The 46,594-nt window shown below is 73.6% G+C and carries 43 protein-coding genes; 25 read left to right on the top strand and 18 right to left on the bottom strand.

Translation table 11 applies throughout. From position 1 onward, the window contains the following. Positions 1–165: 165 nt before the first annotated feature. Positions 166–468, top strand: a complete 303-nt coding sequence (locus ACIQGZ_RS06580) for a hypothetical protein (RefSeq protein ID WP_402599707.1) — start codon at positions 166–168, stop codon at positions 466–468. 90 nt (positions 469–558) lie between these two features. Beyond that, positions 559–822 carry a DUF1876 domain-containing protein gene (locus tag ACIQGZ_RS06575; RefSeq protein ID WP_402599706.1) on the top strand — a complete coding sequence of 88 codons (264 nt, stop codon included), beginning with the start codon at positions 559–561 and terminating at the stop codon, positions 820–822. Between the two features lie 18 nt (positions 823–840). Here the strand turns inward: ACIQGZ_RS06575 and ACIQGZ_RS06570 are convergent, their stop codons facing one another. From ACIQGZ_RS06570 to ACIQGZ_RS06545, 6 genes are all read right to left on the bottom strand, one after another. Beyond that, positions 841–2,055: a peptidoglycan recognition protein gene (locus ACIQGZ_RS06570; protein WP_402599705.1), complete on the bottom strand. Its 1,215-nt coding sequence runs from the start codon at positions 2,053–2,055 to the stop codon at positions 841–843. A gap of 137 nt (positions 2,056–2,192) precedes the next feature. Further along, positions 2,193–2,960, bottom strand: a complete 768-nt coding sequence (locus ACIQGZ_RS06565) for an enoyl-CoA hydratase/isomerase family protein (RefSeq protein WP_402600006.1) — start codon at positions 2,958–2,960, stop codon at positions 2,193–2,195. A gap of 141 nt (positions 2,961–3,101) precedes the next feature. Then, entirely contained in the window at positions 3,102–5,192 is a 2,091-nt protein-coding gene (locus tag ACIQGZ_RS06560) for an ATP-binding protein (RefSeq protein ID WP_402599704.1), read from the bottom strand. A gap of 309 nt (positions 5,193–5,501) precedes the next feature. Then, positions 5,502–6,137: a DUF6879 family protein gene (locus ACIQGZ_RS06555; RefSeq protein ID WP_402599703.1), complete on the bottom strand. Its 636-nt coding sequence runs from the start codon at positions 6,135–6,137 to the stop codon at positions 5,502–5,504. A gap of 206 nt (positions 6,138–6,343) precedes the next feature. Beyond that, complete coding sequence (gene lon / locus ACIQGZ_RS06550; protein ID WP_402599702.1) at positions 6,344–8,812, bottom strand: endopeptidase La; 2,469 nt, start codon at positions 8,810–8,812, stop codon at positions 6,344–6,346. Positions 8,813–8,912: 100 nt separating this feature from the next. Then, positions 8,913–9,686, bottom strand: coding sequence for a rhomboid-like protein (locus ACIQGZ_RS06545; RefSeq protein ID WP_402599701.1), 774 nt, complete (start codon positions 9,684–9,686; stop codon positions 8,913–8,915). A 188-nt stretch (positions 9,687–9,874) separates the two neighbouring features. Here ACIQGZ_RS06545 and ACIQGZ_RS06540 point away from each other — a divergent pair, with 188 nt between their 5' ends. The 8 genes from ACIQGZ_RS06540 to ACIQGZ_RS06505 all read left to right on the top strand — a co-directional run bounded on the left by ACIQGZ_RS06540 (position 9,875) and on the right by ACIQGZ_RS06505 (position 21,703). Beyond that, entirely contained in the window at positions 9,875–10,594 is a 720-nt protein-coding gene (locus tag ACIQGZ_RS06540; RefSeq protein ID WP_402599700.1) for a spermidine synthase, read from the top strand. 293 nt (positions 10,595–10,887) lie between these two features. After that, positions 10,888–11,604 carry a response regulator transcription factor gene (locus tag ACIQGZ_RS06535; protein ID WP_402599699.1) on the top strand — a complete coding sequence of 239 codons (717 nt, stop codon included), beginning with the start codon at positions 10,888–10,890 and terminating at the stop codon, positions 11,602–11,604. A 91-nt stretch (positions 11,605–11,695) separates the two neighbouring features. Then, positions 11,696–12,949: a sensor histidine kinase gene (locus ACIQGZ_RS06530; protein WP_402599698.1), complete on the top strand. Its 1,254-nt coding sequence runs from the start codon at positions 11,696–11,698 to the stop codon at positions 12,947–12,949. Between the two features lie 283 nt (positions 12,950–13,232). Further along, complete coding sequence (locus ACIQGZ_RS06525) at positions 13,233–17,030, top strand: multifunctional oxoglutarate decarboxylase/oxoglutarate dehydrogenase thiamine pyrophosphate-binding subunit/dihydrolipoyllysine-residue succinyltransferase subunit (protein ID WP_402599697.1); 3,798 nt, start codon at positions 13,233–13,235, stop codon at positions 17,028–17,030. 244 nt (positions 17,031–17,274) lie between these two features. Continuing rightward, positions 17,275–19,284, top strand: a complete 2,010-nt coding sequence (locus ACIQGZ_RS06520; RefSeq protein WP_402599696.1) for a protein kinase — start codon at positions 17,275–17,277, stop codon at positions 19,282–19,284. 52 nt (positions 19,285–19,336) lie between these two features. Further along, positions 19,337–19,519: a DUF6104 family protein gene (locus ACIQGZ_RS06515; RefSeq protein ID WP_402599695.1), complete on the top strand. Its 183-nt coding sequence runs from the start codon at positions 19,337–19,339 to the stop codon at positions 19,517–19,519. Positions 19,520–19,712: 193 nt separating this feature from the next. Beyond that, positions 19,713–20,603 (top strand): DUF4097 family beta strand repeat-containing protein, encoded by an 891-nt coding sequence (locus tag ACIQGZ_RS06510; RefSeq protein WP_402599694.1) that lies wholly within the window; start codon positions 19,713–19,715, stop codon positions 20,601–20,603. After that, positions 20,600–21,703 carry a helix-turn-helix transcriptional regulator gene (locus ACIQGZ_RS06505; RefSeq protein WP_402599693.1) on the top strand — a complete coding sequence of 368 codons (1,104 nt, stop codon included), beginning with the start codon at positions 20,600–20,602 and terminating at the stop codon, positions 21,701–21,703. Before ACIQGZ_RS06510 ends, ACIQGZ_RS06505 begins: the two co-directional genes overlap by 4 nt. Positions 21,704–21,805: 102 nt before the next feature. Here the strand turns inward: ACIQGZ_RS06505 and ACIQGZ_RS06500 are convergent, their stop codons facing one another. After that, positions 21,806–22,768: a zinc-binding dehydrogenase gene (locus ACIQGZ_RS06500; RefSeq protein WP_402599692.1), complete on the bottom strand. Its 963-nt coding sequence runs from the start codon at positions 22,766–22,768 to the stop codon at positions 21,806–21,808. A 196-nt stretch (positions 22,769–22,964) separates the two neighbouring features. After that, entirely contained in the window at positions 22,965–24,161 is a 1,197-nt protein-coding gene (locus ACIQGZ_RS06495) for an NADP-dependent malic enzyme (protein ID WP_402599691.1), read from the bottom strand. A gap of 762 nt (positions 24,162–24,923) precedes the next feature. Here ACIQGZ_RS06495 and ACIQGZ_RS06490 point away from each other — a divergent pair. The 3 genes from ACIQGZ_RS06490 to ACIQGZ_RS06480 all read left to right on the top strand — a co-directional run bounded on the left by ACIQGZ_RS06490 (position 24,924) and on the right by ACIQGZ_RS06480 (position 27,629). Continuing rightward, positions 24,924–25,835: an ABC transporter substrate-binding protein gene (locus ACIQGZ_RS06490; RefSeq protein ID WP_402599690.1), complete on the top strand. Its 912-nt coding sequence runs from the start codon at positions 24,924–24,926 to the stop codon at positions 25,833–25,835. A gap of 73 nt (positions 25,836–25,908) precedes the next feature. Further along, positions 25,909–26,838, top strand: coding sequence for an amino acid ABC transporter permease (locus ACIQGZ_RS06485; RefSeq protein WP_402599689.1), 930 nt, complete (start codon positions 25,909–25,911; stop codon positions 26,836–26,838). Further along, positions 26,835–27,629: an amino acid ABC transporter ATP-binding protein gene (locus ACIQGZ_RS06480; protein ID WP_402599688.1), complete on the top strand. Its 795-nt coding sequence runs from the start codon at positions 26,835–26,837 to the stop codon at positions 27,627–27,629. The genes ACIQGZ_RS06485 and ACIQGZ_RS06480 overlap by 4 nt, the downstream gene beginning before the upstream one ends. 57 nt (positions 27,630–27,686) lie before the next feature. Here the strand turns inward: ACIQGZ_RS06480 and ACIQGZ_RS06475 are convergent, their stop codons facing one another. Together ACIQGZ_RS06475 and ACIQGZ_RS06470 are read right to left on the bottom strand one after the other, a co-directional pair. After that, positions 27,687–28,460, bottom strand: a complete 774-nt coding sequence (locus ACIQGZ_RS06475) for a hypothetical protein (protein ID WP_402599687.1) — start codon at positions 28,458–28,460, stop codon at positions 27,687–27,689. After that, the gene (locus tag ACIQGZ_RS06470; protein WP_402599686.1) at positions 28,457–28,963 is read right to left on the bottom strand and encodes a SigE family RNA polymerase sigma factor; all 507 of its coding nucleotides are present in this window, start codon (positions 28,961–28,963) and stop codon (positions 28,457–28,459) included. Before ACIQGZ_RS06470 ends, ACIQGZ_RS06475 begins: the two co-directional genes overlap by 4 nt. Positions 28,964–29,200: 237 nt before the next feature. Between ACIQGZ_RS06470 and ACIQGZ_RS06465 the strand changes: the two genes are divergently transcribed. Further along, the gene (locus ACIQGZ_RS06465) at positions 29,201–29,869 is read left to right on the top strand and encodes a CGNR zinc finger domain-containing protein (protein ID WP_402599685.1); all 669 of its coding nucleotides are present in this window, start codon (positions 29,201–29,203) and stop codon (positions 29,867–29,869) included. On the opposite strand, the gene sodX is transcribed toward ACIQGZ_RS06465, so the two are convergent. Further along, positions 29,853–30,344: a nickel-type superoxide dismutase maturation protease gene (sodX, locus tag ACIQGZ_RS06460; protein ID WP_402599684.1), complete on the bottom strand. Its 492-nt coding sequence runs from the start codon at positions 30,342–30,344 to the stop codon at positions 29,853–29,855. The genes ACIQGZ_RS06465 and sodX overlap by 17 nt on opposite strands. A gap of 197 nt (positions 30,345–30,541) precedes the next feature. On the opposite strand from sodX, the gene sodN reads away from it, so the two are divergent. Next, positions 30,542–30,937, top strand: a complete 396-nt coding sequence (gene sodN / locus ACIQGZ_RS06455) for a superoxide dismutase, Ni (protein WP_402599683.1) — start codon at positions 30,542–30,544, stop codon at positions 30,935–30,937. A gap of 97 nt (positions 30,938–31,034) precedes the next feature. Here sodN and ACIQGZ_RS06450 read toward each other — a convergent pair whose 3' ends face one another. Further along, positions 31,035–32,657, bottom strand: coding sequence for a Na+/H+ antiporter (locus ACIQGZ_RS06450; protein ID WP_402599682.1), 1,623 nt, complete (start codon positions 32,655–32,657; stop codon positions 31,035–31,037). An 84-nt stretch (positions 32,658–32,741) separates the two neighbouring features. Here ACIQGZ_RS06450 and ACIQGZ_RS06445 point away from each other — a divergent pair, with 84 nt between their 5' ends. From ACIQGZ_RS06445 to ACIQGZ_RS06430, 4 genes are all read left to right on the top strand, one after another. Continuing rightward, a complete protein-coding gene (locus ACIQGZ_RS06445) occupies positions 32,742–33,011 on the top strand; it encodes a UBP-type zinc finger domain-containing protein (protein ID WP_402599681.1) in 270 nt (89 codons plus the stop codon). 39 nt (positions 33,012–33,050) lie between these two features. Then, positions 33,051–33,527 (top strand): GNAT family N-acetyltransferase, encoded by a 477-nt coding sequence (locus ACIQGZ_RS06440; RefSeq protein ID WP_402599680.1) that lies wholly within the window; start codon positions 33,051–33,053, stop codon positions 33,525–33,527. Positions 33,528–33,818: 291 nt separating this feature from the next. Then, positions 33,819–34,232, top strand: a complete 414-nt coding sequence (locus tag ACIQGZ_RS06435; RefSeq protein WP_402599679.1) for an anti-sigma regulatory factor — start codon at positions 33,819–33,821, stop codon at positions 34,230–34,232. A gap of 201 nt (positions 34,233–34,433) precedes the next feature. Then, complete coding sequence (locus ACIQGZ_RS06430) at positions 34,434–35,552, top strand: SigB/SigF/SigG family RNA polymerase sigma factor (protein ID WP_402599678.1); 1,119 nt, start codon at positions 34,434–34,436, stop codon at positions 35,550–35,552. 58 nt (positions 35,553–35,610) lie between these two features. Here the strand turns inward: ACIQGZ_RS06430 and ACIQGZ_RS06425 are convergent, their stop codons facing one another. Further along, a complete protein-coding gene (locus tag ACIQGZ_RS06425; protein WP_402599677.1) occupies positions 35,611–36,057 on the bottom strand; it encodes a hypothetical protein in 447 nt (148 codons plus the stop codon). Between the two features lie 118 nt (positions 36,058–36,175). On the opposite strand from ACIQGZ_RS06425, the gene ACIQGZ_RS06420 reads away from it, so the two are divergent. Together ACIQGZ_RS06420 and ACIQGZ_RS06415 are read left to right on the top strand one after the other, a co-directional pair. Continuing rightward, on the top strand, positions 36,176–37,123 hold the full coding sequence (locus tag ACIQGZ_RS06420) for a diacylglycerol/lipid kinase family protein (RefSeq protein ID WP_402599676.1): 948 nt from the start codon (positions 36,176–36,178) through the stop codon (positions 37,121–37,123). Positions 37,124–37,460: 337 nt separating this feature from the next. Further along, positions 37,461–37,712: a WhiB family transcriptional regulator gene (locus ACIQGZ_RS06415; protein WP_055587342.1), complete on the top strand. Its 252-nt coding sequence runs from the start codon at positions 37,461–37,463 to the stop codon at positions 37,710–37,712. A 484-nt stretch (positions 37,713–38,196) separates the two neighbouring features. Here ACIQGZ_RS06415 and ACIQGZ_RS06410 read toward each other — a convergent pair whose 3' ends face one another. Further along, entirely contained in the window at positions 38,197–39,690 is a 1,494-nt protein-coding gene (locus ACIQGZ_RS06410) for a sensor histidine kinase (RefSeq protein ID WP_402599675.1), read from the bottom strand. Between the two features lie 432 nt (positions 39,691–40,122). Here ACIQGZ_RS06410 and ACIQGZ_RS06405 point away from each other — a divergent pair, with 432 nt between their 5' ends. Next, positions 40,123–40,938 carry an SAM-dependent methyltransferase gene (locus ACIQGZ_RS06405; protein WP_402599674.1) on the top strand — a complete coding sequence of 272 codons (816 nt, stop codon included), beginning with the start codon at positions 40,123–40,125 and terminating at the stop codon, positions 40,936–40,938. A gap of 24 nt (positions 40,939–40,962) precedes the next feature. Here ACIQGZ_RS06405 and ACIQGZ_RS06400 read toward each other — a convergent pair whose 3' ends face one another. After that, positions 40,963–41,871 carry a helix-turn-helix domain-containing protein gene (locus tag ACIQGZ_RS06400; protein ID WP_402599673.1) on the bottom strand — a complete coding sequence of 303 codons (909 nt, stop codon included), beginning with the start codon at positions 41,869–41,871 and terminating at the stop codon, positions 40,963–40,965. Positions 41,872–41,916: 45 nt separating this feature from the next. Beyond that, entirely contained in the window at positions 41,917–42,174 is a 258-nt protein-coding gene (locus ACIQGZ_RS06395; protein WP_402599672.1) for a DUF397 domain-containing protein, read from the bottom strand. A gap of 180 nt (positions 42,175–42,354) precedes the next feature. Between ACIQGZ_RS06395 and ACIQGZ_RS06390 the strand changes: the two genes are divergently transcribed. Further along, the gene (locus ACIQGZ_RS06390) at positions 42,355–42,846 is read left to right on the top strand and encodes an ATP-binding protein (protein WP_402599671.1); all 492 of its coding nucleotides are present in this window, start codon (positions 42,355–42,357) and stop codon (positions 42,844–42,846) included. Between the two features lie 92 nt (positions 42,847–42,938). Beyond that, on the top strand, positions 42,939–43,781 hold the full coding sequence (locus ACIQGZ_RS06385; RefSeq protein ID WP_402599670.1) for a hypothetical protein: 843 nt from the start codon (positions 42,939–42,941) through the stop codon (positions 43,779–43,781). A gap of 21 nt (positions 43,782–43,802) precedes the next feature. On the opposite strand, the gene ACIQGZ_RS06380 is transcribed toward ACIQGZ_RS06385, so the two are convergent. Continuing rightward, positions 43,803–44,255: a type II toxin-antitoxin system PemK/MazF family toxin gene (locus ACIQGZ_RS06380; RefSeq protein WP_402599669.1), complete on the bottom strand. Its 453-nt coding sequence runs from the start codon at positions 44,253–44,255 to the stop codon at positions 43,803–43,805. Positions 44,256–44,294: 39 nt separating this feature from the next. Next, positions 44,295–45,245, bottom strand: a complete 951-nt coding sequence (locus ACIQGZ_RS06375) for a LysR family transcriptional regulator (protein ID WP_402599668.1) — start codon at positions 45,243–45,245, stop codon at positions 44,295–44,297. A gap of 65 nt (positions 45,246–45,310) precedes the next feature. On the opposite strand from ACIQGZ_RS06375, the gene ACIQGZ_RS06370 reads away from it, so the two are divergent. After that, positions 45,311–46,390 (top strand): YeiH family protein, encoded by a 1,080-nt coding sequence (locus tag ACIQGZ_RS06370; protein WP_402599667.1) that lies wholly within the window; start codon positions 45,311–45,313, stop codon positions 46,388–46,390. Positions 46,391–46,594: the final 204 nt, after the last annotated feature.

Here is a 46,594-nt window from a genome sequence, read left to right as displayed (position 1 = left end):
GGGCCGGCCCTACCCCCCCCCCCCCGGGGGGGCCTGGCCCCCCGGGGGGGGGGGGCGCGCCCCCGCGGGGGGGGCCCCCGGGGGGGGGCGGGGGCCCCCCCGCTTCCCCGATCCGGGTGACGTGATTCACGAATGAACCGGGGCATTCCGGTCACGCTCCCCACCATGGACGTACACCACGCCGATGCCTCCCCGGACGCGCGGACCGCCGCCCGCCTGCTGCCGCTCTGGCTGGCCGAGGCCGACCAGCTGGACCCGGGGGCCGCCGAGACGGCCCGGCGGACCTGGGAGGCCGGTGGCCGCCTCCCGGCCGACATCGCGCAGGGACTGGCCGACTGGGTGACCGCCCGGGTCAACGTCACCGGCTTCAACCGGGACGAGGGGCCCACCCGCCCCGGCCCCCGGATCACCGTCGCGGACAAGGAGGCGCTGCACCGCTGGCTGCGGGAGCAGGGCCACCGGGTCTGACGCTTGCCCACCCCCCGGCCCCGGCGCACCCTGGGACGCGGGAGGGACCGCAGTACCGAAACCCCCGAGGACCCCGAGGAAGTGGACGCCATGCGCCACGAATGGGACGTCCGGCTGTTCTTCGACGAGGACGGCAGGCAGACCGAGTGCGAAGCCCGGCTGGTCGGATCGAGAGCGCCCGGGGTGGTCGCCCGGGGCAGCGCCCGGTGCAGCGACAGCGACCGGCCCGAGGAGCGGATCGGTGAGGAGCTGGCCGCCTCCCGGGCGCTGAACTCGCTGGCCCGCAAGCTGCTGGCCCAGACCGCCGGCGACATCGAGGACGAGCTGCGCCACCCGGTCCACCTGCTGGGCTGACCGCGCCGGGAGCGAACCTCAGGGCCGCCCGGCGGCGCCCGCCCGCAGCAGCCGGGCGGCGGCGGCGCGGATGCCCGGCAGCGCCGCGTACAGGGCGTCACCCGGGCACTCGGTGTAGACCGCGTCGCGGTGGCCGGAGATGGCGTTGAGCAGCACCGTGGTGCCCTTGCGGTAGCGGGTGGCGCTGTCCTGGGAGACCATCGCGGCCCGGCCGGCGGGCGACACCCCGGCCAGGGAGAGCTTCCAGGCGGCGAGTCGGGCGATGGCGTCCACCATCGGCTTGGGCACGGTGGCGCCCGCGCTGAAGTCACCGATCGCCGCGATGCCCATGCTGCCGATGTTGAAGCCCATCGTGTGGCCGCCGACCACCGGCCGGTCCACGCCCCCGGCGCGGCCCTCGTAGATGGTGCCGCAGCGGTCGACCAGGAAGTTGTAGCCGATGTCGTCCCAGGCCAGCTCGCTGACGTGGTACTGGTACATCGCCCGGATCATCTCCGGCACCTGCGAGCAGGAGTAGCCGTTGGGGTTGTCGGTGTGGTGGATGAAGACCATCTTCACCGTGCCGGCGTACGCGGGCTTGGTGTGCCGCAGCGACTCGTCGGCCTTCCAGCCGGCCCGGGTGACCAGGGCGGGCCGGGGCACCACATACGGGTGGCCGGTCGGCGAGACCGACGCCCTGGGCAGCAGCCAGCTGGGCACCTTGACGCCCTGCGCGGGCTGCTCGGCGGGGCTGCCCGGGTCGACCAGGGCCAGGTGCAGGCCGCTGGGCAGCAGGCTGTCGGCGGGCGCCGCCACGGACACCTGCACCCCGTCCGACGGCCCCACCCACAGCGGCGCGGTGTAGCCCCGGGCCTGGCCCGCCGTGGGGCCCGGCTTGCCGTGGTCCTCGGGGCGCAGCGTCTGCCAGGGGCTCCACTGCCCGGCGGCCCGGTCGCGGGTACGGACCCGTACGGTGGCGTTGAGCGGCGTACGGGCGTCGTCCCAGACCGCGCCGACCAGCGAGAACGGCCGGGTGCTGCGGGGTGGCTCGGTGCCGCCGCGCGGGGCGCCGGACCCGGACCAGACGCTCAACGGCAGGCTGTACGAGGAGCCCCGGACGGCCGGGCGGCCCGCCGTGGCAGTACCGGCGGCGGGCAGCCGCCGGGGGGCCGGGGCGGCGCAGGCCGCGAGAGCCGCCAGCCCGAGGAACGCGGCAGCGGCCGCTCCGACCGGTCCCGTCCGAAGAACGCGCATACGCCGGATACTAGGGGCGGAGATGTCCGCTTTGCCCGGCCGATGGGCCGAGCGTGGCACCCCCTCACCCGCGCGGCGGCTGCCCTTCCCGTACACCCGGGCGCAGCGCGCTGCGGACCGGGCGGCGCCGCCCCGCCTCAGAAGCGCGGCGGACGCCGCTCCAGGAACGCGGCCAGCCCCTCGCGGACATCCGGCGCGCTGCGCGACCGGCGCTCCCACGGCTCCACCGCCGCCTGCGGATCGCGGCCCTCGGCCACCGCTGCCACCACGTCCTTGACCGCGCCGAGGGTCTGCGGGGAGCGGCCGGCCACGGTACGGGCGTACTCCAGGGCGCGGGCGTCCAGCCGGTCGGCCGGGACCGCCTCGTCCACCAGGCCGAGCAGTTCGGCGCGGGCACCGGTCACCAGGTCGGCGGAGAACAGCAGGTACTTGGCGCGGGCCGGGCCGACCAGCCGGGTGAGCCGCGCGGTCGGGACGGCCGGGTAGACCACGCCCAGCTTGGCCGGGGTGATGCCCAGCCGGGCGTCCTCGGCCGCGAACCGCAGGTCGCAGGCGACGGCCAGCTGGCAGCCGCCGCCCACCGCCGCGCCGCGCACCACCGCCACGGTCGGGTGCGGGAACGCGGCGAGCGCCTCCTCGGCCGCCACATTGGCGCGGTGGTAGGCGTCGGCGTGCTCCGGATCGGCGTACACCTCCAGCAGCTCCGCGATGTCGGCCCCGGCGCTGAAGGTGCCCCCGGACCCGGCCAGCAGCAGCACCCGCACGGCGGGGTCGGCCGCCAGCCGCGCCAGCAGACCGGGCAGCCCGCGCCACATGGCGAGGGTCAGCGCATTGCGCTTGGCCGGCCGGTCGACCAGCAGCACGGCCACCCCGTCCGCCCCGGCGTACGCCCGCAGCCCGGCCACCCCGCCCTCCCGCTCGACCCGCCCCACCAGCAACCCCGCCGCCACCCGCCCACTCCCTCCACCAGCCCACGCCTTCCGACGGCCCAGACCTTCCGACGGCCCAGACCCGCACTCTCCCACCCGGCCCGGCCGACCCGCCCCTCACCCCGCCGCCCCACCCAGCGCCCCGCCGATCCGGGCCCGCAGCGCGTCGGCGCCCGGATCGTCGTACGCCGCCAGGAGGCCCAGCGCCTCGGACCAGTACCGTCGGGCCTCGTCCGCCTCCTCGGCCAGGTGCAGCGCGCCGGCCAGGCCGTCCAGGGCGACCGCGAGCTGCCAGTGGTCCCCGAGCACACGGTGGACCGCCGCCGCGCTGCGGTGGAAGTCGGCCGCCTCCGCGAACCGCCCGAGCCGGGTGTACGCCTCCCCGGCCCCGTGCCAGGCCAGGGCCTCGCGTGCGCGGTCGCCGAGCCGCCGTTGCAGCGTCGCGGCGCGCTGGTAGGAGGCGAGGGCGTCCGCCGCCCGGCCGCACGCCTGCTGGCCGCCGCCCAGGGCGAGCAGCCAGTAGCCCTCCCACATCCGGTTGCGTTGCCGCTGGGCGATGTCCAGGGCCTCCTGGGCGGAGCGCAGCGCGTCCTGCGGCGCTCCGAGCGCACGCTGGACGTCGCTGAGGATGCGCAGGGCGTTGCCCTCGCCGCCCCGGTTGCCCTGTTCACGGTGGGCGGCCAGGGCGTGCCGGGCGAGTTCCGACGCCTCGTCCAACCGGCCCAGCCGGCAGGCCGTCTCGGCGAGGTTCGCGGTCAGGACGGCTTCCCAGCCGGTGGCGCCGGTCGCCCGGAAGAGTTCCCTGCTCGCCCCGAACCGCTCCCTGGCCGCCGCCAGGCGGCGTTCCCGCAGGTGGAGCAGGCCGAGATCATTGAGCGAGAAGGCCTCGCCCAGCCGGTCGCCCAGTTCGCGGCGGATGGCCAGCGCCGTCCGGTGGCAGCCGGTGGCCTCGGCCAGCCGGTGGGACTGGGTGTACGCCATGCCCAGGCTCTCCGACAGTTCGGCCTCCGCCCATCGGTCGCCCAGCCGGCGGGCGGCACACAGCCCGATGCGGCCCATGGCCAGCCACTCCTCGAACGGGTTGAGCAGCATGTGCACGCTGCGCAGCACGGCGGGCAGCTGCCAGGCGGGCCGGTCCAGCCCGGCCGTCTCGGCGGCGCGGGTGGCGGCCAGCAGGTTGGCCCGTTCCCGCTCGTACCAGCCCATCGCCTCGTCGTGGTCCGCGAAGGCGGCCGGCTGGACGCCGTCCTCCGGCGGATCGAGCGGCACATGGGGCTCCGGCGGGTTCAGCCAGGTCTGGGCGGCGTCGGCCGAGTGCAGGTACCAGGCCAGCACGCGCCGCAGGGCCGCCGCGCGGCTCTCCGGGGCCTCCTCGTGCTGGACCTGGTCGGTGGCGTAGGCGCGCAGCAGGTCGTGGAACTGGTAGCGGTCCGGGTGGGCCTGTTCCAGCAGGTGGGCGCCGACCAGGGCGTCCAGCAGGTGCCGGGTGCGGCCGACGCCGACGCCGGCGAGCGCGGCGGCGGCCCCGGCGTCGAAGTCCGGCCCGGGGTGCAGGCCGAGCAGCCGGAAGAGCCGGGCGGCCTCTGCGGTCAGCGCCCGGTACGACCAGGCGAACACGGTCCGTACGGCGGCGGCCTCATCGTCGTCGTCGATGCTCAGCGCCTCCCACAGGCCCGATTCGTCGCGCAGGTTCCGGATCAGCTCGGCCAGCCGCATCCGGGGGCGGCTGGCGGCCCGCTCGGCGGCGATCCGCAGTGCCAGCGGCAGCCGGGCGCACAGCCGGGCCAGCTCCACCAGCTCTTCCTGGTCGTCCCCCGCCCGGTAACCGGCGGTGACCGCGCTCAGCAGGTCGACGGCGTCCGCCTCCGCCAGCGGCCCCAGGGTCAGCCGCCGGGCGCCGTCCCGGACGCTCAGCCCGGACAGCCGGCTGCGGCTGGTGACGACGACCAGGCAGGAGGCCGCACCCGGCAGCAGCGGGCGGACCTGCCCGGCGGTGGCCGCGTTGTCCAGGAAGACCAGCATCCGCCGCCCGGCCAGCAGCGAGCGGTAGAGCGCGGCGGCGGCCTCGGGCTCCGCCGGGATCGCCTTCGCCGGGACGCCGAGGGCCGCGAGGAACCGGTGCAGCACCTCGGTCGGGGTGGCCGGCGGGTCGGGGTCGTAGCCGCGCAGGTTGGCGTGGAGCTGGCCGTCCGGGAAGCGCTCCGCCACCTGGTGCGCCCAGCGCAGCGCGAAGGAGGTCTTGCCGACACCGGCCGTACCGGCGATGACGTGGATCGCGGCGGCGGGCGGTTCGTCGGCGGCGCCGCCGAGGACCAGGTCGAGTTCCCGGATCTCGCTGCTGCGGTTGACGAACCCCCTGGCGCCGCCGGGGAGCTGTCTCGGGCGCGGGGTGCCGGGGTAGGGCCCGGCGGCGTGGAAGTGGACGCCGCCGCTGATGTCACGGGCCTGTACGACGTCACTCGCGGTCCCCGACAGCTCCGAGTGCGTCCTGTTGTCCTCGCCGTCCGCTGCGATCTGCTACTCCGCGAGTGGCGGCGGCAGGTGGGCGACCTCGCGGTCGACGTAGCGGACGAGGTCCTCCCCCGCCTCGTACAGCTCCCGGACGAACTCCCGGCAGCGCGCGGTCACCTCGGGGTCGGTGAACCGCACCGCGCCGTCCAGGGCCCCCTGCTCGGTGTAGAGCACCTGGTAGACCGTGCCCGCGCCCAGGGTGACCCGCTCGGGCAGCGGCCCGGCGCCCTCCCGGTCGCGGACGGCTTCCGGGCCCACGACCCGGATGTGCTCGCCGCACTCCGCGCGCAGCCGCAGCAGGTGCAGTTCCCACTGGAGGTAGGGGGTGAGCGGCTGTTCGACCACGCGGACCCGCAGCAGGGTGGTGCGGCGGCGGGTGTTCTCCCGGCCGAAGTCGTGGAGGTAGTCGCGTTCCGCTTCGATGAGGCGCAGGGCTTCGTGCCAGTCGCCCCGGGCGAAGGCGTCCCAGCTGGGGAAGCCGGGCTCCTGGAAGTGCTGGCGGCGTTCGAGTTTCCAGGAGTCCTGGCCGTCGATCGTCCACTGGCGGTCGCGGAAGTCGGCCCGGTAGGCCGCCAGGTCGAGCCGGTCGCCGAGGGCCGGGTCGAGGCGGAGTCCGGGGGCGTCGGGGTCAGTGGTGTGCATCGGGGATGTCCGGCTTGGCTGCGGCCAGGGTGGCGGCGGGGATGACGACCAGCCGGCGGGGTCGGCCTCCCAGCCGCGTGCCGTGGACTCTTCCCCGCCTGGCGACTCCATGGTCACCAAGTGTAGGAACGGTGGTCACGGATAGCAATGGCCCCGGCTGCCGCCGAGCCCTGGGAGGGCGGCGGCAGCCGGGGTGGGGGGCCGGGTCAGGCTGCGGTGGCGACCGTCGCGGCGGCGGGTTCCAGGGCCAGTTCCAGCACCTCGCGGACGTCGGAGACCGGGTGGACGGTGAGGCGGTCCAGCACCTCGGCCGGGACGTCGTCCAGGTCGGGTTCGTTGCGCTGCGGGATCAGCACCGTGGTGACCCCCGCCCGGTCGGCGGCGAGCAGCTTCTGCTTGACCCCGCCGATCGGCAGCACCCGCCCGGTGAGCGACACCTCGCCGGTCATGGCCACGTCCGGTCGGACCCGGCGGCCGGAGAGCAGCGAGGCCAGGGCGGTGGTCATGGTGACGCCCGCGCTGGGGCCGTCCTTGGGGACGGCGCCGGCCGGTACGTGCAGGTGGACGCCGCGCTCCTTGAAGTCGGTGACCGGCAGTTCCAGCTCGGCGCCGTGCGAGCGCAGGAAGGAGAGCGCGATCTGCGCGGACTCCTTCATCACGTCGCCCAGCTGGCCGGTGAGGCTGAGCCCGGTGGGGCCGGTCTCCGGGTCGGCCAGCGACGCCTCGACGTACAGCACGTCGCCGCCCGCGCCGGTGACCGCGAGCCCGGTGGCCACGCCGGGGACGGCGGTGCGGCGCCCGGCGGGGTCGGTGGCCGCCTCCGGGGTGTGGTGCGGCCGGCCGATCAGCCGGCGCAGGGAGTCGGCGCCGACCCGGGCGGGCAGTGTGCGCTCGCCCAGCTCGCTCTGCGCCGCGACCTTGCGCAGGATGCGGGCCAGGGCGCGTTCCAGGTTCCGTACGCCCGCCTCGCGGGTGTACTCGCCGGCCAGCAGGCGCAGCGCGTCCTCCTCGACCGCCACCTCGTCGGCGGTCAGCCCGGCCCGCTCCAGCTGCCGGGGCAGCAGGTGGTCGCGGGCGATGACGACCTTCTCGTCCTCGGTGTAGCCGTCCAGCCGGACCAGCTCCATCCGGTCGAGCAGCGGCTCGGGGATGGCCTCCAGCACATTGGCGGTGGCCAGGAAGACGACGTCGGAGAGGTCGAGCTCCACCTCCAGGTAGTGGTCGCGGAAGGTGTGGTTCTGGGCCGGGTCCAGCACCTCCAGCAGGGCGGCGGCGGGGTCGCCCCGGTAGTCGGAGCCGACCTTGTCGATCTCGTCCAGCAGCACCACCGGGTTCATCGACCCGGCCTCCTTGACGGCCCGGACGATCCGGCCGGGCAGCGCGCCGACGTAGGTGCGCCGGTGGCCCCGGATCTCGGCCTCGTCCCGGACGCCGCCCAGCGCCACCCGGACGAAGGAGCGGCCCATCGCGCGGGCGACCGACTCACCGAGCGAGGTCTTCCCCACGCCGGGCGGCCCCACCAGGGCCAGCACCGCGCCGCCCGCCCGCCGCCCGCCGCCCGCCGGGGCGCGCTCGCCGTCGACCACGCCGAGGCCGCGCTCCGCGCGCCGCTTGCGCACCGCCAGGTACTCCACGATGCGGTCCTTGACGTCGGTCAGCCCGGCGTGGTCGGCGTCCAGCACCGCGCGGGCGCCGGCGATGTCGTACGCGTCCTCGGTGCGCTGGTGCCACGGCAGCTCCAGCACGGTGTCCAGCCAGGTGCGGATCCAGCTGCCCTCGGGCGAGGCGTCGGAGGACCGCTCCAGCTTGTCGACCTCCTTGAGCGCGGCCTCCCGGACCCGCTCGGGCAGGTCGGCGGCCTCCACCCGGGCGCGGTAGTCGTCCTCCTCGGAGGCGGCGTCGCCGCTCAGCTCGGCCAGCTCCTTGCGGACGGCCTCCAGCTGGCGGCGGAGCAGGAACTCCTTCTGCTGCCGGTCCACGCCCTCCTGGACGTCCTTGCGGATGGTGTCGTTGACCTCCTCCTCCGCCAGGTGGTCGCGGAGCAGCTGGAGCGCGTACCCGAGCCGCTCCACCGGGTCGGCGGTCTCCAGCACCCGGAGCTTCTGGGCGGCGCTGAGGAAGGGCGCGTAGCCGATGCTGTCGGCCAGCTCGGAGGGGCCGTCGAACTGGGCGATCCGGTCCACCACCTGCCAGGCGCCGCGCTTGCTGAGCCAGCGGCCGGCCACGGCCTGGTACTCGCGCATCAGCTCGGTGACCCGGCCGGGCAGCGGGTCGGGCTGGGCGGGCTCGGTGAACTCGGCGGTCTCCACCCAGAGCGCGGCGCCGGGGCCGGTGGTGCCGGCGCCGATCCGCACCCGGCGCACCCCGCGCACCAGGGCCGCCGGGTCGCCGTCGGCCAGCCGGCCGACCTGGTCCACGGTGGCCAGGGTGCCCACGGCCGCGTACCCGCCGTCGATCCTGGGCACCAGCAGCACCTGCGGGCGGGGCGCCTTGGAGCTGCGGACGCCGGGGGCGTGCGCCCCCGGCTCGGAGCTGCGGGAGGCCGCCTGCGCGGCGTCGACCGCGGCGCGCACCTCGGCGGCGGACAGGTCCAGCGGCACCATCATGCCCGGCAGCACCACCTCGTCGTCGAGGGGCAGTACCGGAAGGGTGAGCGGCGTGGACGTCGAAGCCATGATCTCTCCCCAGTCAGTGAAGTTGAGTTGACCTGACTAAGGTCCGGCGACCACCTCGGTGTTCCGCTGTTCACTATGAGCGAACAAGAGCCGGCGGGCCCTAGGAACGGGCAGGCCCGGCCGGGCTCAGCTCCGGGCAGCGGGTGGCCCCGCCGGGGCCCCGCTCCGGGACCCGCGCCGCCGCCCACCGCCGCACCCAGGGCCAGCAGACCAGCCCGACCAGCAGCGACACCGGGTGGCCCACCGCCGTGACCGGGTCGTCGCCGGTGAAGACCTGGTGCACCAGTACGGCGGCGGCACCGAGCGGCACCGCGACCCGCAGCCGCCGGGGCAGCAGCCCGGCCACCGCACCCAGGCAGGTCAGCACGCCGTAGCTGACGCCGACGTCGATCCGGTGCAGCTCACCGGGGGCCAGCAGCCCGGCCAGCACCCCCAGCGCGATCGGCAGCTCCGAGATCAGGGTGGCGATCACATGGCCGATGGCGAAGACCTGCGCGGTCCGCAGCGGGCCGATCCGCCGCTCCAGCGGCGCCAGGGTCGCGGTGAAGGCCACCAGGTACGGCGACCAGAGCGGCCCGGCCACCCAGAGCGCGCTCAGCGCCAGCACCCGCAGGGGGGTGTGCAGCAGATGCCAGCCGTCGCTGCTGGAACCGGCCACCGCCGCCCGCACCGACTCCGGGTCACCGAACCGGGCGTACAGCGCGGTGCCGAGCAGCACCACCAGGTACCAGAAGGTGAACGGCGTCCGCCGGGGCCCCGGCAGCACCCGCAGCGCCCGCAGCGGCGATCCGCACCGCCGCACCGCCCGGCGCAGCCGGTGCAGTCGGCCGGCGCCGCCCAGCGGGCGGAGCGGGCTCTGTCGGCTCTCCGCCATCCCGGCCTCCGTCGCTGCTGGCCCCGGGCAGGCGCCCGGCGCGTCCCCCGGGCGCCCGACCGCGTCGTGCGCTTCCGGTTCCACCGTAGGGCGGCCGGATGAGGACTGAATGAGTGGACCGGCATCCGCACGACCCCCCAGGATGGGCGTGTCGCGCCCGTCCGCTCCGTCCACGAAGGGTCTCACCTGTGACTTCCGCCACCCAGCCGTCCCTCGCCGCCCTCGTCGCCCGAACGGCGGAGCGCACCACCCGGGTGCTGGACCGCCGCGACGGCCCGTACGGGGAGATCGTGCTGCGGCAGCGCGGCGAGAGCCCCGACGAGGTGTACGAGATCATCGCCAACGGCTGCTTCCTGATGGACACCGCCGACGGCCGCTCGGAGCGGCTGCTGGTGCGCGCGGCGCTGGACGCGGCGGCGGTCCCCCGCCCGGCGGTGCTGATCGGCGGCCTGGGGGCGGGCTTCTCGCTCGCCGAGGCCGCGGCCGACCCGGCGCCGGCCCGGATCACCGTGCTGGAGCGGGAGGCGGCGGTGGTGGACTGGCACTCCGGTCCGCTGGCCCGCTTCTCGGCCGGGGCGCTGGACGATCCGCGTACCGAGGTGGTCGCCGCCGACCTGCTGGACCAGCTGCGGGGAACCACCGACCACTGGGATGTCGTCTGCCTGGACATCGACAACGGTCCGGACTGGACGGTCACCGACGCCAACGGCGGCCTGTACGGGTTCGCCGGGCTGACCGTGCTCCAGCGGGTGCTGGCGCCCTCCGGTGTGCTGGCCGTGTGGAGCGCCGCGCCCGCGCCGGAGTTCGAGGAGCGGCTGCGGGCCCGCTTCCAGCAGGTGCGGCAACTGGACGTGCACGTGGAGCGGGGTGCACCTGATGTCGTGTACCTGGCATCACGAGTGAAATGATCTGGGTAAGGTGTCGGGCTGTGCCGTTCCCACGGCGTCGGCGGACCGGTCGCGTCCGGACGCTGCGGGGAGACACGTCCCGTACGCAGCTGCACACGGCGGCCCGCTCGGCGCAGCCGCCGGTCACCGGCGGGTCCGGAGTCCCACGCTCCGGGCCCGGCGAGCCGGGCAGGGCGGCGGACGCGCGGCACCGTGGCTGGAGCTGACGGAAGAATCGACGAGCGGTACCGGGGACCTCTCGCAGGGGCGATCGGGCCGCAGGCCCTGGGGGCGGTGGCGTGACCGTGACAGAGATGCAGCAGGAGATCGGCAACCCGAGTGCGCAGCGGCGGGTGCTGGTCGTGGAGGACGAACCGACGATCGCGGAGTCCATCGCCGCCCGGCTGGGCGCGGAGGGCTTCAAGGTCGCCGTCTCCCACGACGGGCCGAACGCCGTGGACTGCTTCCAGACCTGGCAGCCGGACCTGGTGATCCTGGATGTGATGCTGCCCGGCTTCGACGGACTGGAGGTGTGCCGCCGCATCCAGGCGCAGCGGCCGGTCCCGGTGCTGATGCTGACCGCGCGCGACGACGAGACGGACCTGCTGGTCGGCCTCGGGGTCGGCGCCGACGACTACATGACCAAGCCGTTCTCGATGCGGGAGCTGGCCGCCCGGGTGAATGTGCTGCTCCGGCGGGTGGAGCGGGCGCAGATGGCCGCCCGCACGCCGGTCGGCGGCACCATCCGGCTCGGTGACCTGGAGATCGACCATGTGCAGCGGCGGGTCCGGGTCACCGGCGGCGATGTGCATCTGACCCCGACCGAGTTCGACCTGCTCGCCTGTCTGGCGCAGCAGCCGCGTGCGGTGCTCACCCGCGAGCAGTTGCTGGCCGAGGTGTGGGACTGGACCGACGCCTCCGGCACCCGCACCGTGGACAGCCACGTCAAGGCGCTGCGCCGGAAGATCGGCGCCAACTGGATTCGTACGGTGCACGGGGTCGGCTACGCGCTGGAGGCCCCCGCCCTCTGAGCCGGGGCGGCGGGCCGGTGAGCGGGGACGACGGCGGCCGGGGACGACGGCGGCCGGGAACGACGGTGACCGGGAACGACGAGGGGCAGCGATGACGTACTCCGGGCGCACGTCCGCCCCACGCCCGTACGACCAGCACCCGTACGGGCAGCACCCGTACGGCTGCGACCAGTACGCGTACGGCGACGAGGCGTACGGCGGGCCGCCGGACCGGGCCGGCGAACTCATCGACGGCCGGGACCGCCCGCAGCCGGGCCTGGTGGCCCGGCTGGCCAGGCGGCTGTGGAGCGACATCCGGCCACTGGACCCGATGCGGTCCATCAAGGCCAAGCTGGCCATGCTGGTGATCGTCTCGGTGGTGGTCGCCAGCGGCATGGTCGTGATCGCGGTGCAGTCGGACACCCGCATCCGGGTGATCATGATCTTCTCGATGATCGCCTCGCTGCTGTTCATGCAGCTGGTCGCGCACGGCATGACCTCGCCGCTGCGCGACATGACGGCGGCCGCGCGGGCGATGGCGGCCGGCGACTACAGCCGCCGGGTCCGGGCCACCTCCCGGGACGAGGTCGGCGAGCTGGCCGCCACCTTCAACCGGATGGCCGCCGACCTGGAGGCCGCCGACCGGCACCGGCGCGAGCTGGTCGCCAATGTCTCGCACGAGCTGCGCACCCCGATCGCGGCGCTGCGCGCGGTGCTGGAGAACGTGGTGGACGGCGTGGTGCGGCCCGATCCGGCCACCATGTCGGCCGCGCTGGAGCAGACCGAGCGGCTGGGGCGGCTGGTCGCCCATCTGCTGGACCTGTCCAAGATCTCGGACGGGGTGGTCCCGCTGGACGCCCGTGAGTTCGCGGTGCGGCCGTTCCTGGCCGGGGTGCTGCGCGGGGTGACGGTGGACGGCTCCACCTCGGGCGGCGCCACCAAGCGGCGTACCGATGTCACGCTGGACCTCCAGGTGACGCCGGACGGGCTGACGGCGGTGGCCGACGCGGAGCGGCTGCACCAGGTGGTCGCCAACCTGGTGGACAACGCCTGCAAGCACAGCCCGGCGGGCGGCACGGTGACCGTGCGGGCGCTGGCCGGCCGGCAGCCGCAGGGGCTGGTGCTGGAGGTGCTGGACGAGGGCCCCGGCATCCCGGAGGAGGACCGGGCGCGGGTCTTCGAGCGGTTCGGCCGGGGCACCGCCTCCACCGCCGCCGGTCCCGGGAGCGACGGCGGCACCGGGCTCGGGCTGGCCATCGCGCGCTGGGCGGTGGATCTGCACGGCGGGCAGATCCGGGTCGCGGAGGCGGCGCGGGGTTGCCGGATTGTGGTCACCCTTCCGGGCGGGCCTCCGATGCACGTTTGACACAGAACCGGGACAATCGGGCCGCCGACGGGCCACAGCCCGGTTCCGGAACCACCCACCCTTACCGTTTTGTCCGTTATCGTGGGGTATCCGGACCCAGCTCGGCGGCGCCCCTTCCCAGCAGCTGACCGGTTCTAACGCATCTTTCACGCCAAATTGGCCGCCGCAGATGTGATCTGGGCGACGACAGGCCCCGCGAACTGCGCGATCACATGCCAGGGGCGTAGCCTTGTTCTCCGCTGTCCACCATCCCAAAAGGAAGCGGAAGAGGGCGGTTAGCGCCGTGTCGCCACAGTCCCCGAATACCTCCAACAGCTCGACCAGCTCAGCGGGCTTCGGCCCCAACGAATGGCTTGTCGACGAGATCTACCAGCAGTACCTCCAGGACCCGCACTCCGTCGACCGCGCCTGGTGGGACTTCTTCGCCGATTACAAGCCCGGTACCGAGGTGACTTCTGTGACCCAGGCCGCGACCCAGGCCGCCGCTTCCGCGCCGACCCCCGCCGCCGCCCCCGCCCCTGCTCCCGCCGCCGCGCCCCCCGCGCCGGCGGCCACCGCGGGGACCCCTCAGCCTGCGCCGCCCGCGCCCCCCGCGGCCCCGGCTCCGGCACCCGCCGCCGCTGCCACCCCGGCGCCGGCCCCGGCTCCGGCGGCTGCGCCGCCCGCGCCGAAGGCCGCGCCCGCCAAGCCCGCTGCCGCCGCCGCGCCCGCCGAGGGCCCCAGCGGCCCCGAGCTGGTCCCGCTGCGCGGCCCGGCGAAGGCGGTGGCGACCAACATGGACGCCTCGCTGGAGCTGCCGACCGCCACATCGGTGCGTGCCGTTCCGGCCAAGCTGCTGATCGACAACCGCATCGTCATCAACAACCACCTCAAGCGGGCACGCGGCGGCAAGGTCTCCTTCACCCACATCATCGGCTACGCCATGGTGCAGGCGCTGAAGGCCATGCCCGGCATGAACCACAGCTACACGGTGAAGGACGGCAAGGGCTTCCTGGTCAAGCCCGAGCACGTCAACCTGGGCCTGGCCATCGACCTGGTCAAGCCCAACGGCGACCGGCAGCTGGTCGTCGCGGCGATCAAGCAGGCCGAGACGCTCGACTTCTTCGGCTTCTGGCAGGCGTACGAGGACATCGTCCGCCGCGCCCGCGCCAACAAGCTGACCATGGACGACTTCACCGGCGTCACGGTCTCGCTGACCAACCCCGGCGGCATCGGCACCGTGCACTCCGTGCCGCGCCTGATGCCCGGCCAGGGCACCATCCTGGGCGTCGGCGCGATGGAGTACCCGGCCGAGTTCCAGGGCTCCGCGCCGGACACCCTCTCCCGGCTCGGCGTCTCCAAGGTGATGACGCTCACCTCCACCTACGACCACCGGGTGATCCAGGGCGCCGCCTCCGGCGAGTTCCTGCGCCAGATCCACCAGCTGCTGCTGGGCGGCCAGGACTTCTACGACGAGATCTTCGAGTCGCTGCGCATCCCGTACGAGCCCGTCCGCTGGGCGACCGACGTGGCCGCCACCCACGACGACGAGGTCAACAAGACCGCCCGCGTCATGGAGCTGATCCACTCCTACCGGGTGCGCGGCCACCTGATGGCCGACACCGACCCGCTGGAGTACAAGCAGCGCAAGCACCCCGACCTGGACGTCGTGCAGCACGGCCTCACCCTGTGGGACCTGGAGCGCGAGTTCGCCGTCGGCGGCTTCGCCGGCAAGCGGATGATGAAGCTGCGCGACATCCTGGGCGTGCTGCGCGACTCGTACTGCCGCACCGTCGGCATCGAGTACATGCACATCCAGGACCCCAAGCAGCGCCGCTGGATCCAGGAGCGGGTGGAGAACCACTACGCCAAGCCGGAGCGCGAGGAGCAGCTGCGCATCCTGCGCCGGCTGAACTCCGCCGAGGCGTTCGAGACCTTCCTACAGACCAAGTACGTCGGCCAGAAGCGGTTCTCGCTGGAGGGCGGCGAGTCGCTGATCCCGCTGCTGGACGCGGTGCTGGACGCGGCGGCCGAGCACAAGCTGGACGAGGCCGTCATCGGCATGGCCCACCGCGGCCGGCTCAATGTGCTGACCAACATCGTCGGCAAGCCTTACGGCAAGGTCTTCGCGGAGTTCGAGGGCAATCTCGACCCCAAGTCGATGCACGGCTCCGGCGACGTCAAGTACCACCTGGGCGCCGAGGGCACCTTCACCGGTCTGGACGGCGAGACCATCAAGGTCTCGCTGGCCGCGAACCCCTCGCACCTGGAGGCGGTCGACCCGGTGGTGGAGGGCATCGCCCGCGCCAAGCAGGACATCCTGGACAAGGCCGGCACCGCCTTCGACGTGCTGCCGCTCCAGATCCACGGCGACGCGGCCTTCGCCGGCCAGGGCGTGGTCGCGGAGACGCTCAACATGTCGCAGCTGCGCGGCTACCGCACCGGCGGCACCGTGCACATCGTGGTGAACAACCAGGTCGGCTTCACCGCCGCCCCGGCCGCCTCCCGCTCCTCGATGTACTCCACCGACGTGGCCCGCATGATCGAGGCGCCGATCTTCCACGTCAACGGCGACGACCCGGAGGCCGTGGTCCGCGTCGCGCGGCTGGCCTTCGAGTTCCGCCAGACGTTCAACAAGGACGTCGTGATCGACCTCATCTGCTACCGCCGACGCGGTCACAACGAGGCCGACAACCCGTCCTTCACCCAGCCGCTGATGTACGACCTGATCGACAAGAAGCGCTCGGTGCGCAAGCTCTACACCGAGGGCCTGATCGGGCGCGGCGACATCACCCTGGAAGAGGCCGAGCAGGCGCTCCAGGACTTCCAGGGCCAGCTGGAGAAGGTCTTCGCCGAGGTCCGCGACGCGGTCCCGCAGGCGGCCCCGGCCGCCTCGCCGCTGCCGGACTTCCCGGTCGCGGTGGACACCGGCATCTCGCAGGAGACCGTCAAGCGGATCGCCGCCTCGCAGGTCAACCTGCCGGACTGGCTGACCGTCCACCCGCGTCTGCTGCCGCAGCTCCAGCGCCGCGCCGCCATGGTCGAGGACAACACCATCGACTGGGCGCTCGGGGAGACGCTGGCCATCGGCTCGCTGCTGATGGAGGGCCACCCGGTCCGGCTGGCCGGCCAGGACAGCCGCCGCGGCACCTTCGGCCAGCGGCACGCGGTGCTGGTGGACCGCAAGACCGGCGAGGACTACACCCCGCTGCTCTACCTGGCCGAGGACCAGGCCCGGTACACCGTCTACGACAGCCTGCTCTCCGAGTACGCGGCGATGGGCTTCGAGTACGGCTACTCGCTGGCCCGGCCGAACGCGCTGGTGATGTGGGAGGCCCAGTTCGGCGACTTCGTCAACGGCGCCTCCACCGTGGTCGACGAGTTCATCTCCTCCGCCGAGCAGAAGTGGGGCCAGACCTCCGGCGTCACCCTGCTGCTGCCGCACGGCTACGAGGGCCAGGGACCGGACCACTCCTCGGCCCGCCCGGAGCGCTTCCTCCAGCTCTGCGCCCAGAACAACATGACCGTCGCCATGCCAACGCTGCCGTCCAACTACTTCCACCTGCTGCGCTGGCAGGTCCACAACCCGCACCACAAGCCGCTGATCGTCTTCACCCCGAAGTCGATGCTCCGGCTCAAGGCCGCGGCGTCGCGGACCGAGGAGTTCCTGAGCGGCGGCTTCCGCCCGGTCATCGGGGACGACTCGGTGGACCCGGCGGGCGTCCGCAAGGTCGTCATCACGGCCGGCAAGGTCTACTACGACCTGGCCGCCGCCCGTACCGAGCGCGGCATCACCGACACGGCCATCGTCCGCGTCGAGCGCCTCTACCCGCTGCCGGTCACCGAGCTCCAGGCGGAGCTGGGCAAGTACGGCGAGGACGTCCAGTTCGTCTGGGCGCAGGAGGAGCCGGCCAACCAGGGCGCCTGGCCGTTCATCGCGCTCAACCTGATCGACCACCTGGACGTGGTCGTCGGACGGAACGCCGACGGCTCCCGCCTGCGCCGCGTCGCCCGCCCGGCCTCCTCCGCCCCGGCGGTGGGGTCGCTCAAGCGGCACCAGCAGGAGCAGCAGCAGCTGGTGGACGACGTCTTCTCCCTCTGACACCCTCTGACACCCCTCCGGGGCTCCCCGGCCCCGAGGCACCCGAGGACAGCGCGACCGGGCCCGGTCACCGCAGCACTGCGGTGACCGGGCCCGGTCGTGTCCGGTCAGGCGGGGCTGTCGTCGGGAGACGGATCGTCAAGGTCGCTGTTGCGTAACCAAAGAGATCCGGGTGCCTGGTGGGGACAGCGGGATCGCTAACGTACCGTCTGCCGTGCCCACGCCAGCAGGGGGAGAGAACCGCATGCCCACCGACGATCCCAGGCTCGAACCCGACCCGGCCGACCCCCCGGCGGACCGGCGGCCTGCGGACTCAGCCGGCCGCTCGACACCCGCCGCGCCCGTCTTCCAGCCGCTGGCGGCCGAGGACCCGCGCGAGGTCGGCGGCTACCGGCTGTTCGCCCGGCTGGGCTCCGGCGGCATGGGCCGGGTCTACCTGTCGTACACGCCCGGCGGGCGGCCGGTGGCGCTGAAGGTGGTGCGGCCGGAGTTCGCGGAGGACTCCGAGTTCCGGCGGCGGTTCCGACAGGAGGTCTCCAACGCGCAGCGCATCCACGGCCTCTACACCGCCGAGGTGATCGACGCCGGGCCGGACGCCGAGTCGCCGTGGCTGGTCACCGCCTACGTCCCCGGCCCCTCCCTCCAGCAGGTGGTGCGCGAACACGGCTCGCTGCCAGTGCGCACCGTGCTGCTGCTGATGGGCGGCATCGCGGAGGCGCTCCAGGCGATCCACAGCGTCGAGGTGGTGCACCGCGACCTCAAGCCCGCCAATGTGCTGGTCGCCGCCGACGGCCCCCGGGTGATCGACTTCGGGATCGCGCGGGCCGCCGACGCCACCGCGCTCACCGGCACCGGCTACCGGATCGGCTCGCCCGCCTTCATGGCGCCGGAGCAGGCACTGGGCCGCTCCGCCTCACCCGCCACCGATGTCTTCGCGCTGGGCGCGCTGGCGGCGTATGTGGCGGGCGGCAGCTCCCCGTTCGGGGAAGGGCCGGACACCGCCGTGCTGTACCGGGTGGTGCACGAGGAGCCGGAGCTGGCGGACTGCCCCGCCGAGCTGCGTGAGCTGGTACTGCGCTGCCTGGCCAAGGCGCCGGAGGACCGCCCGCAGCCCGCCGAGATCATCCGGCTGTGCCGGGAGCACCCGGCGGTGGGCGGCGCGCTGCGCTTCTCCGACGACTGGCTGCCCTCGCCGGTCAACACCGAGATCACCCGCCGCTCGGACCTGCCGAAGACCCCGCCGCCGAGCGCGCCCACCGCCGCCGACGCCACCGAGCGGCCGCCGGTGCCCTCGGCGCCGCCGATGCCCAGCCACGTCCCCACGCCGCAGGTCCAGCCGGTGCAGGGCGTCTTCGGGCCGCCGCCGACCCACCCCCAGCCGGCCCAGCCCCAGCCGGCCCACCCCCAGCCGACCCAGCCCCAGCCGACGGTGCCGCTGCGCCAGGACACTCCGCCGCCGGCCCCCGCGTTCTCGTACGACACCCCGCCGCCCACGCCGGTGACCACCGCCGCCCCCGGGCCCGCAGCGCGGCCGGAGCCGCCGGAGCGGCGGCGCGGCGTCTCGGCGAAGGTGCTGCTCACCGTCGCCGCCGTCACCGCGCTGGCCGGGATCGTCGGCGGGGTGGCGCTGAGCCGGCACTTCGACCGGAGCGACGACCGGACCCCGACCGCCGGCGAGCGGCACGGCACCTCCCCGACCCCGGGCGCCTCCACCCGGCAGTCCGCGCCGCCCGCCGACCCGACCGCCGACCCGACCACCGACCCGGCCACCGACGCACCCGCCGACCCGGTCACCGACGCCACGCCCTCCGACGACGGCCAGGACGGCGGAAGCCCCGACGACGACCGGACCGGCGACTCCCCGGCCGCCGCGGTGCCCACGTACACCGCCGTCTACAAGGGCCGCACCCTGTCCGTACCGGACTACAACCACTACTTCGACCTCAAGACCGGCAAGGTCGTCCCGGAGAGCGGCGAGTGGACGCTGGGCACCAACAGCCAGCCGGGCTTCGAGCTGCCGGACAACACCGACGCGTACATCACCAAGCAGCCGACGCTGACCCCCGAGCAGTGCTCCAGCGCGATCGACCGGGAGCCGGTCGGCGCGGTCGACTTCGAGGACACCCCGGCCGGCCGGCTGTTCTGCCTGCGCTCGCGCAGCACGGGCGACGTCTCGGTGGTCAAGGTGCTCCAGACGTCCTCGGACGACTACAGCGCGCGGATCACCGTCGACTACTACCGCAACGACAGCTGACCGGCCCGGTCTATCCTGATCGCTGGATTCCCCCTTCCGTCCGGAGCGCACCGTGTACTTCACCGACCGCGGCATCGAGGAGCTGGAGAGCCGGCGCGGCGACGAGGAGGTCACCTTCGAGTGGCTGTCCGAGCGCCTGCGCGAGTTCGTGGACCTCAACCCGGAGTTCGAGATCCCGGTCGAGCGGCTGGCCACCTGGCTGGCCCGGCTCGACGACGAGGACGACGACGACTGACCCGGTCCGTCGGGTGATCCCCCTCATACGTGACCAGTGACCGCCGTCGGCCCGATCCAGGGGTCGGCGGCGGTCCGGCGTTCCGGCGGGCCGATTCCGGAAGAGTGCGCTTGACTTCCGGACGACGCGATATATCGTGTTGAGCAGCGGGACGCGATATGTCGTACCCGGCGCAGCCACGGGAGGACCAGCCATGCCAGAGTGGACCGTCAGCGGACCAGAGAAGATCAGCTTCGACCAGGCGGTGAGCGGCCTCCAGGTGCGCACCGTCGGCGGCACGGTCAATGTCGTCGCCACCGAGGGACCGGCGCGGCTGGAGGTCGCCGAGCTCGACGGTGTCCCGTTGCAGGTGACCCTGGTGGACGGCGTCCTGACGGTCGGCTATCCCGACCTCGCCTGGCGGGACCTCTCCTGGCAGCAGCTGTCCGGCAAGGGCCTCTCCGCGTTCGTCGACTCCTGGCGCCGCAAGCGGCACGCGGTGGTCTCCGTCGCCGTCCCGGCCGACGCCCGGGTGGAGGTCGGCACCGTCACGGCGGACGCGGTGGTCTCCGGCATCGACGGCCGGGTCACCGTCCGCAGTGTCGGCGGTGACATCGCCCTGGTCCGGGTCGCCGGCCCGGTGGAGGTCAACTCGCTCTCCGGCGGCGTCGACGCGCAGACGGTCTCCGGTGACCTGCGGGTGCACACCGTCTCCGGCGACCTCACCGTGGTCGAGGGCACCGCCGCCAAGCTGAGCGCCAACTCGGTGACCGGCTCGATGACCGTCGACCTGGACGGCCGGGGCCCGGCCGACGTCCGGCTCACCACCGTCTCCGGCGAGGTCGCGGTACGGGTGCCGCAGCCGGCCGACACCGAGGTCGAGGCGGGCACCAACAGCGGCCAGGTCTCCAGCGCCTTCGAGGAGCTGCGGCTCGGCGGCTCCTGGGGCGCCAAGCGGCTCTCCGGCCGACTCGGCGCCGGTACCGGCCGGCTCCAGGTCACCACCGTCTCCGGCTCGGTCGCCCTGCTGCGCCGACCGCCGGCCGACGAGCCCGAGGACACCGCTCCGGGGCTCGATCTCACCAAGGAGGGTGACAAGGCATGAGCCAGGTCTTCGCCCACGGGCGGCTGCGGCTGTACCTGCTGAAGCTGCTGGACGAGGCGCCCCGGCACGGCTACGAGGTGATCCGGCTGCTGGAGGAGCGCTTCCACGGCCTGTACGCACCCTCGGCCGGGACGGTCTACCCCCGGCTGGCCAAGCTGGAGAAGGAGGGCCTGGTCACCCACAGCACCGAGGGCGGCCGCAAGGTCTACCGGATCACCGAAGCGGGCCGGGCCGAGCTGGCCTCCCGGCAGGGTGAGCTGGCCGAGCTGGAGGTGGAGATCCGCGACTCGGTGTCGCAGCTGGCCGACGCCATCCGCGAGGACGTCCGGGACTCCGCCAAGGACCTGCGCGAGGAGATGCGGCGCGCCGCCAGGGAGTCCCGCAGCAGCGGCTCCGGCGGCGGCGCGCCGACCGGCGGCGGCCGGTGGGAGGACGCCTTCGGTGACAAGGAGGCGTGGCAGCGGGCCAAGGAGGAGTACGCCCGCTACCGGGTCCAGGCGAAGGAGCAGGCCAGACAGGCCAAGGAGCAGGCCAAGCAGGCGAAGGACCAGCTGAAGCAGGCCCAGGCCGTCCGGACGGCCGCCCAGGCGGAGGCGCGGCGGTTGCAGCGGCGGGTGGAGCAGCACGTACGGGAGCATGTGGCGCGCGGCGACTGGCCGACCGGCCTGGCCGAGGGCCTGTCCGAGCTGACCAAGGGGCTGGCCGGGCTGGCCGACCCCGGCCGCTGGGGCGCCCCGCCGCAGCCGCCGTCCCCGCCGGAGTCGCCCGGCTCGGTGACGGTCACCCGGATCGACCTGGACAAGATCGACCCAGACAAGGTCGACCCAGACAAGGTCGACCCAGACAAGATCGATCTGGACCAGACGGACCCGGACGACTCCGGCGCCGGGCCGGACAGCCGGGACACCCCGGCCGCCCCGCTGCCCGACTGGGCCCGTACCGACCCGGCGGGCGAGCCGGCCCGGGAGCTGGAGCGGCTGCTCGACCGGTTCCGCGACCGGGTCAGGGACGCCGCCCGGGACGACGGGGTCACGGCGGCCCAGCTGGCGCGGGCCGGTGCCGTACTGGCCGAGGCGGCCGCCCGGCTGCGGCGGCGGTGACTGCCCGGGGGCACCGGCTCCGGCCGCTGCCCCCGGCCCGGCTCAGCGGCGTCGGGTTCAGCGGCGTCGGGCTCAGGAGTGTCGGGCTCAGGAGTGTCGGGCTCAGGGCGTCAGGACGACCTTGCCGAAGACGTCTCCTGCGGCCATCCGGGTGAAGCCCTCCCTGGCCCGTGCCAGCGGCAGCACGGTGTCGATCAGCGGCCGCACCCCGGAGTTGGCGCAGAGCGCCAGCAGCCCGGCCAGCTCCTCCTTGGTCCCCATGGTGGAGCCGACGATCCGCAGCTCCAAGAAGAAGATCCGGGTCAGCTCGGCGGTCGGCGGGTTGGACCCGGAGGTGGCGCCGGAGATCACCAGGGTGCCGCCGGGCCGCAGCGCCTTCACCGAGTGCGCCCAGGTCGCGGCGCCGACGGTCTCCAGCACCGCGTCCACCCGCTGCGGCAGCCGCGCCCCGCTGGGGAAGGCCGCGTCGGCGCCCAGCTCCAGCGCCCGCGCCCGCCTGGCCTCGTCCCGGCTGGTGACCCAGACCCGCAGCCCGGCCGCCTTGCCCAGCACGATCAGCGCGGTGGCGACCCCGCCGCCCGCGCCCTGCACCAGCACGGTGTCACCGGGCTTCACCCCGGCGTTGGTGAAGAGCATCCGGTACGCCGTCAGCCAGGCGGTGGGCAGGCAGGCGGCCTCCTCGAAGGAGAGCTCGGCCGGTTTGGGCAGCAGGTTCCAGGTGGGCACCGCGATCCGCTCGGCGAACGCCCCCTGGTAACGCTCGGTGAGGATGGACCGTGGCTCCTCCGGCCCCACCCCGTGCCCGGACTGGCCGATCACCGAGTGCAGCACGACGTCGTTGCCGTGCTCGTCGACCCCGGCCGCGTCGCAGCCCAGGATCATCGGCAGCCGCTCCGGCGGCAGCCCGACGCCGCGCAGCGACCACAGGTCGTGGTGGTTGAGCGAGGCGGCCCGTACCGTGACCACGCTCCAGCCGGGCCGGGCCTCCGGCTCCGGACGCTCCCCCAGTTCGAGCCCGCTGAGCGGGTCTTGGCTGTCGGTACGGGCGGCATAGGCAGCGAACATGCTGCGGACCCTAGCCCCGGCGGCCGGGGCGGGGAACCATGCCACGGTGTGAGTTCCACCGCCTGGTCCACCGCCCGGCCGCCGGGGCTCCCCCGTCCGGGGCCGCCCTGCCCAGAGCCGCCCTGCCCAGAGCCGCCCTGCCCAGAGCCGCCCTGCCCGGAGCCGCCCGGGTCCGGGGCGCCCTCCGGTCTCCGGGCTACCGCCGGGCGACGCCCTCGCGCCGCGCGGCCTCCGCGACGGCCCGGGTGACGGCCGGCGCCACCCGCTCGTCGAACGGGCTGGGGATCACCCGCTCGGCGGACAGCTCGTCCGCGACCACCGCGGCCAGCGCCTCGGCCGCCGCCAGCTTCATCCCCTCGGTGATCCGGGACGCCCGCACCTGGAGGGCGCCGGCGAAGATGCCGGGGAAGGCCAGCACATTGTTGATCTGGTTGGGGAAGTCGGAGCGGCCGGTGGCCACCACCGCCGCGTAGCGGTGGGCGACCTCCGGGTGGATCTCCGGGGTGGGGTTGGCCATGGCGAAGATCAGGCAGTCCTCCGCCATCCGGGCCACCGCCTCCTCCGGCACGGTGCCGCCGGAGACGCCGACGAAGACGTCCGCGCCGTCCAGCGCGTCGGCCAGGCTGCCGGTCAGCCGGGCCTTGTTGGTCAGCTCGGCGACCATCCGCTTGACGGTGGTCAGGTCCTCGCGGCCCTCGTGCACCACGCCCTTGCGGTCGCAGACCGCCACATCCCCGATCCCGGCCTCCAGCAGGATCTTGGCGATCGCGACACCGGCCGCGCCCGCGCCGCTGATCACCGCCCGCAGCTGCCCGATCTCCCGGCCGGTGACCCGGGCGGCGTTCCACAGCGCGGCCAGCGTGACGATGGCGGTGCCGTGCTGGTCGTCGTGGAAGACCGGGATGTCCAGCCGCTCCTGGAGCCGGCGCTCCACCTCGAAGCAGCGCGGCGCCGAGATGTCCTCCAGGTTGATGCCGCCGAACGAGGGAGCCAGCCGGGCGACGGTCTCCACCAGCTCGTCCACGTCGGTGCAGTCCAGCGCGATCGGCACCGCGTCCACGCCGGCGAACTGCTTGAAGAGGATCGCCTTGCCCTCCATCACGGGCAGCGACGCCTGCGGGCCGATGTCGCCCAGGCCGAGCACGGCGGTGCCGTCGGTGACCACGGCGACCGTGGTGGACTTCCAGGTGTAGTCGTGCACCAGCTCCGGCTGCTCGGCGATGGCGGTGCAGACCCGGGCGACGCCGGGGGTGTACGCGAGGGACAGGTCGTCGGCGTCGCGCACCGGGACGGTCGCGCGCACCTCCAGCTTGCCGCCACGGTGGAGCGCGAACACCTGGTCGATGGGATCGCCGGTGTCCGTAGACGGGGAATGGATGATCTCCGCTGCCACGATGACCTCTTCGTCTTCGTCGTCGAGGGCGGTGGTCGGACGGCGCGCGGCCCCGGCCCCCGGGTACGCCGCAGCGGTACCGGAGAGACGGGGGCGCCGCTGCCGGACGGCGCCCTCGGAGTTGAGGGTTCGGTTGATCTGCTGGTGCTTCCGCTGGGTGCCGGTCCGAGCCTAAAGCGGGCAAAGGCCCCGTACGGGTGCCTTTCATCGCCATGGCCCGGCCGTCACCCTTGCGGCGGTCACCGGCTCGCACGGGCCGGTCGCAGGGCAGGTGCCCGGCGGGAAAGCAGGCACTGCGTCGGCAGGGGAACGCGGGCGTCCGGCGGCCATCGGCAGTGTCGGCGGGCAGGCGCGGAAGGGTGCCTGGGCTCCGGAGTCACATCGTCGACTTCCGGTCCCGTACACCCCGGATCGATCCCGATCCGGCGGCCTGCTCGCGGCTACGGGGGTCACCCGTTACCCGATTTTGGCACACCGTCGGCGTTGGCGGGCGGTGTGGGCGGGCAGGAACGATCCAACACGGACGGCATGAACAGGACAGACAGCCCCGGGAAGTGGTGCCCGTTATCCGATTTTGATCCGGCTGACAGTCCGTTCAGCGGTACCGCGATGGCAAGATGCCGTTTCACCACTGGTCACGGAACGGCTCACGAGTACAGCGCGCACTACCACGGCCCCAAGCACCGCCCCGACGCGCTCCGCCTTGCGTCGCGCCACCGCGCACACGCCGCGAAGACCTCTCCCACCAGGAGGATCCACCACATGACCGCACGCCCCCTCCGCCACCGTCTGCTCGCCACCGGCGCGCTGCTGGCGGCCGGTTCGCTCGCCCTGACCGCCTGCGGCAGCCAGGGCACCGCCAAGAGCCCGGCCGACCAGTCGACAACCTCGGCCAAGGCCCCGTTCTTCGACAAGCTGCCGGCCGACATCCAGAAGTCCGGCGTGGTCAAGGTCGGCTCCGAGGTCGCCTACGCGCCGGTCGAGTTCATGCAGAGCGGCAAGACGGTCGGTATCGACCCCGACCTGGCGGCGGCGCTGGGCAAGCAGCTGGGGGTGACCTTCCAGATCCAGAACGCCGACTTCGGCACCCTGATCACCGGCCTCAGCTCCAAGCGCTTCGACCTGGCCATGTCCGCCATGACCGACACCAAGGAGCGCCAGGGCAGCGGCGTCGACTTCGTCGACTACTTCCGGGCCGGCACCTCGATCCTGGTCAAGAAGGGCAACCCGGAGCACATCCAGACCCTGGACGACCTCTGCGGCCGGACCGTCGCCCTCCAGAAGGCGACCACCAACGAGGACATCGCCAAGGAGCAGGCGAAGAAGTGCGCCGCCGACGGCAAGGGCAAGCTCACCATCCAGGCGTACGCGCACGACGGCGAGGCACTGCTGAAGATCAAGGGCGGCGGCGCGGTGGCCGACCTCAATGACTTCCCGGTGGCCGCGTACAACGTGCAGACCTCCGGCAACGGCGCCGACTTCGAGGTGGTGGGCGAGCAGATCCAGGCCGGCCTCTACGGCATCGCCGTGTCCAAGGAGAACCCCCAGCTGCGGGACGCGGTCAAGGCCGCGCTGGACGCGCTGATCTCCGACGGCGAGTACGCCAAGATCCTGGAGCACTGGCAGGTGCAGCAGGGCGCCGTCACCTCGGCGCAGCTCAACGGCGGCTCCTGATCCTCCTCCGGCCCGGCCGCGCGGCCGGGCCGGACGGCTCGTCCGCTTCCGCCCGTCCGAGAGGCACCCTTCCGTGACCATCCCGCTCGACAAGGCCCCGGAGACACCGGAGCCCGCCACCCCGCCCTCCCCACAGCAGCCGATCACGGCGATCCCGGTGCGGCACTACGGCCGCTGGGTGTCCGCGGTCGTGGTGGTCGCCGTGCTGGTGGCCCTGGTGCTCGCCTTCGCCGGCGCCAAGATCCACTGGAAGACCAGCGGCCACTTCCTGTTCGACTCCCAGATCATGGCCGGCGCCGGGAACACCCTGCTGATCAGCGTCGTCGCCATGCTGCTCGGCCTGGTGCTCGGCGTGGTCTCCGCGATGATGCGGATGTCCGGCAACCCGGTGATGTCCGCCGTGGCGCAGCTCTACATCTGGGTCTTCCGGGGTACCCCGGTCCTGGTCCAGCTGCTGATCTGGTGGAACCTGGCGCTGGTCTTCCCCACCATGTTCGGCCAGGACACCAACAAGGTGATCACCCCGCTGGTGGCCGCCCTGCTGGGCCTGGGCATCAACGAGGGCGCGTACATGTCCGAGATCGTCCGGGCCGGCCTGCAGTCGGTGGACGAGGGCCAGACCGAGGCCGCCCAGGCGCTCGGCATGTCCAAGGGCCAGACCATGCGCCGGGTGGTGCTGCCGCAGGCGATGCGGGTGATCGTCCCGCCGACCGGCAACGAGTTCATCAACATGCTGAAGACCTCGTCGCTGGCCTATGTGGTGACCTACCCCGAGCTGATGCTCAAGGTCCAGGACGTCTACACCAACAACCTGGCGGTGATGGAGCTGCTCTTCGTCGCCTGCTTCTGGTACCTGCTGCTCACCACGGTCTTCAGCATCGGCCAGTTCTACCTGGAGCGGCGCTACGCACGCGGCTCCTCCCGGACGCTGCCGCCCACCCCGCTCCAGAAGATCAAGGCCAATCTGTTCTCCCTGCGCGCTCCGGGAGGCACGCTCCGATGACCGACCCCGCCAAGAAGTCCGACCCCACCGGCACCCCCATGGTGCGGGCCGAGGGCGTGCACAAGTCCTTCGGGTCGCTCGCGGTGCTCAAGGGCATCGACCTGGAGGTGGCATCCGGCGAGGTGCTCTGCCTGATCGGCCCGTCCGGCTCCGGCAAGTCCACCTTCCTGCGCTGCATCAACCACCTGGAGAAGGTCGACGCCGGCCGCCTCTGGGTGGACGGCGACCTGGTCGGCTACCGGCAGCAGGGCGACCGGCTGTACGAGCTGAAGGACCGGGAGGTGGCGCTCAAGCGGCGCGGCATCGGCATGGTCTTCCAACGGTTCAACCTCTTCCCGCACATGACGGCGCTGGAGAACGTCATGGAGGCGCCGGTCCAGGTCAAGGGCGAGAGCAAGGCCGCCGCCCGCGAGCGGGCCGAACACCAGCTGGAGCGGGTCGGCCTCGCGGACAAGGGCGGCAGCTACCCGTCCCAGCTCTCCGGCGGCCAGCAGCAGCGGGTCGCCATCGCCCGCGCGCTGGCGATGGAGCCCAAGCTGATGCTCTTCGACGAGCCCACCTCGGCGCTCGACCCGGAGCTGGTGGGCGATGTGCTGGACGTGATGCGGCTGCTCGCGGAGGACGGCATGACCATGGTCGTGGTCACCCATGAGATGGGCTTCGCCCGCGAGGTGGGCGACGCGCTGGTCTTCATGGACGGCGGCGTGGTGGTCGAGGCCGGGCACCCGCGCGACGTACTCACCGCCCCCCGGCACGAGCGCACCCGGGCGTTCCTGTCCAAGGTGCTCTGACCGCCGCCCGTACGGTGGCCCGGCCCCGCCCCCGGGCGGGGCCGGGCCACCGTCGGGTCAGGGCTTCTCCAGCTGCTTAGGGTCGAGGGCGAGCGTGCGCAGCTCGGCCCTGGTGAGCGCCGGGGTGGCCAGCGGCCTGCCCAGTGAGACCAGGCCGGTGCCGGCCAGGACCGACAGCCGCCGGCCGTCCGGCAGCAGCAGGTTGGCCGTGTACTCGGTCTCGGTCCTGCCGTTCCGCTCCGTCTTGTACTGGTACGTGGTCAGGCGGCCCTGCGGCAGCAGCTGGTTGGTGCAGCCGGTGGTGGTGCCGTCCAGCACCAGTTCGGGGCAGGGGTTGTAGCCGGGTTCGAGGTACTTGCCGATGCCCAGCTTCTGCTTCACCTCGGCGGCGGACATCAGGGTGATGAGTACGAAGCCCGTCCCGCCGCCCTTGCGCACCGCGTAGGTGCCCTCCAGCGCCCCGTGCACCGGCGTGACGCTGATGACCTTCCCGGGGCCGAACTCCAGCGGCGTGCTCCGGATGTCGCCGGCCCCCGGCAGCAGCTTCTCCAGGTACGCCGCCGCCACCACGCCGCCCGCCGCCGGGGTCTTCTGCGCCGCCACCGCGATCCGCTGCGGCGGGGCCGAGGGCGAGCCCAGCTGCGGGGCCAGCACCGCGCCCGCCGCCACCAGCGCGGCCACCCCGGCCGTCGCGGTCGCCCGCCGCCTGCGGCGGACCCTGGCGGCCGCCGCGAACAGTTCCGCCGTCCCGGCGCCGGCCACCGGGCCGACGCCCGCGACCGCCTCGTCCAGCAGCTCCCGCACGGGTGCCGCCTCCCGCTCCGCGTTCATACCGTCTCCTTCTGCCGTGCGAAAGCTTCCGTCGGAAGGAGCGCCCGCAGGGCCGCAGCTCCCCGTGCCGTGTGGCTCTTGACCGTGTTCTGCCGCATGCCCAGCAGTGCGGCGGTGGTCTCCACGCTCAGGTCCTCCCAGTAGCGCAGCACCAGCACCGCCCGCTGCTTGGCGGGCAGCGTGGCCAGCGCCGCCCGCACCGAGAGCCCCAGGTCGCTGTCGTGGCCCGGCTGGGACTGCTCCGGCAGCTCCCCGTACGGGCGCTCCCGGCGCCAGAAGCGCCGCCGCGACGAGATGAAGGTGTTGACCAGCGTCCGCCTGGCGTACGCCTCGACGTTGTCGAGCCGCCCCAGCCGCCGCCAGCCCAGGATCACCTTGACCAGCGTCGACTGGACCAGGTCATCGGCCTCGTCCCGGTCGCCGCACAGCAGGAAGGCACTGCGGAAGAGCGCGGTGCGCCGCCCGGCGACGAAGTCGTGCAGCGCCTGTTCGTCGTGCGCCATCCCCTCCCCTTTCCGCTTTTCGCGAGCCGCCCGGCTGGGCGGCCCCTCGGCCTTGTCAGTGCCGTGGGACGGTCCGGGGGTTGCAGCGGTTCGGCCGTCGGCGTCGGCGGTACCCGGCATGATGTCGTCCTCGGCCGGTTTCCACCCGCCAGAGGTAATAGGCTGGGTAGGGTTCGGTGCATTACAGGGCAGGCTAGGGCATCGTGGATGCCGGACAGCGATCAGTAAGGACCACCCGTGGAACTCGCCTCTTATGCCGAGTACGCCGTGCGTCTGGTGAACAGCGAGGAGCCGGTACGCGGCACCGACGCGCTCACCTCGATCGACGCGGTCCGGCAGCTCTTCGGCGGCACCGGCCGGGCGGCCGGCCTGGCGGACGATTCCGACCTGCCCCGGCTGCGCGCCGTACGGGGCAGGCTGCGGGCCGTCTTCGAGGCGGCCTCGGAGGGCGACCAGGTACGCGCCGTGGACCTGCTCAACGGCCTGCTGGTGGAGTACCCGGTCAGCCCGGTGATCTCCGGCCACGACTACCTGGACGAGCAGGGCCGCCCGCGCTGGCACCTGCACCTCGCGGACAGCGCCGCCACCGCGACCGCCACCTACGCCGCGCTGGCCTCGATGGGGCTGGCGATGCACCTCACCGGGCTGGGCGTCGACCGGCTCGGCATCTGCCAGGCGGCCCCGTGCCGCAACGCCTACCTGGACACCTCGACCAACCGCTCCCGGCGCTACTGCTCCGACCGCTGCGCCACCCGGGCGAACGTCGCCGCCTACCGCGCCCGCAAACGCCAGGAGGCCGCCGACGAGCAGCGGGAACCGGCCCAGCCGGTCACGTCCCGGGTCACCTCACGGGTCACCTCGCGAGTCACCTCGCGAGTCACCTCGCGAGTCACATCTCCGGGCTGATCCGGGGAAACACCCCGAGCCTGGCCGCCAGCCCCGGCACCCGGCCCAGCGGCCGCCGCCGCAGCACCCGCTCCAGCCACCCCGTCGGCGCCAGCCACGCCGGGTCCGGCCGCAGCCGCAGCAGCACCCGGCCCAGCACCAGTTCGTCCGGCACCGCGCCGAAGTCGCGGCTGTCGCCCTCCACGAAGGCGTTGTCCGACAGCAGCCACCAGCCGCCCTGCCGCCGCTCCACCGCGCGCTTGACCACCAGCAGGTTCTGCCGCAGCGGGTGCCTGGCGACCACCACCGCGCCCGGCCGCAGCCGCGCCCCGTACCGCACCAGCACCTGGTCGCCGTTGCGCAGGGCGGGCAGCATCGAGGGCCCGGCGACGTCCACCACCCCCAGCGGGGCCTGCCCCCGGCCGCCCTCGGGCTCCTCCTCGACCACCTGGCCGGCCCCGAACGGGTCACCGCCCTGCTGCCGCTTCACCGCCATGACTCACACCTACCCGGTCCCCAGACATCCCGTCCAGACACCAGCATCCCGCATGCCTCCGCGCGCCACGCGACCGCGTACGGCGGGGCGTCCGCCGCACTCCGACTTTTGCCCTAGGACCCCAGGGGCAAGCGCGAAACGGGACCGGATGCGGGGTAATCTCGCACCGGGAAGACGATCACGGAGGAAGGACTCCTATGCTCTCTCGTCTGTTTGCACCGAGGGTCACCGCGCACGCCCACTGCGACCTGCCTTGCGGCGTGTACGACCCGGCTCAGGCCCGGATCGAGGCCGAGTCCGTGAAGGCGGTCCAGGAGAAGTACCAGGCCAACGAGGACCCGCACTTCCGCGCCCGCGCCGTGGTCATCAAGGAGCAGCGGGCCGAGCTGGCCAAGCACCACCTCTCGGTGCTGTGGAGCGACTACTTCAAGGCTCCGCACTTCGAGAAGTACCCGCAGCTGCACCAGCTGTTCAACGACGCCCTGAAGGCCGGCAGCGCCGCCAAGGCGTCGACCGACCCGGCGACCGGCCAGGCCCTGCTGGACCTGATCGCCGAGATCGACAAGATCTTCTGGGAGACCAAGAAGGCCTGACCCCGCGCGGGTCGGTTGTTCCGCACCCGGTCGGTCCGGGCTCCCACCGTGGGGCCCGGGGCGGCCGGGTGCGGTCCGTTCCGGGGCCGCCCGGGGGTCACTCCTCGTCGCGGTCGGCCATCGCCTCCTCGAAGTCCAGCCGGCGCACCAGGCGGCGCAGCAGCTCGTCGTCGATCCGGCCCTGGTTGCGCTGCCGTACGAACGCCTGCCGCTCGGCCTCCAGCACCTCCCGGCTGATCCGCCGGTAGGTGGCGTCGGCCGACTCGCCGGTCTCCTGGTGGACGGCGCCCAGGCGCTCCCAGACGGCGTTCTGCCGCCGGTCCAGCACCCGCCGCAGCCGGGCCTCCAGCGCGTCGGGGAGCCGGTTGCGGTCGTCCTGGAGCAGTTCGTCCAGCCGCTCCAGCGCGGCCCGGGAGGCGTCGCTCTGCGCCTGCGCCTCGGTGAGGATGAGCAGCTGGGGGTCGGGCTGCGGCAGCCGCAGCACCCGGACCAGGGTCGGCAGGCTGAGGCCCTGGAGCAGCAGGGTGCCGATCACCACGGCGAAGGTGAGGAAGAGGATCAGGTCGCGGTCGGGGAAGGGCGCGCCGCCCTCCACGGTGACCGGGACGGAGAAGGCGACGGCCAGCGAGACCACGCCGCGCATCCCGGCCCAGGCGACGACGAAGGTGGCGTTCCACGGCGGCGCCGGGGCGGGCGGGCGGCTGCGGCGGTGGGCGTGGGCGCGGGTGAGCAGCTGCGGCAGATAGGTGGCGGGGTAGGACCAGACGAACCGCCCGACGATGACCACGGCGAGGATCGCGGCGGCCCAGAGCAGCAGCTGTCCGGCGTCATAGCCGCCGAGGTCGGCCAGGATCAGCCGCAGTTGGAGGCCGATCAGCGCGAAGACGGTGGACTCCAGCACGAAGGAGACCATCCGCCACACCGCCTCCTCCTGGAGCCGCAGGGCGAAGCCCACCGTGTTGGCCTGGTGCCCGAGGTAGAGGCCGACCACCACCACCGCGATCACGCCGGACGCCTCGAACGCCTCGGCGGCGGCGTACGCGGCGAACGGCACCAGCAGCGAGAAGGTGTTGAGCAGCAGCGGCGAGGAGAGCCGGACCCGCACCCACTGCAACGGCACCATCAGCGCCAGCCCGACGGCGGTGCCGCCGAGCGCGGCCAGCAGGAAGTGGCCGACGGCGGCGCCCCAGGAGAAGCCCTCGCCGACGGCGGCGGCCACCGCCACCCGGTAGGCGGTGATCGCGGTGGCGTCGTTGACCAGGCTCTCGCCCTGGAGGATGGTGACCAGCGCCCTCGGCAGCCCGACCCGCCGGGCGATGGCGGTGGCGGCGACCGCGTCCGGCGGGGCGACCACCGCGCCGAGCACGAAGGCGGCCGCCAGCGGCAGCCCGGGGACCAGCGCGTACGCGGCGAAGCCGACCAGCAGCGTGCAGAACAGCACATAGCCGACCGCGAGCAGCGCCACCGGTCGGACGTAGGCGCGCAGGCCGAGGAAGGAGCTGTCCAGCGCGGCGGTGTACAGCAGCGGGGGCAGCACCAGCGGCAGCACCAGATGCGGGTCCAGGGTGTACGAGGGGACGCCGGGCAGGTACGACACGGCCAGGCCCACCGCCACCAGCAGCAGCGGCGCGGAGGTGCGCAGCCGCTGGGCGGCCCCGGCCACGGCGGCGCTGCCCGCGACGAGGAGCAGCAGGTGGGTGCTGGAGGCGGCGTGGGTCACGCAGCACACAGAAGCACAGCCCGTCGGCGGCCTGCGGGTCGGCACGCGGGGCGTTCGCCGGTCGACGTGGCTAGCCTGGGAGACATGTCTGGACTGCCCGGTTGCGCCCATACGCCGCAGCTGCCCGCGCCCGAACCGCCGGCCACCGCCGAGAGCTGCCGCCGCTGCGACGAGACGGGGCAGCATCCCGTGCAGCTGCGCAAGTGCCTGGTCTGCGGGCAGGTCGGCTGCTGCGACTCCTCGCCGTCCCGGCACGCCACCGCGCACTTCGAGGAGACCGGCCATCCGGTGATGCGGTCGTATGAGCCGGGCGAGTCCTGGCGCTGGTGCTACGTGGACCGGCGGCTGGTGTGAGGCTGGCCGCCGCCCGGCGGCCTCCCGTACCCTCGCAGCATGATCCGGCCAGCCACCCCTGACGACGTCCCGGCGATCCACACCATGATCCGCGAGCTAGCGGAGTACGAGCAGGCGCTGCACGAGGCGCTCGCCACCGAGGAGCAGCTGCGCGAGGCGCTGTTCGGGGAGCGGGCGGCCGTCTTCGCACACATCGCCGAGGACGACGCGAGCGGGGAGGCCGTCGGCTTCGCGCTCTGGTTCCGGAACTTCTCCACCTGGCGGGGCACCCACGGCATCTACCTGGAGGACCTCTACATACGCCCGGAGGCCCGGGGCGGCGGGCACGGCAAGGCGCTGCTGCGCGAGCTGGCCCGGATCTGCGCGGAGCGGGGCTACGCGCGGTTGGAGTGGTCGGTGCTGGACTGGAACGAGCCGTCCATCGGCTTCTACAAGTCGCTCGGCGCGGTGCCGATGGACGAGTGGACCGTCTTCCGGCTCACCGGTGAGCCGCTGGCCGAGCTCGCGGCGGGTTGAGCGACGCCCGGCGCGGCCGCCCGAGGCGTACTGTCACCGGTTGTACGCGAGGGCTTACCATAAGTGGCCCGCAGGCTCGCTCGTTCACGTGACTGCCCGCTCGGGCGGCGACATCCGGGCCCGGATCGCGGTAGCGTCACAGGCGGATGCACGGCGTCCGGGCAGCCCGAGAGGGGTATGACCGTACCTGTGCACCGAGCCCCGGCCGACCGGGGCGCAAGCAGTTGAGGCAAGCAGCCAAGGCCGTGGCCCTCGGGGCCGATTGCACGGCGTGTCACCCAGGAGGTGAGGGTGTCCCAGTTCGACGGCGAGCCCGGAGCGAAGGACTTCGTCGAAGTCCGGCTGCCCGCGGCAGGGGCGTACCTCTCGGTTCTGCGGACGGCGACCGCCGGTCTCGCGGCCCGACTGGACTTCACCCTGGACGAGATCGAGGATCTGCGGATCGCGGTCGACGAAGCCTGCGCCATCCTGCTCCAGCAGGCGGTGCCGGGGTCGGTGCTCACCTGCGAGTTCCGGCTGGTCGGGGACTCGCTGCGGGTGACCGTGTCCGCCCCGACGACCGACGGCCGCGCCCCGGAGCGCGACACCTTCGCCTGGACCGTGCTCTCCGCGCTGGCCGGCGAGGTGGAGTCGACCGTGGCGGAGGACCGCACCGTGAGCATCAGCCTGCACAAGAAGCGCGGTGCCGGCCCCGGCCAGCCGTGAGGCGGGCCGCATGCGCGACGGCGGGGCCGTCGCGCATGCGGTGCAGGCCCTGCACGGCCGCGCGTCCCGACCCGCCCGGGGCCGTGCGGTACACCCACCTGTTGACCCCGGAGCCGCGCTCGCGGCGCCGGTGCTCCCGGAACGGAACGGGGGATCGCCGTGAGTGATCTGGACCGCGCAGGCGCTGTGGGGCCCACGCCCGTGGCCGGCCTGCCGCCGGCCGGCGGGCCGGGCCTGGACGAAGCCCGCACTGTCCCCGCCCAGGCGGGGACGCCGGAGTCCTCGGCCGCCGGGCTCGGCACCGCCCGACCGGTGGACGCCGACCTTGACGGCACGGACCTTGACGGCACCGACCTTGACGGCACCGACCTTGATGACGCGTACCCGAAGGACGCCCCCCGGATGAGCCAGCCGCCCGAGCCGACGCCGGAGGCCGCGCCCGAGCCCGCGCGCGAGCCGGTGCCCCAACGTGAGCCGGTGCCCGAGCCCGAGCCGGCATCCGAGCACGAGCCGGTGCCCGAGCCGGACGAGGACCTGCCGGAGGCGCACGCCGCCACTCCGCACGCCCCCGACCGGGCGGCCGCGCGGGCGCTGTTCGTCCGGCTGTCCGCGCTGCCGGAGGGCTCGCCGGAGCGGGTCGAGCTGCGCAACCAGCTGGTCCGGATGCACATCCCGCTGGTGGAGCACCTGGCCCGCCGCTTCCGCAACCGCGGCGAGCCGCTGGACGACCTCACCCAGGTCGCCACCATCGGCCTGATCAAGTCGGTGGACCGCTTCGACCATGAGCGGGGCGTGGAGTTCTCCACCTACGCCACGCCGACCATCGTGGGCGAGATCAAGCGGCACTTCCGCGACAAGGGCTGGGCGGTCCGGGTGCCGCGCCGCCTCCAGGAGCTGCGGCTCTCGCTGACCACCGCCACCGGTGAGCTCTCCCAGCGGCACGGGCGCTCACCGACCGTGCACGAGCTGGCGGAGCACCTGGGCATCTCCGAGGAGGACGTGCTGGAGGGGCTGGAGTCGGCCAACGCCTACAGCACCCTCTCGCTGGACGTGCCCGACACCGACGACGAGTCGCCCGCCGTGGCCGACACGCTCGGCGCGGAGGACGACGCGCTGGAGGGCGTGGAGTACCGCGAGTCGCTCAAACCGCTGCTGGCGCAGCTGCCGCCGCGCGAGCAGAAGATCCTGGTGCTGCGGTTCTTCCGCAATATGACCCAGTCTCAGATCGCCGCCGAGGTGGGCATCTCGCAGATGCACGTCTCCCGGCTGCTCGCCCGCACCCTCGCCCAGCTGCGGGAGAAGCTGCTGGTGGAGGAGTAGACCGCCGACGTACGAGGGCCGCCCCGGGTCAGCCGGGGCGGCCCTCGTACGTCTGCGGTCAGCCCTGGGTGCGGGGGCTCTCCAGCACCGCCGTCACCCGGGGGTGCAGCAGCGACCCGATGCCGGCCAGCCCGAGCAGCAGGACCAGCACCGCCGCCACGCTCATCGCGCCGCCGCTCTGCCACATGTAGTACGCCACCGGCAGGCAGATGGAGTCGGTCAGCAGCGCCGGGCTGCGGCCCCAGCGGCCCCGCCGCAGCAGCCCCCGGCCGGCCAGCAGCGGCAGCACACCCATCAGCAGGATCACCACACCGCCGAACTCGGCCAGCCCGCGGTTGTGGGGGGTGCCGGTCAGCGCGGCCACCATGTCGTAGACGCCCCAGGCGGCCAGGACCGCGCCCTGGACCAGGGCGATCACGGCCCCGGCCAGCAGCGGGGCCGGTCGGGTCGCGGCGGGGGCGGTGTCGGCGAGGGCGCGGTCGGCGCCAGAGCTGTCGGCGGTCACCCCAGCAGGGTAGCCGGAGCCCGGCGGCGCGGACCGCGCGCGTGCCGGTCGTCACATGGCGCGCCACCCGCCGGACCGGTGCTCCGGGCTGTACCAGTGGGTAGGTACTCTGAGTCCCATGCGTGCGCTCCTGGTCGTGAATCCGATGGCGACGACCACCAGTGAGCGGACCAGGGACGTGCTGACCCACGCACTCGCCAGCGACCTCAAGTTGGAGATCGCCGCCACCGAGTACCGGGGGCACGCCAGGGACCTGGCCCGCCAGGCCGTCACGGACGGCACCGTCGACCTGGTGGTCGCGCTCGGTGGCGACGGCACGGTCAACGAGGTGGTCAACGGCCTGCTGGCGCACGGGCCTTCGGAGCGGGTGCCCCGGCTGGCGGTGGTACCGGGCGGCAGCACCAATGTCTTCGCCCGCACCCTGGGCCTGCCCAACGACCCGGTCGAGGCCACCGGCGCACTGCTGGACGCGCTGGACAAGCGGCGCGAACGGGTGATCAGCCTGGGCAAGGCGATGACCGACGGGCTGCCGGACCGCTGGTTCACCTTCTGCGCCGGGCTGGGGTTCGACGCCGGGGTGGTGGGCCGGGTGGAGGCGCAGCGGACGGCGGGGCGCAGGTCGACGCACGCCCTCTACGTCAACCAGGCGCTCCGCCACTACATCACCGAGCGTGAACGGCGTAGGACCGGCCCGATCGAGCTGCGCATCCCGGGCCAGGACCCGGTGCCGGGCCTGGTGTTCTCCATAGTGTCGAACACCTCCCCCTGGACGTTCCTGGGCAACCGGCCGGTCTACCCCTCCCCGAACGCGTCGTTCGACACGGACCTCGATCTCTTCGGCCTCACCCGGATGACCGTGGCCAGTACGGCCCGCGCGGTACGGGGGCTGCTGGGCGCCGCCGCCCCCGGCCCCAAGGGCCGGCACGTGGTCTCGTACCACGATCTGCGCCACTTCACCTTGGTTTCGCAGGAATCCGTGCCGTTCCAGGTGGACGGGGACCACCTTGGAGACCGGACCCAGGTGAGTTTCACAGGCGTACGCCGGGCACTGCGTGTGATTGTGTGACTAGAGGGGCCGTTCGGCCTTGCACTCGAACGTACAACCCGCCTTCACTCCATTGAAGTACAGGGTGTGATGGAGGCGACACCAAAGAATCAAAAATTCCTTCCCGAAGGGGGTTGTATCCGACGCCGAGGTTTGCGAACCTCTTCTTGGCGATCGGGACGAACCGCAACGGGACATCCGCCGGAGTCGCCCGAATCCTTTGCTCAAGCACAGCCTCGCGGGCCGACGTGTCTGTCGACCCCTTTGCCTGTCCCGGGATTCGTGAAAGCGTTCACATTCACAAGCCACCACAGGTGTCGGCGGGCCACCGCCTGTCGACAGGAGGAGTTGGACCACCATGGACTGGCGCCACCGCGCTGTCTGCCGGGAAGAGGACCCCGAGCTGTTCTTCCCGATCGGTAACACCGGTCCGGCGCTGCTGCAGATCGAGGAGGCCAAGGCCGTGTGCCGTCGGTGCCCGGTCATGGAGCAGTGTCTGCAGTGGGCCCTGGAGACCGGTCAGGACGCCGGCGTGTGGGGCGGTCTGAGCGAGGATGAGCGTCGCGCGATGAAGCGCCGCGCCGCCCGCAATCGGGCCCGCACCGCCTGACATACCCGCTGAGAAGCGGGGCGCGATCACTGCTCGACCCAGCACCACGACAGGCCCCCGACCCGGTCGGGGAGAACTGTCGCCCATCTGCCTCGCGCCCCGCGGCGTCCTTCGGCCACGACATTTGGTACCGTCGTTGACGAAGGGCCGCCGCTGTGCGAAGCACTGCGGGCCAGACCCGCTGACCGCGGCATGACCGCGGACCAGAAACCCCTGTTCCGGCCGACTCCCCCCGACGGCCGGAGCAGGACGAGAGGCCCTGCCGACCCACCCCCCCCGGTCGGCAGGGCCTCGTTCTGTATCTTTTGTGGTTCCCTCGCCTCCGGGCGCCTTCTGCCGGTGTCGACACTCCTCGCTCTGGCGCTCCTTCGTTCCTCAGTCGCTTGTCGCTCGTCGCTTTCGACACCGGCGCGCCCTTCGGCTCGCTCACCGGCGGGGCGGGGTGGGCCCCCGGGGGGCGGGGCTGGGGTGGGTGGGCCGGGGGTCAGCGGACGGGGATTTCCAGGATCACCTTGGTGCCGCCGCCCGGGACCGCCACCATGTCGAAGGTGCCGCCCAGCTCGCCGGTGGCCAGGGTGCGCACGATCTGGAGGCCGAGGTTGCCGCCGCGCTGCGGGTCGAACCCCTCCGGCATGCCACGGCCGTCGTCCTGAACGGTGATCAGCAGATGCTCGCCGGACTTGCCCGCGCCGCCCCGGGCGTCCGCCCGGCCGCGCAGCGCGCCCACTTCGAGGTTGCCGGCGTCCTTGGTGCCGAAGGCGTGCTCCAGGGCGTTCTGTAGCAGTTCGGTGAGCACCATCGCCAGCGGGGTGGCCACCTCCGCCGAGAGGATGCCGAAGCTGCCGCTGCGCCGGGTGGCCACCCGTCCGTCCTGGGACAGCTCCATCACCATGGCCAGCACCCGGTCCGCGATCTCGTCGAACGCCACCTGCTCGTCCAGCGTCTGCGACAGCGTCTCGTGCACGATGGCGATCGAGCCGACCCGCCGCACCGCCTCGTCCAGCGCCAGCCGGGCCGGTGCCGAGTCCATCCGCCGCGACTGGAGGCGCAGCAGGGCCGCCACCGTCTGGAGGTTGTTCTTGACCCGGTGGTGGATCTCCCGGATGGTGGCGTCCTTGGTCATCAGTTCCCGCTCGCGGCGCCGCAGTTCGGTGACATCGCGGAGCAGCACCAGCGAGCCGACGTGGACGCCCTTGGGCTTCAGCGGGATGGCGCGCAGCTGGACCACGCCGTCGTTGGCCTCCACCTCGGTCTGCCGGGGGGCCCAGCCGCTGGCCAGCTTCACCAGGGCCTCGTCCACCGGGCCCCGGGACGGCGGGACCAGTTCGGCGGTGGTGCGGCCCAGGTGGCAGCCGACCAGATCGGCGGTGAGGCCGAGCCGGTGGTAGGCGGAGAGCGCATTGGGGCTGGCGTAGGTGACGACGCCTTCCGCGTCCAGCCGGATCAGCCCGTCGCCGGCCCGGGGGGCGGCGTCCATGTCGACCTGCTCGCCGGGGAAGGGGAAGGAGCCGGCCGCGATCATCTGGGCCAGGTCGGAGGCGCTCTGCAGATAGGTGAGCTCCAGCCGGCTGGGGGTGCGTACGGTGAGCAGGTTGGTGTTGCGGGCGATGACGCCCAGCACCCGGCCCTCGCGGCGGACCGGGATGGACTCCACCCGTACCGGCACCTCCTCGCGCCACTCGGGGTCGCCCTCCCGCACGATGCGGCCCTCGTCGTACGCGGCGTCCAGCAGCGGGCGGCGGCCGCGCGGGATCAGGTGGCCGATCATGTCGTCCTGGTGCGAGGTGGGCCCGGTGTTGGGGCGCATCTGGGCCACCGAGACATACCGGGTGCCGTCGTGGGTGGGAATCCACAGCACCAGGTCGGCGAAGGACAGGTCGGAGAGCAGCTGCCACTCCGAGACCAGCAGGTGGAGCCACTCCACGTCGGCGCTGGTGAGGGTGGTGTGCTGGCGGACCAGTTCATTGAGCGAGGGCACGCTGCGAGCGTAACCGCAGCCGTGGCCGGGGGGCTCACCGGAGCCGCCGCAGCGGGTGCCCGCAGAAGTTGTCCAGACCAATTTGCGGACTGCTCTGGACAGCCGCGAGTGGTCTAGTCCACCATGGGGGGACAAGGAGGAACCCTCGCGCATCTGCCCTGACCGCGCACGGTTCCTCCGTCGGCCGCGCGCCGGACCGGGCCCCGCACAGCCCGCTCCGGCGCCTGCGCGGCCGACCACACCTCCGGGCTGCGGTGCCGGACGGGCCGAGGGTCCCGTCGCGGCGCCGCGGCCCGACGTGCTGCCCCGGTCCCGCCCCGAGTGCCGTGCGGCGGGCGTAGCTGATCCGCGTAGATCATCCATTGCCTCCCCAGCACGGCCTGTTCACCCCTAGGATGACCGGACCATACCGGTATGACTGCGAGGGGTCGCATGGGCCAGCACCGTGAATTACCTTCCGTCGAGATCGACTCCGCGGTGCCCAGCGTCGCCCGGATGTACGACTACTACCTCGGCGGCAAGGACAACTACGCCGTCGACCGCGAGGCGTCCGACGAGCTGCTCAAGACGGTGCCCAGCACCAAGGAGCTGGCGGTCAACAACCGCCGCTTCCTGCGCCGGGTGGTGCGCCGGCTGGCCGAGGACTACGGCATCCGGCAGTTCCTGGACCACGGGTCCGGCCTGCCGACCCAGGACAACGTCCACCAGGTCGCCCAGCGGGTGGACCCCGAGTCCCGCGTGGTCTACATCGACAACGACCCGATCGTGCTGGCGCACGGCCGCGCGCTGCTGGAGGAGAACGACAACACCGCCGTCATCCAGGCGGACATGCGGGACACCGACGGGATCTTCGGGCACCCCGAGGTCCGCCGCCTGATCGACTTCGACCAGCCGGTGGCCGCGCTGTTCGTCTCGGTGCTGCACTGCATACCGGACTCCTCCGACCCCGCCGGGCTGGTGCGCCGGGTCGCGGACCGGCTGGCGCCGGGCAGCTTCCTGGTGGTCTGCCAGCTGGTCAGCGAGGACCGCGCCACCCGCGACTTCGTGACCGACTACATGGACCGCAGCACCCACGGGCGCTGGGGCCGGGTGCGGGAGGAGCACGACGTCGAGCGGTTCCTCGACGGCCTGGAGATCCTGGAGCCCGGCCTGGTGGAGGTCTCCACCTGGCGGCCGGACGGCGACCTCGGCCCCAAGCAGCGCACCCAGGAGTGGATCGAGTTCGGCGGCCTGGCCCGCAAGCCCTGACCCCAAGGGTGCCGCCGGGCCTCGTCAGGGGTGCCGGGCCAGCAGGTCCTTGAGGAACTTGACGGTGTTGCGCGGCGACTCGGCCTCGGCGCACAGCCGGTCCAGCACGGCGAGGTAGCTGTCGACCTCGCCCGGCTTGTCCAGGTAGAGCGCGCTGGTCAGCTGCTCCAGGTAGACGATGTCCGGCAGGTCGCGCTCCTGGAAGCGCAGGATGGTGATCGGCCCTCCGGCCGCGGCCAGGCCGCCGATGGCGAACGGCGCGACCTGCAACGTCACATTGGGGCTCTGCGCCGCCTCCAGCAGCCGCTCGAACTGGGCACGCATCATGTCCGGCCCGCCCAGCGGCCGTCGTAGCGACGCCTCGTCCATCACCGCCCACAGCCGGGGCGCGCCCGGCCGCTGCAACTGCTTCTGACGGTCCATCCGCAGCTGGACCCGGCGCTCGGTCTCCCGGATCGAGGCCCTGGGGTGACCCAGCCGGACCACGGCTCGCGCGTACTCCTCTGTCTGGAGCAGGCCGGGGACGAACTGCACCTCGTAGGTGCGGATGACGGACGCCGCCTCCTCCAGCCCGAGGTGCGTCTCGAACCAGCCCGGCAGGACGTCCCCGTACTGGTTCCACCAGCCGGGTTCATTGGCCTGCCGGGCCAGCGTGAGGAAATCGGACCGACGGTCCTCGTCGGTCACGCCGTACAGGGTGAGCAGGTCCGCGACATCGCGCTCCTTGAACCCCACCCGCCCCAGCTCCAGGCGGCTGATCTTCGCGTGCGAGCCGCGAATCGCCTCCCCGGCCGCCTCGCGGGTGATCCCCCGATCCTCGCGAAGCCGGCGAAGCTGGATGCCCAGCACGATGCGCAGCACCGTCGGACCACCCCGAGGCTGTTCGAGGTAGCTCCTTATGGACGGCTCAGTGCCCGGCCGGGTGGCGGTCATTGCGACTCCCCTGAGTGACTGCGCAAGCACTCAGTCTCGCACTACCTAACGGCCCAGTACAGCGCTGCCACCGGCCAGGGAGTCGAAGTCGCCGTCCTTCACCCCGCCGATGAAGGCTGCGATTTCGTCCCTGGTGTAGATGAGCGCGGGGCCCTGGGGGTCGCGGGAATTGCGCACCGCGGCGCCGCCGTCGGGCAGTGCGGCAAGCTCCACGCAGTTCCCGCTGGGGTTGCTGCGCCGACTCTTTCGCCAGGTCACGCCCTGGATTTGGGTGGCCTGGACGCCGTTCTCAAGCTGCTCCATCCGGGATGCTCCTTCATTCTCACGTGCTTGTGCACGTGCATTTGCGAGTGCAACTGTGCTTACAGCTGTGCTTACGACTGTAATTGCAGATGTGCTTGCAGCAACAGGGGCCAGCCGGGGATAGTGGTTCGCGCAGGCACCGTTCACGCCCAACGCCCGAGAGGCTCCCCGGAGATCGTGATGACAGCGCATGCGACCATGTCACCGGGCACCGCCGTGCTCACCGCGCCGGTCGGCGCGGACGGCCCCGAGATCGGCGCCAGAGGCTTCGCGACCTGCGCCCTCACCGGAAACCCGCAGGCCACCGGTGTCGCACGGCACTTCGCCCGGTCCACCCTCCAGGGCTGGGACATGCCCTTCCTGATCGAGGACGTCGAGATCATCGTGTCCGAGATGCTCAGCAACGCGATCCGCCACGGACTGCCGACCGCCTGCGAGCAGCCCGTCCGCCCGCGCCTGGTCGGGCTGGGGCTGCTGCGCCGGGGCGAAACCGTGCTCTGCGCGGTCTCCGACCCCAGCAGCGAGGTGCCGGTGGTCCGCGAGCCCGACCAGTTGGCGGAGTCCGGGCGTGGGCTGCGGCTGATCGACTCGCTCAGCCAGTCCTGGGGCTGGACGCCCAACCGCTGCGGCAAGTCCGTCTGGGCGACGGTCTCCGCCGGGCTGCCCTGCTGAGCGGCCCGCCGATCCCTCCCTGCGGGTGACGGTCGTCCCGCATCCGGCCGGGACACCGCGCGGCCCGACCTGCGGCATGCGACGGTGAGGCAATGCGCCGTCCCACCTTCGCCGCCCTGCTCCTGCCGGTGCTGATCACCGCCGTCGTCTGCATCACCCAGGCACCCCCGCCCGCCTCCGACGACGCGGACGACCAGGCGTACCCGGGCGCCCCGGCGCTGGGGAGCGCCCCGCCGAGTACCGCGTCCCGGCCCGTACCCCATGCCGCTCCGGGCACCTCGGACGCGGCGCAGTCAGCGGCGGTGGAACGACTGGTACTGACCGGGCGGAAGCCTCTCCCGGCGGGTCACCCGGTGGACCATGCGGCGAGCCCCTTCACCGCCCTACCGCCCGGGGCCAAGGCTCCGGCGAGGGTGCCTGCCAAGGCCGGCCCGACCAAGAACGGCCCAGCCAAGGCCGGCCCGACCAAGAACAGCCCAGCCAAGAACAGCCCGGCCAAGAGCCGCCCGGCCAAGGACCGGCCCGGTGCGCATCCGCGTCCGGACGCGCACCCGCACCCCCGCCCGCACCCCCAGCACGGCCGGCCCGGGTCGGCAGCCGACCCGGCGCCGGAGGTCACGCCCGGCACGGCACCGGCACCCGTGGTCCCGCCCGCGCCCGCCGGTGACCCGAGCGCCCCCGGGCCGGTGGTCACGCCCGGCACCGCGCCGGCGCCCGTGGTCACCCCCGCGCCCGCCTCCGAGACACCCGCCCCCGCCACCACCCCCACCACGGCGCCCGCGCCCCCGCGCCCCGCCGCACACCCGAGCGCCCCCGCGCCGTCTCCGTCGTCCGGCGGCACGGTACGGCTCGGCTTCATGTGCACGGCGGGCGCCAAGGCGGGGCAGCTGCCCGGCCAGTTGATGGGGCTGTGCCGGTCCGTCTACGGCAACTGACCGGGCCGGGCTCCGGCCCGGTCAGCGCCAGCCGTAGCGGCGCCGCAGCCGCTCCGCGACCAGGTCGAACCGGGCCCGGTCCAGCGCGCACGCCTCGCGCCGCATACCGCGCGGGTGCACCCGCAGCACCCGGTCCAGCGACACCCAGGAGTCCCGCCCGGAGCGGTCCCACGGACCCGCGCCGAGCGCCACCCAGTCGCCCGAGCCGTCGTGCTCCTTGCTGGACAGCATCACCGCCAGCAGCGTGCCGCCCGCCTCCCGGGCGACCACCAGCACCGGCCGGTCCTTGCCCCGGCCGTCGTGCTCCTCGTACGGCACCCAGGTCCAGACGATCTCGCCGGGGTCCGGGTCGCCGTCGTGGTCCGGCGCGTACGCGGTCCGTACCGGGCCCATGCCGTCCGGCCGGACCTCCACCGTCGCGTCGGCCCCGCTGCGGCCGGGAAGGTCGGGCTCACTGCTGATCAAGTCGGTCATCGGCACAGGCTAGCTGGCCGCCGCAGGGCCGGGGCCGGGTCAGCCGGGCGGGTGCGGGGCGCGGGCCGCCCGCAGCAGGTGCAGCGCCGGATCGGGCAGCCGGGTGCCGGTGGGCCAGACGGCGCGCAGGGTGCGGGTCAGCGACAGGCCGGGGTCCAGCGGGGCTTCGACCAGGCGGCCGGCCGCGAGGTCGTCGCGGACGGCGAGTTCGGACAGGACGGCGGGGGCGGACCCGCCGAGCGCGGCGGCGCGCAGCGGGGCGGTGGAGCCCAGTTCGAGGATCGGCACCTGCGGTCCGTGCCAGGGGCGCAGCGCCCGTTCCAGGGTCTCCCGGGTGCCGGAGCCGGACTCGCGCAGCAGCAGCGGGGTGGCGGCCAGCTCCTCGCCGGTGACCGGCCGGGTGCGGCGGGCCCAGGGGTGGCCGGGCGCCGCGACCACCACGAGCCGGTCGCGGCCGACGACGGCGGCGGTCAGGTCGGGCGGCGTCCAGGGGCCCTCGATGAAGCCGAGGTCCGCCTCGCCGTTGCGCAGCGCCTGGATGACCTGGTGGCTGTTGGTGACCCGCAGCGCCACATGGACGTGCGGGTCGACCTCGCGCAGTGCGGCCAGCCAGCCGGGCAGCAGCTGCTCGGCCAGGGTGAGGCTGGCGGCGACCTTGAGGCTGCCCTGCTGTTGGGCCTTGAGCGCGGCGACGCCCTCGACCAGCGCCGCCGCCTGCTCCAGCAGCCGGCGGGCCCAGTCGGTGACGACCAGCCCGGCGGGGGTGAGCTGGGAGCCGGTGGTCGCCCTGACCAGCAGTTGGAGCCCGAGTCGGCGTTCCAGGGTGCGCATCCGCTCGCTGGCGGTGGGCTGGCTGATCCGCAGCCGGGCGGCGGCCCGGCCCAGGCTGCCGGTCTCGGCCACCGCGACCAGCAGTTGCAGGGCGCCCAGGTCGGGCAGCCGGTGCGGGGCGGGTCCCGGGTCGGGGTGCGCGGATCGGTCGATGGCCATAGGGGAACCCTATGTCGTCGCAGGTGATCACCGGCTACCGGCGGTCGGCGGCCGGGCGGAGGGTCATGGGTATGACGACCTCCCCGCAGCATGCGACGCTCCCCCGCCCCCGGCCGGCAACCGCCGTACGGTCCCGGCGCCCGCTGCCGGGCGCCGGACTGCTGCCGGGGCTGGCGGCGGCCGCGCTGGCCGTGGTGGCGGCGCTGCTGGTCAACCGGGTGCTGCCGTCGCTGGCGGTGCTCACGGCGGCGGTGGTGCTGGGCGTGCTGGCGGCCAATGTGCGGGTCGGCGGGCTGCGGCTGCTGCCTGCGGCGACCCGGCCGGGGCTGGACTTCGCGGGCAAGCGGGTGATGCGGGCCGGGGTGGTGCTGCTGGGGTTGAAGCTGGCGCTGGGCGATGTGCTGGGGCTGGGGTGGCGGACGCTGGTCGTGGTGGTGGCGGTGGTCGCGGCCACCTTCTTCGGCACCCGCTGGCTGGGGCGGCGGCTCGGGCTGCCGGGCGACCAGCCGCTGCTGATCGCCACCGGCTTCTCGATCTGCGGGGCTTCGGCGGTCGCGGCGGTGAACGGCGTCACCGACAGCGAGGAGGACGACGTGGTGACGGCGGTCGCCCTGGTCACGCTGTGCGGCAGCCTGGCCATCGCGGTACTGCCGCTGCTGCACCAGCCGCTGGGGCTGACCGATGTGCAGTTCGGCCGCTGGGCCGGGGCCAGCGTGCACGACGTGGGCCAGGTGGTGGCGGTCGGGCAGACGGCGGGGCCGACCGCGCTGGCCCAGGCCGTGGTGGTGAAGCTGATGCGGGTCGCCCTGCTGGCCCCGATCGTGGCCGGGACGGCGCTGGCCCGGCGGCGGGCGGCCGGTCCCGGTACGGCGGCGGGGGGCAGGCGGCCCGCTGTGGTGCCGTTCTTCGTGGCGGCGTTCCTGGTGCTGGTGGCGGTGCGGAGCACCGGTGCGGTACCGGCCGGCTGGCTGGACGGCGCGGCCCGGCTGGACGAGGTGCTGCTGGCGGCGGCGCTGTTCGGCCTGGGCAGCGCGGTGGACGTCCGCCACCTGGTCCGCACCGGCGGCCGGGCCCTGCTGGTCGGCCTGGCCTCCTGGCTGCTGATCGCCGCCACCGCCTACGTCGGGGTCCGGCTCACCACCTGAGCCGCCTGCCCCGGCCCGCCAGGACGGCTCAGCCCGTGAAGCGGGCGAGGTAGCCGGAGAGGTCGGCCGGGTCGGTGGTGGCCAGCCCGAGGTAGCCGTCAGGGCGTTGCTGGCGGCGGCGCTGTTCGGCCTGGGCAGCGCGGTGGACGTCCGCCACCTGGTCCGCACCGGCGGCCGGGCCCTGCTGGTCGGCCTGGCCTCCTG

Source organism: Streptomyces sp. NPDC092296 (assembly GCF_044755465.1).
GTDB lineage: Bacteria > Actinomycetota > Actinomycetes > Streptomycetales > Streptomycetaceae > Peterkaempfera.
The sequence above is the reverse complement of the archived record's forward strand: the minus strand, read 5'-3'. Positions and strand labels throughout refer to the sequence as shown.

Coding starts and splice junctions, on each gene's coding strand:
- ACIQGZ_RS06580 (WP_402599707.1), top strand. CDS start 166: ATGGACGTACACCACGCCGATGCCTCCCCGGACGCGCGGACCGCCGCC.
- ACIQGZ_RS06575 (WP_402599706.1), top strand. CDS start 559: ATGCGCCACGAATGGGACGTCCGGCTGTTCTTCGACGAGGACGGCAGG.
- ACIQGZ_RS06570 (WP_402599705.1), bottom strand. CDS start 2,055: ATGCGCGTTCTTCGGACGGGACCGGTCGGAGCGGCCGCTGCCGCGTTC.
- ACIQGZ_RS06555 (WP_402599703.1), bottom strand. CDS start 6,137: ATGCACACCACTGACCCCGACGCCCCCGGACTCCGCCTCGACCCGGCC.
- lon (WP_402599702.1), bottom strand. CDS start 8,812: ATGGCTTCGACGTCCACGCCGCTCACCCTTCCGGTACTGCCCCTCGAC.
- ACIQGZ_RS06545 (WP_402599701.1), bottom strand. CDS start 9,686: ATGGCGGAGAGCCGACAGAGCCCGCTCCGCCCGCTGGGCGGCGCCGGC.
- ACIQGZ_RS06535 (WP_402599699.1), top strand. CDS start 10,888: ATGCAGCAGGAGATCGGCAACCCGAGTGCGCAGCGGCGGGTGCTGGTC.
- ACIQGZ_RS06530 (WP_402599698.1), top strand. CDS start 11,696: ATGACGTACTCCGGGCGCACGTCCGCCCCACGCCCGTACGACCAGCAC.
- ACIQGZ_RS06520 (WP_402599696.1), top strand. CDS start 17,275: ATGCCCACCGACGATCCCAGGCTCGAACCCGACCCGGCCGACCCCCCG.
- ACIQGZ_RS06510 (WP_402599694.1), top strand. CDS start 19,713: ATGCCAGAGTGGACCGTCAGCGGACCAGAGAAGATCAGCTTCGACCAG.
- ACIQGZ_RS06505 (WP_402599693.1), top strand. CDS start 20,600: ATGAGCCAGGTCTTCGCCCACGGGCGGCTGCGGCTGTACCTGCTGAAG.
- ACIQGZ_RS06500 (WP_402599692.1), bottom strand. CDS start 22,768: ATGTTCGCTGCCTATGCCGCCCGTACCGACAGCCAAGACCCGCTCAGC.
- ACIQGZ_RS06490 (WP_402599690.1), top strand. CDS start 24,924: ATGACCGCACGCCCCCTCCGCCACCGTCTGCTCGCCACCGGCGCGCTG.
- ACIQGZ_RS06480 (WP_402599688.1), top strand. CDS start 26,835: ATGACCGACCCCGCCAAGAAGTCCGACCCCACCGGCACCCCCATGGTG.
- ACIQGZ_RS06475 (WP_402599687.1), bottom strand. CDS start 28,460: ATGAACGCGGAGCGGGAGGCGGCACCCGTGCGGGAGCTGCTGGACGAG.
- ACIQGZ_RS06470 (WP_402599686.1), bottom strand. CDS start 28,963: ATGGCGCACGACGAACAGGCGCTGCACGACTTCGTCGCCGGGCGGCGC.
- sodX (WP_402599684.1), bottom strand. CDS start 30,344: ATGGCGGTGAAGCGGCAGCAGGGCGGTGACCCGTTCGGGGCCGGCCAG.
- sodN (WP_402599683.1), top strand. CDS start 30,542: ATGCTCTCTCGTCTGTTTGCACCGAGGGTCACCGCGCACGCCCACTGC.
- ACIQGZ_RS06445 (WP_402599681.1), top strand. CDS start 32,742: ATGTCTGGACTGCCCGGTTGCGCCCATACGCCGCAGCTGCCCGCGCCC.
- ACIQGZ_RS06440 (WP_402599680.1), top strand. CDS start 33,051: ATGATCCGGCCAGCCACCCCTGACGACGTCCCGGCGATCCACACCATG.
- ACIQGZ_RS06420 (WP_402599676.1), top strand. CDS start 36,176: ATGCGTGCGCTCCTGGTCGTGAATCCGATGGCGACGACCACCAGTGAG.
- ACIQGZ_RS06415 (WP_055587342.1), top strand. CDS start 37,461: ATGGACTGGCGCCACCGCGCTGTCTGCCGGGAAGAGGACCCCGAGCTG.
- ACIQGZ_RS06405 (WP_402599674.1), top strand. CDS start 40,123: ATGGGCCAGCACCGTGAATTACCTTCCGTCGAGATCGACTCCGCGGTG.
- ACIQGZ_RS06400 (WP_402599673.1), bottom strand. CDS start 41,871: ATGACCGCCACCCGGCCGGGCACTGAGCCGTCCATAAGGAGCTACCTC.
- ACIQGZ_RS06395 (WP_402599672.1), bottom strand. CDS start 42,174: ATGGAGCAGCTTGAGAACGGCGTCCAGGCCACCCAAATCCAGGGCGTG.
- ACIQGZ_RS06390 (WP_402599671.1), top strand. CDS start 42,355: ATGACAGCGCATGCGACCATGTCACCGGGCACCGCCGTGCTCACCGCG.
- ACIQGZ_RS06385 (WP_402599670.1), top strand. CDS start 42,939: ATGCGCCGTCCCACCTTCGCCGCCCTGCTCCTGCCGGTGCTGATCACC.
- ACIQGZ_RS06380 (WP_402599669.1), bottom strand. CDS start 44,255: ATGACCGACTTGATCAGCAGTGAGCCCGACCTTCCCGGCCGCAGCGGG.
- ACIQGZ_RS06375 (WP_402599668.1), bottom strand. CDS start 45,245: ATGGCCATCGACCGATCCGCGCACCCCGACCCGGGACCCGCCCCGCAC.
- ACIQGZ_RS06370 (WP_402599667.1), top strand. CDS start 45,311: ATGGGTATGACGACCTCCCCGCAGCATGCGACGCTCCCCCGCCCCCGG.